The sequence below is a fragment of the Agromyces bauzanensis genome (assembly GCF_014645655.1).
In the GTDB taxonomy this organism is placed as follows: Bacteria; Actinomycetota; Actinomycetes; order Actinomycetales; family Microbacteriaceae; genus Agromyces; species Agromyces bauzanensis.
Window position 1 is genome coordinate 1 of record NZ_BMMD01000002.1, and the last position, 57,671, is coordinate 57,671.

At 71.1% G+C, this 57,671-nt stretch carries 49 protein-coding genes and 2 pseudogenes (1 of these 51 running past the window's edge); 15 read left to right on the forward strand and 36 right to left on the reverse strand.

All coding sequences use genetic code 11. The features are described 5' to 3' along the window. The first annotated feature begins 265 nt into the window (after positions 1–265). The 6 genes and pseudogenes from IEX31_RS02310 to IEX31_RS02335 all read left to right on the forward strand — a co-directional run. Positions 266–2,854, forward strand: a complete 2,589-nt coding sequence (locus tag IEX31_RS02310; protein ID WP_188741837.1) for a galactose oxidase early set domain-containing protein — start codon at positions 266–268, stop codon at positions 2,852–2,854. Continuing rightward, positions 2,851–3,447, forward strand: a complete 597-nt coding sequence (locus tag IEX31_RS02315; protein ID WP_188741838.1) for a hypothetical protein — start codon at positions 2,851–2,853, stop codon at positions 3,445–3,447. The genes IEX31_RS02310 and IEX31_RS02315 overlap by 4 nt, the downstream gene beginning before the upstream one ends. 22 nt (positions 3,448–3,469) lie before the next feature. Next, a complete protein-coding gene (locus IEX31_RS02320) occupies positions 3,470–4,738 on the forward strand; it encodes a glycosyltransferase family 2 protein (protein WP_229662056.1) in 1,269 nt (422 codons plus the stop codon). After that, the gene (locus tag IEX31_RS02325; protein WP_188741839.1) at positions 4,735–6,339 is read left to right on the forward strand and encodes a glycosyltransferase family 39 protein; all 1,605 of its coding nucleotides are present in this window, start codon (positions 4,735–4,737) and stop codon (positions 6,337–6,339) included. Before IEX31_RS02320 ends, IEX31_RS02325 begins: the two co-directional genes overlap by 4 nt. Positions 6,340–6,367: 28 nt before the next feature. Next, complete coding sequence (locus IEX31_RS02330; protein WP_188741840.1) at positions 6,368–7,543, forward strand: glycosyltransferase; 1,176 nt, start codon at positions 6,368–6,370, stop codon at positions 7,541–7,543. Positions 7,544–7,702: 159 nt separating this feature from the next. Further along, a pseudogene (locus IEX31_RS02335) lies at positions 7,703–8,476 on the forward strand (LysR substrate-binding domain-containing protein); the annotation flags it as partial. A gap of 75 nt (positions 8,477–8,551) precedes the next feature. Here the strand turns inward: IEX31_RS02335 and rbfA are convergent. From rbfA to nusA, 4 genes are all read right to left on the reverse strand, one after another. Continuing rightward, on the reverse strand, positions 8,552–9,031 hold the full coding sequence (gene rbfA / locus IEX31_RS02340) for a 30S ribosome-binding factor RbfA (protein WP_188741841.1): 480 nt from the start codon (positions 9,029–9,031) through the stop codon (positions 8,552–8,554). A 128-nt stretch (positions 9,032–9,159) separates the two neighbouring features. Beyond that, positions 9,160–11,919, reverse strand: a complete 2,760-nt coding sequence (gene infB, locus IEX31_RS02345; RefSeq protein ID WP_188741842.1) for a translation initiation factor IF-2 — start codon at positions 11,917–11,919, stop codon at positions 9,160–9,162. An 88-nt stretch (positions 11,920–12,007) separates the two neighbouring features. Beyond that, positions 12,008–12,253, reverse strand: coding sequence for a YlxR family protein (locus IEX31_RS02350; protein ID WP_188741843.1), 246 nt, complete (start codon positions 12,251–12,253; stop codon positions 12,008–12,010). Positions 12,254–12,297: 44 nt separating this feature from the next. Next, positions 12,298–13,296 carry a transcription termination factor NusA gene (gene nusA / locus IEX31_RS02355; protein WP_188741844.1) on the reverse strand — a complete coding sequence of 333 codons (999 nt, stop codon included), beginning with the start codon at positions 13,294–13,296 and terminating at the stop codon, positions 12,298–12,300. A 136-nt stretch (positions 13,297–13,432) separates the two neighbouring features. On the opposite strand from nusA, the pseudogene IEX31_RS19495 reads away from it, so the two are divergent. The 3 genes and pseudogenes from IEX31_RS19495 to IEX31_RS02365 form a co-directional block, all read left to right on the forward strand. After that, positions 13,433–13,555, forward strand: a pseudogene (locus IEX31_RS19495) (hypothetical protein); the annotation flags it as partial. Between the two features lie 37 nt (positions 13,556–13,592). Continuing rightward, a complete protein-coding gene (locus IEX31_RS18660) occupies positions 13,593–14,012 on the forward strand; it encodes a hypothetical protein (RefSeq protein WP_229662057.1) in 420 nt (139 codons plus the stop codon). 877 nt (positions 14,013–14,889) lie between these two features. Continuing rightward, positions 14,890–15,699, forward strand: coding sequence for a DUF1206 domain-containing protein (locus IEX31_RS02365; RefSeq protein ID WP_188741845.1), 810 nt, complete (start codon positions 14,890–14,892; stop codon positions 15,697–15,699). A gap of 9 nt (positions 15,700–15,708) precedes the next feature. On the opposite strand, the gene IEX31_RS02370 is transcribed toward IEX31_RS02365, so the two are convergent. The 16 genes from IEX31_RS02370 to IEX31_RS02445 all read right to left on the reverse strand — a co-directional run bounded on the left by IEX31_RS02370 (position 15,709) and on the right by IEX31_RS02445 (position 31,836). Continuing rightward, positions 15,709–17,511, reverse strand: coding sequence for a proline--tRNA ligase (locus IEX31_RS02370; protein WP_188741846.1), 1,803 nt, complete (start codon positions 17,509–17,511; stop codon positions 15,709–15,711). Positions 17,512–17,578: 67 nt separating this feature from the next. After that, a complete protein-coding gene (locus tag IEX31_RS02375) occupies positions 17,579–17,740 on the reverse strand; it encodes a hypothetical protein (RefSeq protein WP_188741847.1) in 162 nt (53 codons plus the stop codon). 399 nt (positions 17,741–18,139) lie between these two features. Continuing rightward, positions 18,140–19,270 carry a flavodoxin-dependent (E)-4-hydroxy-3-methylbut-2-enyl-diphosphate synthase gene (gene ispG, locus IEX31_RS02380; protein WP_188741848.1) on the reverse strand — a complete coding sequence of 377 codons (1,131 nt, stop codon included), beginning with the start codon at positions 19,268–19,270 and terminating at the stop codon, positions 18,140–18,142. A 250-nt stretch (positions 19,271–19,520) separates the two neighbouring features. Further along, positions 19,521–20,465, reverse strand: a complete 945-nt coding sequence (locus tag IEX31_RS02385; protein ID WP_188741849.1) for a hypothetical protein — start codon at positions 20,463–20,465, stop codon at positions 19,521–19,523. A gap of 199 nt (positions 20,466–20,664) precedes the next feature. Continuing rightward, positions 20,665–21,732 (reverse strand): alpha/beta hydrolase, encoded by a 1,068-nt coding sequence (locus IEX31_RS02390; RefSeq protein ID WP_188741850.1) that lies wholly within the window; start codon positions 21,730–21,732, stop codon positions 20,665–20,667. A 13-nt stretch (positions 21,733–21,745) separates the two neighbouring features. Beyond that, the gene (locus IEX31_RS02395) at positions 21,746–22,378 is read right to left on the reverse strand and encodes a CoA transferase subunit B (protein WP_188741851.1); all 633 of its coding nucleotides are present in this window, start codon (positions 22,376–22,378) and stop codon (positions 21,746–21,748) included. 5 nt (positions 22,379–22,383) lie between these two features. Then, on the reverse strand, positions 22,384–23,187 hold the full coding sequence (locus IEX31_RS02400) for a CoA transferase subunit A (protein ID WP_188741852.1): 804 nt from the start codon (positions 23,185–23,187) through the stop codon (positions 22,384–22,386). Beyond that, the gene (locus IEX31_RS02405; RefSeq protein WP_188741853.1) at positions 23,184–24,083 is read right to left on the reverse strand and encodes an alpha/beta hydrolase; all 900 of its coding nucleotides are present in this window, start codon (positions 24,081–24,083) and stop codon (positions 23,184–23,186) included. The genes IEX31_RS02400 and IEX31_RS02405 overlap by 4 nt, the downstream gene beginning before the upstream one ends. Further along, the gene (locus IEX31_RS02410) at positions 24,080–24,826 is read right to left on the reverse strand and encodes a 3-hydroxybutyrate dehydrogenase (protein ID WP_188741854.1); all 747 of its coding nucleotides are present in this window, start codon (positions 24,824–24,826) and stop codon (positions 24,080–24,082) included. The genes IEX31_RS02405 and IEX31_RS02410 overlap by 4 nt, the downstream gene beginning before the upstream one ends. Continuing rightward, positions 24,823–25,506: a TetR/AcrR family transcriptional regulator gene (locus tag IEX31_RS02415; protein ID WP_188741855.1), complete on the reverse strand. Its 684-nt coding sequence runs from the start codon at positions 25,504–25,506 to the stop codon at positions 24,823–24,825. The genes IEX31_RS02410 and IEX31_RS02415 overlap by 4 nt, the downstream gene beginning before the upstream one ends. Next, positions 25,503–27,053: a class I adenylate-forming enzyme family protein gene (locus IEX31_RS02420; RefSeq protein ID WP_188741856.1), complete on the reverse strand. Its 1,551-nt coding sequence runs from the start codon at positions 27,051–27,053 to the stop codon at positions 25,503–25,505. Before IEX31_RS02420 ends, IEX31_RS02415 begins: the two co-directional genes overlap by 4 nt. Further along, positions 27,046–28,197 carry a branched-chain amino acid ABC transporter permease gene (locus IEX31_RS02425; RefSeq protein WP_188741857.1) on the reverse strand — a complete coding sequence of 384 codons (1,152 nt, stop codon included), beginning with the start codon at positions 28,195–28,197 and terminating at the stop codon, positions 27,046–27,048. The genes IEX31_RS02420 and IEX31_RS02425 overlap by 8 nt, the downstream gene beginning before the upstream one ends. Then, a complete protein-coding gene (locus IEX31_RS02430; RefSeq protein ID WP_188741858.1) occupies positions 28,194–29,069 on the reverse strand; it encodes a branched-chain amino acid ABC transporter permease in 876 nt (291 codons plus the stop codon). The genes IEX31_RS02425 and IEX31_RS02430 overlap by 4 nt, the downstream gene beginning before the upstream one ends. Beyond that, a complete protein-coding gene (locus tag IEX31_RS02435) occupies positions 29,066–29,803 on the reverse strand; it encodes an ABC transporter ATP-binding protein (protein WP_188741859.1) in 738 nt (245 codons plus the stop codon). Before IEX31_RS02435 ends, IEX31_RS02430 begins: the two co-directional genes overlap by 4 nt. Continuing rightward, positions 29,800–30,555: an ABC transporter ATP-binding protein gene (locus IEX31_RS02440; RefSeq protein WP_188741860.1), complete on the reverse strand. Its 756-nt coding sequence runs from the start codon at positions 30,553–30,555 to the stop codon at positions 29,800–29,802. Before IEX31_RS02440 ends, IEX31_RS02435 begins: the two co-directional genes overlap by 4 nt. Before the next feature lie 81 nt (positions 30,556–30,636). Next, positions 30,637–31,836 carry a substrate-binding domain-containing protein gene (locus IEX31_RS02445; RefSeq protein WP_188741861.1) on the reverse strand — a complete coding sequence of 400 codons (1,200 nt, stop codon included), beginning with the start codon at positions 31,834–31,836 and terminating at the stop codon, positions 30,637–30,639. Positions 31,837–31,967: 131 nt separating this feature from the next. Between IEX31_RS02445 and IEX31_RS02450 the strand changes: the two genes are divergently transcribed. Continuing rightward, on the forward strand, positions 31,968–33,152 hold the full coding sequence (locus tag IEX31_RS02450; protein ID WP_188741862.1) for an acetyl-CoA C-acetyltransferase: 1,185 nt from the start codon (positions 31,968–31,970) through the stop codon (positions 33,150–33,152). 74 nt (positions 33,153–33,226) lie between these two features. Further along, positions 33,227–34,513 carry a low temperature requirement protein A gene (locus IEX31_RS02455; protein ID WP_229662058.1) on the forward strand — a complete coding sequence of 429 codons (1,287 nt, stop codon included), beginning with the start codon at positions 33,227–33,229 and terminating at the stop codon, positions 34,511–34,513. A gap of 285 nt (positions 34,514–34,798) precedes the next feature. On the opposite strand, the gene IEX31_RS02460 is transcribed toward IEX31_RS02455, so the two are convergent. From IEX31_RS02460 to IEX31_RS02485, 6 genes are all read right to left on the reverse strand, one after another. Continuing rightward, positions 34,799–35,104 (reverse strand): SHOCT domain-containing protein, encoded by a 306-nt coding sequence (locus IEX31_RS02460; RefSeq protein WP_188741863.1) that lies wholly within the window; start codon positions 35,102–35,104, stop codon positions 34,799–34,801. A gap of 128 nt (positions 35,105–35,232) precedes the next feature. After that, entirely contained in the window at positions 35,233–35,895 is a 663-nt protein-coding gene (locus tag IEX31_RS02465; protein WP_188741864.1) for a response regulator, read from the reverse strand. Then, positions 35,892–37,064: a sensor histidine kinase gene (locus IEX31_RS02470; protein WP_188741865.1), complete on the reverse strand. Its 1,173-nt coding sequence runs from the start codon at positions 37,062–37,064 to the stop codon at positions 35,892–35,894. The genes IEX31_RS02465 and IEX31_RS02470 overlap by 4 nt, the downstream gene beginning before the upstream one ends. An 82-nt stretch (positions 37,065–37,146) precedes the next feature. After that, positions 37,147–38,472, reverse strand: a complete 1,326-nt coding sequence (locus IEX31_RS02475) for a M50 family metallopeptidase (RefSeq protein WP_229662059.1) — start codon at positions 38,470–38,472, stop codon at positions 37,147–37,149. 146 nt (positions 38,473–38,618) lie between these two features. Further along, positions 38,619–39,716: a 1-deoxy-D-xylulose-5-phosphate reductoisomerase gene (gene dxr / locus IEX31_RS02480; RefSeq protein ID WP_188741866.1), complete on the reverse strand. Its 1,098-nt coding sequence runs from the start codon at positions 39,714–39,716 to the stop codon at positions 38,619–38,621. Between the two features lie 39 nt (positions 39,717–39,755). Further along, a complete protein-coding gene (locus IEX31_RS02485; protein ID WP_188741867.1) occupies positions 39,756–40,394 on the reverse strand; it encodes a hypothetical protein in 639 nt (212 codons plus the stop codon). A 96-nt stretch (positions 40,395–40,490) separates the two neighbouring features. Between IEX31_RS02485 and IEX31_RS02490 the strand changes: the two genes are divergently transcribed. Further along, the gene (locus IEX31_RS02490; protein ID WP_188741868.1) at positions 40,491–41,255 is read left to right on the forward strand and encodes a lysophospholipid acyltransferase family protein; all 765 of its coding nucleotides are present in this window, start codon (positions 40,491–40,493) and stop codon (positions 41,253–41,255) included. Between the two features lie 46 nt (positions 41,256–41,301). Further along, the gene (locus IEX31_RS02495; RefSeq protein ID WP_188741869.1) at positions 41,302–42,213 is read left to right on the forward strand and encodes a hypothetical protein; all 912 of its coding nucleotides are present in this window, start codon (positions 41,302–41,304) and stop codon (positions 42,211–42,213) included. An 80-nt stretch (positions 42,214–42,293) separates the two neighbouring features. On the opposite strand, the gene IEX31_RS02500 is transcribed toward IEX31_RS02495, so the two are convergent. Further along, positions 42,294–42,785: an OsmC family protein gene (locus IEX31_RS02500; RefSeq protein WP_188741870.1), complete on the reverse strand. Its 492-nt coding sequence runs from the start codon at positions 42,783–42,785 to the stop codon at positions 42,294–42,296. A 94-nt stretch (positions 42,786–42,879) separates the two neighbouring features. On the opposite strand from IEX31_RS02500, the gene gabT reads away from it, so the two are divergent. Further along, positions 42,880–44,256, forward strand: a complete 1,377-nt coding sequence (gene gabT, locus IEX31_RS02505; RefSeq protein WP_188741871.1) for a 4-aminobutyrate--2-oxoglutarate transaminase — start codon at positions 42,880–42,882, stop codon at positions 44,254–44,256. A gap of 4 nt (positions 44,257–44,260) precedes the next feature. Then, positions 44,261–45,250, forward strand: a complete 990-nt coding sequence (locus IEX31_RS02510; protein ID WP_188741872.1) for an asparaginase — start codon at positions 44,261–44,263, stop codon at positions 45,248–45,250. A 136-nt stretch (positions 45,251–45,386) separates the two neighbouring features. Here the strand turns inward: IEX31_RS02510 and IEX31_RS02515 are convergent, their stop codons facing one another. From IEX31_RS02515 to IEX31_RS02555, 9 genes are all read right to left on the reverse strand, one after another. Then, positions 45,387–46,187 carry an ABC transporter permease gene (locus IEX31_RS02515; protein WP_229662084.1) on the reverse strand — a complete coding sequence of 267 codons (801 nt, stop codon included), beginning with the start codon at positions 46,185–46,187 and terminating at the stop codon, positions 45,387–45,389. Positions 46,188–46,282: 95 nt separating this feature from the next. Beyond that, positions 46,283–47,194, reverse strand: a complete 912-nt coding sequence (locus tag IEX31_RS02520; RefSeq protein WP_188741873.1) for an ABC transporter permease — start codon at positions 47,192–47,194, stop codon at positions 46,283–46,285. A 2-nt stretch (positions 47,195–47,196) separates the two neighbouring features. Next, positions 47,197–48,396, reverse strand: coding sequence for an ABC transporter ATP-binding protein (locus IEX31_RS02525; protein ID WP_188742108.1), 1,200 nt, complete (start codon positions 48,394–48,396; stop codon positions 47,197–47,199). Between the two features lie 2 nt (positions 48,397–48,398). Continuing rightward, positions 48,399–49,613, reverse strand: coding sequence for an ABC transporter substrate-binding protein (locus IEX31_RS02530; protein ID WP_373285493.1), 1,215 nt, complete (start codon positions 49,611–49,613; stop codon positions 48,399–48,401). A gap of 146 nt (positions 49,614–49,759) precedes the next feature. Next, positions 49,760–52,675: an FtsK/SpoIIIE domain-containing protein gene (locus IEX31_RS02535; RefSeq protein WP_188741874.1), complete on the reverse strand. Its 2,916-nt coding sequence runs from the start codon at positions 52,673–52,675 to the stop codon at positions 49,760–49,762. 114 nt (positions 52,676–52,789) lie between these two features. Beyond that, positions 52,790–53,239, reverse strand: coding sequence for an FHA domain-containing protein (locus IEX31_RS02540; protein ID WP_188741875.1), 450 nt, complete (start codon positions 53,237–53,239; stop codon positions 52,790–52,792). A 155-nt stretch (positions 53,240–53,394) separates the two neighbouring features. After that, on the reverse strand, positions 53,395–55,665 hold the full coding sequence (locus tag IEX31_RS02545; RefSeq protein ID WP_188741876.1) for a transglutaminase TgpA family protein: 2,271 nt from the start codon (positions 55,663–55,665) through the stop codon (positions 53,395–53,397). Continuing rightward, entirely contained in the window at positions 55,662–56,984 is a 1,323-nt protein-coding gene (locus tag IEX31_RS02550; RefSeq protein WP_188741877.1) for a DUF58 domain-containing protein, read from the reverse strand. Before IEX31_RS02550 ends, IEX31_RS02545 begins: the two co-directional genes overlap by 4 nt. Further along, positions 56,981–57,671, reverse strand: partial view of an AAA family ATPase gene (locus IEX31_RS02555; protein WP_188741878.1) — the 3' portion only. Its footprint extends 281 nt past the window's final position; only the last 691 of its 972 coding nucleotides appear in the window; its start codon lies off the right edge, out of view — the gene reads right to left on this strand; the stop codon is at positions 56,981–56,983. Before IEX31_RS02555 ends, IEX31_RS02550 begins: the two co-directional genes overlap by 4 nt.

Genomic DNA, 57,671 nt, shown 5'->3' on the forward strand with positions numbered 1-57,671 from the left:
TCCGCCACCACAGAGTCAACCACCCCTGACCCGGCCGCGGGTCGCGCTCACCGCCCTGCCGCAGTGGGGGGCCAAAACGCGATCGAGAAGTGCGGAACGTCAGTTGTCGGCGCGCCCGAGCGTGGTTAAGCTCCGAGCACCCCGACACCCGCCGAGCGCCGCTGCTCCCCGACGATTCGCGTCCTGTACCCCGGCGCCATCGTCGTACGATCCGGCCGACCCGAAATCCGCCGGCACGAACTCCCGCCCGCCCCCAAGGAGATCCATGCTCACCCGCCCGCGCCGTCGGCGCGCGGGGCGCTTCGGCGTCCTCGCTGCCGTGACTGCCGCTGCCTGCCTCCTCGGCACCGGTGTCATCGGCCTGCCGCCTGCCCTCGCCGCTGCAGAGAACCTCGTGGCCAACCCGTCGCTCGAGGCGGGCGACACCTGGCCGGAGTGCTTCTCCCCCAGCGGCTGGGGGACGGAGGCGGCTTGGACGGCGAGCGCCGGGCGCACGGGCGAACGCTCGATCTCCTTGACCATCTCGGGCCACGCCGAGGGCGATCGCAAGCTCCTCCAGACCGAGACGCCCGCATGCGCGCCATCGGTCGATGCGAACCGAAGCTACTCGCTCAGCGTGTGGTACCTGGCCTCGGCGACCGTGCATCTCACCGTCTTCCGGCACAGCGATTCGGGCTGGAGCTACTGGGGCGACTTCGGCGCCTTCGCCCCGACGGGCGAGTGGGCGGACGCCACCGCCACGACGCCGCCCCTGCCCGACGGCACCGATCGACTCGTGTTCGGCCTCTCTCTCGCCACGGACGGCACGGTCACCACCGATGACTACCGCCTGGCCGACGCAGACCCGGGCGATCCTCCGGCGACGCCGGTGAACCTCGTCGCGAATCCGCACCTCGCCGAGGGCGACGGAGTGCCCAACTGCTTCATGGAGGCCGGGTGGGGAGAGCAGACTGGCGTCTCCGGCATATCGGACGACACTCCAGCCGGTGCTCCGGCCGGGTCACGTTCGTTCGCGATCGAGCTCGCCGACCGCCTGTCCGGGGATCGCAAGCTCCTTCAGTCGGAGGCCACCGGCTGCGCGCCGACCGTGGAGCCGGGCCGGAGCTACGACGTGGCCGTCGACTACCGGTCCAGCTCGGAGGCCAACGGACTGACGGTCTTCGCCCACACGCCCGGGGCCGGGTGGGCCTACTGGAACGAACTGGCTTCACTGCCCGAAACCGACGTGTGGACCACAGCCCATGCGGCGACGCAGCCCGTCCCGGCGGGCGTGGATCGCCTCTCGTTCGGCATCTCGATCTCCGCGCCCGGGACACTCGCCACCACCGGCTACTCGCTCGCAGCGTCGCCGGATCAGCCGGAGCCCACCCCGACGCCCACTGCCGATCCCACCCCCTCGGAGCCCCCCGGGCCCGGAGATCCGCAAGACCCTGCGATCGTCGGGGAATGGGAGGTGCTGGCGTCGGAGATGCCGCTCCGGACGATCCACACCACGCTCCTCCACGACGGGCGTCTGCTCCTCGTCGCCGGCTCCGGCAACGACGGCACCCAGTTCGCCGCGGGAACCTTCCGCGCCGTCGTCTGGGATCCGGTCGCGTCGACGTTCACTGAGATCCCGACGCCGTACGACATGTTCTGCGCCGGCCACGTCACCCTGCCCGACGGCAAGGTGCTGCTCGCCGGCGGCACCGGGGCCTTCCCCGAGGAGGATCAGGGACCCAACACGTTCAAGGGGTCGAGGAAGAGCTACTACTTCGACCCTGCCGATGACGCATTCCATGCCACCGGCGAGATGGCGGGGGCCCACTGGTACCCGAGTCTCACCAAGCTCGGCGACGGCGACATCTGGTCGGCCGGCGGGCTCGACGAGAAGGCCGAGGGCACCGTGCTCACCGAGATCTTCGACACCTCCGAGCTCAGGTGGCTCTCCCCCGGCGAGGTCCCCCAGACCTGGAGCTTCTGGGGCACCTACCCGCACATGTACCTCCTCGAAGACGGCATGCTCTTCTACGCCGGTGCGCACACCTTCGGCAACGGCCTTCCCGGCACGGGCGCCTCCCTCTACGACTGGCGCACCGCGCAGATCTGGGACGTGCCCGGCCTCCGGGAGAAGGATCTCCGCGATCAGGCCGGCTCCGTGCTCCTGCCTCCGGCGCAGGATCAACGGGTCATGATCGTGGGCGGTGGCAACACCGACGCGAATCTGCCGGCCACCTCCCTCGTCGACATCATCGACCTCTCCGTGCCGTCGCCCGGCTATGAACAGGGCCCGGACCTCCCGGGCCCCGGGAAGGGCTACGTGAACGTCCTCAACCTGCCCGATCGCACCGTGCTGGCGGCCAACGGGGCCCGGCTCAACCGTGCAGAGGATGTGCACACGGCCGCGATCTACGACCCGGTCGCGAATGCCTGGCGCAGCGTCGCTGCCGACCCGATAGGCCGCAACTACCATTCCACCGCCATCCTGCTGCCCGACGGGCGAGTGGCCGTGTTCGGGTCGAATCCGGCCGACAACTCATTCGAGTTGCGCATCTCGGTGTACTCGCCCCCATACCTGTTCGGCGGCGCCCGCCCGACGATCGAGCAGGCGCCTGGGTCGGCCGCGTACGGCGAGTCGCTGGAGCTCCAGGTCACCGGCGACGTCGCTTCCGCGGCGCTCATGTCGCCGATGTCGGCCACGCACCAGACCGACACGAACGCCCGGCTCGTCGACCTGCCGATCACGGGCACCGGCGACGTTCGCACGGCGGAGGTCCCCCAGAACGCGAATCTCCTGCCGCCCGGGCCGTACATGCTGACCGTGCTCGACACCGGCGGCGTTCCGAGCGTCGCGAAGTGGGTGTGGATCTCATGAACGGCATTCGCTCCCGGCGCGCACGCACGATCGTGGCGGCATCCGTGCTTCCCGTCCTCATCCTGATCGCGATCGTCGCCTTCTGGCCGCGCCCGGCCACAGGGGCCCCACCGGATGCCGCGACCCACGGGCACCCGGGAAACGCGGCCGCCGCGCAACCGACCGCCGGACCGACGCCGGGCCCGATCGCACTGGAAGCACCGCCGGACTCGCCCGTGGGCGGCGAACCCGGTGTTTCGCTGGCCGAGGCCGCTGCGTCGGCACCGCTCCGGCGCGATGGCGCCCAGGCGCTCGGCGACCCGCGTGAGGCCGTCGATCCCGCCGCCGTCGTCGCCGCACCGGGTGACCTCGGAGGATGCCGTGCCGAGTACGGCCTGGCCGGCCAGTGCCTCACGGTCGTCCCCCCCAGCCTCGCGGAGCACGCCGCCGACATGCGAACGGATGGACTCGACCCGGCCGCCATGGCGCACTCATGGAGCTGCACCGAAGTGCGAGACCTCTTCTCCGGCGGGATAGCGGTGCGCACTCCGGGTATCGACCCGCTCGGACTCGACGCAGACGGCGACGGACTCGCCTGCGATCCCGACGATTGACCCGACCGAATCGAGAACCCCCGTGCCCATCGCCTCACTCCTGCTCATCGCCTTCTCGATCGTCCTGCTCGCCCTGTCCGCCTCGACGCTGTACGTGGCGACCTACGCGTGGTGGGATCCCAAGCGGCGCGACCGGACCGGTTACCCCGCCGACCCCGGCAGCACCGGCCTGAGCTTCTCCCTGATCATGCCGTGCCGAAAGGAACCGGAGACGGTCATGCGCGCCACGCTCGACGGGCTCCGCGCGCAGACCCACCCCGACTTCGAGATCATCGTCTCGGTCGGCCACGACGACCCGGAGACCGTCGCAGTCGCGGAGCGGCTTGCCGCCGAGCATCCCGATCGCGTGCGGGTGAGCATCGACCGCAGCGAGGCGAAGAACAAGCCCCGCCAGCTGAACACCGCCCTCGCAGACTGCACGAAGGACGTGGTCGGCGTGTTCGACGCCGAGTCGATCGCCGCTCCCGCCCTGCTCGCCAACATCGATGCGAGTTTCAGGGCCACCGGGGCCGACGCGGTGCAGGGCGCGGTGCAGCTCGTGAACTACCGCGACAGTTGGTTCGCCCTCCGGAACTGCCTCGAGTACTTCGTCTGGTTCCGCTCGCGGCTGCACGCGCACGCCCAGCTCGGGTTCATCCCGCTCGGCGGGAACACGGTGTTCGTGCGCCGGCACCTGCTCGACGCGATCGGCGGGTGGGACGAAGGCTGCCTCGCCGAAGACTGCGAGCTCGGCGTCCGCCTGTCGACCGAAGGCCACAAGATCGTGGTCGCCTACTCGCCGGAGCTCGTGACCCGGGAGGAGGCGCCCGACTCGGTGGCGGCTCTCGTCAGGCAGCGGACCCGGTGGTCCCTCGGGTTCATGCAGGTCTATGCGAAGGGTGTGTGGCGCCGGCTTGCGACCGTTCGCGAGCGGCTCACCGCCCGATGGACGTTGACCCAACAGCATTTCATGGCGCTCACCGGAATCGCGATCCCGGTGTCGATCGGCCTGGCGATCTGGGGCGACTTCCCACTCCCCGTGACGCTCATCGCCTTCCTCCCACTGATCACGACACTCGGGACGGTCGCGATCGAAGCGTGCATGCTGCGCGAGTTCGGTCGAGACCACGGCTTCGCGATCAGCACGCGTGACTACGTGCGCCTCGTGCTCTCCACACCCGTCTACCAGGCACTGCTCGCCGTCGCCGCGGTTCGCGCATATGTGAAGTTCCGCCTCGGCGACTTCCGCTGGGAGAAGACCGATCACTCCGGCAGCCACCTCGGCTACCTCGGTGCGGAGGCGGCGCGATGACGGCTGCGACGCGAGCATTCGAGGTCGAGGCCCCTGTCGCCGAGGCATCGGGTCCGGGCGCCCGGGTCCGCCAGGCGATCGAGCGGCTGCTCGCCGCCCCCGACGTCATCACGGTGACCGCCATCGTGCTCGCGGCAACGGTCATCTGCCTCTGGAACCTCAACGGGGCGCCGGAGTTCCAAGACGACGAGGGCACCTACGCCGCGCAGGCCGTCTCCGTCCAGCGAGGTGACCTCGCGCCCTACACGTACTGGTACGACCACCCGCCGTTCGGTTGGGTGCAGCTCGCGGCGCTCGCCTGGTTGCCGCAGCTGCTCGAGGTGGGACGCGGCACCGACGTCGAGGCGATGCGGGTGGCCATGGCCGCCTTCTCCGTCGCGACATGCGTGCTCGTCTACCTCGTCTGCCGCCGAGTCGGGGCCCGGCTGCCATTCTCGGTCCTCGCCGCCGGGGTCTACCTGTTGTCGCCGCTGTCGCTCGAGCTCGGCCGGCAGGTCTACCTCGACGGCATCGCCACCACCTGGCTCCTCGTCGCCTTCTGGCTTGCACTCTCGCCGCAGCGTGCACTCTGGCACCACATCTCGGCAGGGGTCGCATTCGCGATCGCCGTGCTCTCCAAGATCACGGCGGCCGTACTGGGACCGGCCCTCCTCGTCGCCCTGCTCGACCGCACCACCTGGCGAGGCCGGGAGTTCTCGATCGTCGGGTTCCTGGCGCTGGGCGGCCTCACGATCGCCGTCTATCCGCTCATGGCGCTGCTGCGCGGCGAGCTCATCTCCGGGCCGGGGCACGTCTCCCTTCAGGATGCGATGGGCTACCAGTTCGTCTCGCGCTCGGGCTCGGGGTGGATCTGGGATGCCGGCTCCCACCGGTTCGACCTCGCCTCGAGCTGGATCGGGATCGACCCCTACCTCGCAGTCGGCGGTGTGTTCGCCGGGCTGGTCTGCCTCGTGGCACGGCGTACGAGGTGGATCCCGGTGGCGATCGCCTGCTGGGCGATGCCCGTCGTGGCGAGCCAGGGATACCTGCCCGCGATGTACGTGCAGGGAGTACTGCCCTTCATGGCGATAGCCATCGGGGCCACGGCGGATCTGACCTGGCACGGCCTCCACCGCGCGATCCGCATGGTCGCTCCGGGAGCACGGATCGCCGGGCCCGCGCTCGTCGCCGCCCTCATCACGACGGCCGTCGTGCTCATTCCCGTTTCCAACTGGGTGGAGCGCGACACGCGCCTGATGACGCGCGACCTCAACGCCGATTGGCACCGGACGCTCGAATGGGCCGCTGCGAACATCCCGCACGACGAGGTCACGCTCGTGCCGTATTCCATGTGGCACGACCTCAACGAACGCGGATGGAACGACCCGTGGACGCTCGTCGTGCTCGAGAAGGTCGATCTCGACTCCCGCTTCGAGCTCGAGCATCCCGACGGATGGGTCGCGATCGATTGGATCATCGAGGGCCCTACGGTCCGTCGCAACATCGAGAACCTCGACCTGGAGGAGGCAGGTCGGGCATACGCGGACTCGGAGGTGGTCCAGTCGTTCGGCGACTGGAACGTTCGCCGGGTCATCCACCCTGCTCCGATCGACATCGAGTGATCGCCGCAACATCCGACGGAGAGCGAAGATGAGCGTTACCGTGATCGTGCCCACGTTCAACGAGGCACCGAACGTCGAGGAGCTCGTACGGCGGATCGAATCCGTCGTCGACCTCGACGCCGAGATCCTGTTCGTGGACGACTCCACGGACGACACCCCCTCGGTGATCGAGGCCGTTGCCAACACGAGTCGCGTTCCCGTGCGGCTCCTGCACCGCTCTGAGCCGCACGGCGGCCTGAGCGGGGCAGTGGTCGAGGGCATCCGCGATTCGACGCGCGAGTGGTGCCTGGTCATGGACGGCGACCTCCAGCATCCGCCCGAGATGATCCCGGTGCTGCTGGAGACCGGCCGGCAGACCGACGCCGACGTGGTCGTGGCATCCCGCCACGTCGCCGGCGGCAGCGATGCCGGCCTCAATGGATGGCTGCGCCGCGTGGTATCCAACGGATCGATCGCACTCACCCGGGCGATGTTCCCGAACCGATTGCGCAACTGCACCGATCCGATGACCGGCTTCTTCGCATTTCGGCGCGGCTCCGTCGTCATCGACCGGCTCCGTCCGCAGGGCTTCAAGATCCTGTTGGAGATCCTCGCCCGCCACCGACTGCGCGTGGTCGAGGAGCCGTTCGTATTCGGCTCGCGGCACGCCGGCGAGTCGAAGGCCGACATCGGACAGGGCTTGCGATTCGCGCACCAGCTCGCATCGCTCAGATTCGGCCGTATGTCGCGGTTCGCCGTCATCGGGGCCCTCGGCGCGATCGGGAACGTGCTGCTGATGGCCGGCATGGTCGCCCTCGGCATCCCCTACCTGCTCGCTGCGGCAGTCGCCGCCATCGTGACGATCGTCGCGAACTTCGCGCTTCAGGAGCGATTCGTCTTCCACGACCTCCGGCACGAGGGCCGCGGTCTCTGGAGCCGGTTCGCGCACTCGTTCGCGTACAACGCGGCCGATGCCACCGCCAGGCTTCCACTGCTCTGGTGGCTGGTCGAGATCACGTCGATTCCGAGCGTCATCGCGCAAGCGGTGACGCTCGCGGTCGCCTTCGTGCTTCGATTCGTGTTCCACTCGCGAATCGTCTACCGTCCGCGGCGCACCACGCCGGTCAGCCCGTTGCTGGCCGAACCGAAGGCGCCGCTGCCGGGAACGATCCCATCGCCGACGGGCGCTGAGGTCGTCACCGGCACGGCCGGGCACGACCGGTAGTCGGGTCACCGGTCACGCCCGGCAGCGGATAGGTGGGGGGTCGTGCGTGCGCACGCACGACCCTCTACCGCTCATTCCCCGCGTCGGGATCCGGCGACGACGATGTCCGGGCTCAGCGAGGTGCTGGGACGGATGTCGTCGGGCGACGGCACCATCGATATGCGACGATGCAGTGAGGCCATCACCCACGCACCCGGTCGCATACCGAGCCCCGGCGATCTCCTCGTGCTGCTCCTCGCGCGCGCCGGGCGCTACACGGCCGCCGCGGCCGAGCTGGGCATCAACCACACCACGAACGCCAGGCGAATCGGCGCGGTCGAGGACGCGCTCGGCGCGCCTGGTGCCCCGAGTCTGTCGGGGGTCGTGCGCCTGTCGGCGACCGACGGGTTCAGCGGATTCATCGCCGCCCCCGCGATCGTCGCCATGCGGCGGGCGCATCCCGACGTCACGCTCGAGATCGTCGCCGCCACCAGGCGCTCGGCCCGGCACCGCGTCGGGGTCTACCTCGAGGTCGTCGTCGGACGCCCGCACGTGCAGCGGGCCGAGGAGATCCGGCTCGCGGAGTACGCGCTCGGGCTCCATGCGAGCCGTGAGTTCCTCGAACGGCACGGCGCCCCGTCGTCGCCTGCAGGACTCGACGGGGCGCCGCGCGTGTACTTCATCGAGTCGATGCTGCAGGTGGACGCGCTCGACGAGGCGCGCCGATCCACGCGCGGCATGGTCGACTCGGTCTCGAGCACGAACGTGTACGTGCACGTCGACGCGACACGCGCGGGAGCCGGCTTCGGCCTGCTGTCGGCATTCCTCGCGGATCCGCACGACGACCTGGTGCGCCCGTTCCCCGACGAGATCGACGAGCGCCAGCCGTACTGGCTCGTGTGCCGGCCCGAGGCACTGCGGCAGCCGATCGTGCTCGCCTTCATCGAGGCGCTCCAGGCGCGGGCCGCCGGCGTGGGGCACGAGCTGCTCGGCACCAGGCCGCCGGCCTGGGCCCGACCTGGCCGCCCGTCAGTGCATGCCGGGCTCCTCGTCGGCGAGGTCCGCGTCATCGAGGTCCGCCTCGTCGAGATCACGCGGCTTGACGTAGGGATCGGCCTCTCCGGCGTAGGCAGCGGTCGACGCGAGCACCGACGTCTCGGCGTCCCGCGTGCGCGCCTCGCGGAGGAGCGCCTCGATGTGCTCGGCGTTCTCGGGGATCGCGTCGGCGATGAACTCGAGCGACGGCGTGAGCCGCGCGGTGATATTGCGGCCGACCTCGGTGCGGAGCATCCCGGTGGCCGCCTTGAGGGCTAGTGCGGAGTCGCGGCGCTCCTCGTCGGAGCCGTACACCGTGTAGAAGATGCTCGCGTGCTGCAGGTCGCCCGTGACGCGCACGTCGGTGATGGTCACGAAGCCGATCCGCGGGTCGCGGAGCCCCTTGTCGAGCCGTCGCGCGACGATCTCCTTGATGCGATCGGCCATCTTCCTGGCCCGTGCCGGATCCGCCATGACTTCTCAGCCCTTCCTCACCCCGCGATGTGGCATCGCCCGGGGTTCCTGATTCTTCGCTCCGGTGAATCGGGGCAGGGGTCCCCGTTCTTCACCGGAGCGAAGAATCAGGGACCCCCGCCCACGAGCTACACGCGGGGCTTCTCCCGCATCTCGATGGTCTCGATCTCGTCGCCGACCTGGATGTCGTTGTACCTGCCGAGGCCGATGCCCGCCTCGAAGTCCGTGCGGACCTCGGTGACGTCGTCCTTGAACCGGCGAAGCGACTCGATGGCGAGGTTGTCGCCCACCACGACGCCGTCGCGGATGACGCGAGCCTTGGCGTTGCGCGTGATCGTTCCGGACCGCACGATGACACCGGCGATGTTGCCGAACTTCGAGGAGCGGAACACCTCGCGGATCTCGGCGACACCCGACTGGACCTCTTCGAACTCGGGCTTGAGCATGCCCTTGAGCGAGTTCTCGATGTCGTCGATCGCGTTGTAGATGACGTTGTAGAAGCGCACGTCCACACCCTCGCGGGCGGCGCGCTCGCGCGCCTTCACGTCGGGGCGGACGTTGAACCCGATGACGATCGCATTGTCGATCGTCGCCAGGTCGATGTCGCTCTCGGTGACCGCGCCCACACCGCGGTGGAGGATGCGCAGCTGCACCGAGTCGTCGACCTCGATCTTCATGAGCGACTCCTCGAGCGCCTCGACGGCGCCCGACACGTCGCCCTTGATGATGAGGTTGAGCGCCTCGACCTTGCCCTCCTCGAGCGCACGCGTGAAGTCCTCGAGCGAGATGCGCTTGCGGGCCTTGGCCAGCTGCGCGTTGCGCTCGGCGGCCTCGCGCTTCTCGGCGATCTGGCGGGCGGTGCGGTCCTCCTCGGTCACGAGGAAGGTGTCACCGGCCCGCGGAACGCTCGAGAGGCCCTGCACCTGCACGGGACGCGACGGGGTCGCGGCGAGCACGGGGTCGCCGTTCTCGTCGGCCATGGCACGCACTCGGCCGTACGCCGTGCCCGCGACGATCGCGTCGCCGACCCGCAGCGTGCCGGACTGGATGAGCACGGTCGCCACGGCACCGCGCCCCTTGTCGAGCTTCGCCTCGATGGCCACGCCGCGCGCGTCCTTGTCGGGGTTGGCGCGCAGGTCGAGCCCGGCGTCCGCGGTGAGGAGCACCGCATCGAGCAGTTCCTGGATGCCGATGTTCTCACGCGCGGACACGTCTACGAACATGACGTCGCCGCCGTACTCCTCGGCCACGAGGCCGAACTCGGTGAGCTGCTGGCGCACCTTGGCGGGATTCGCGTCGGGCTTGTCGATCTTGTTCACCGCGACCACGATCGGCACGTTGGCCGACTGCGCGTGGTTCAGCGCCTCGATCGTCTGCGGCATGATGCCGTCGTCGGCCGCGACCACGAGGATCGCGATATCGGTCACCTGCGCACCACGTGCACGCATGGCGGTGAACGCCTCGTGACCCGGGGTGTCGATGAAGGTGATCGCACGCTCGATGCCCTCGTGCTCGGTGCGCACCTGGTACGCACCGATGTGCTGCGTGATGCCGCCGGCCTCGCCCGCGACGACGTTCGCGTTGCGGATCGCGTCGAGGAGTCGGGTCTTACCGTGGTCGACGTGGCCCATGACGGTGACGACCGGCGGACGCTGCTCGAGGTCCTCGTCGCTCTCGCCCTCCAGCTCCGCGTCGAGGTCGATGTCGAAGCCCTCGAGGAGCTCGCGGTCCTCGTCCTCGGGCGAGACGACCTGGATCTTGTAGCCGAGCTCGACGCCGAGCACCTCGAAGGTGGCCTCGTCAAGCGATTCGGTCGCGGTCGCCATCTCACCGAGGTGGAAGAGCACCGTGACGAGCGAGCCGGGGTTGGCGTCGATCTTGTCGGCGAAGTCGGAGATGGAGGCGCCGCGGCGCAGCCGGACGACGGTGTTGCCGTCACCGCGGGGAACGCTCACGCCGCCGAGCGACGGAGCCTCCCGCATCTCGAACTCCTGCCGCTTCGTGCGCTTCGACTTGCGAGCCTTGCTCTTGCCGCCACCGCGGCCGAACGCACCCGCGGTGCCGCCGCCGGGGCCACGGCCACGGCCGCCGGCGCCCGCGGGACGCGGGCCGCCGAAGCCGCCACCGGGTGCACCGCCGGGACGCTGGAAGCCGCCGGCACCGCCGCCGGGACGCGCGCCTGCTCCGGCACCGGCGCCGCCGGGACGCTGGAAGCCGCCGCCCGGACGACCGCCGGCACCTGCCGGACGGGGTCCGCCGGGGCGCGGCGCGCCAGGGCGCGGGGCCTGCGGACGCGGGATGTTACCCGGCGTCGGTCGCTGGCCCATGCCCTGCGAGCTCGAGAACGGGTTGTTGCCCGGGCGCGGCTGCGCGGGACGCGAGCCCATGCCCTGCGAGCTCGAGAACGGGTTGTTGCCCGGGCGCGGGGCGCCGGGGCGCGGTGCGGGGCGCGGAATGGCAGCGCTCGGCTTCGGGGCCGCGGGCCTCACGGCATCGGACGACGCCGCAGGTGCGGCGGGTGCCTCGACGGGCTTGGCCGCAGCGGCCTGGGCCGCCTTCTCCTCGGCCTGCGCCTGGCGCTCGGCGACCGTCATCGGCGCCTCGGCCACGGGTGCAGGGGCGGCCTCGGGCTGGGAAGCCGGTCTCGGACCAGGCTTCATGCCGGGCTTCGCCGCGGGCGCCGCCTTCGCGGGCGCCGCCGCGGGCGCCGCCTTCGCGGCAGCGCCGGCCGCCTCGAGCGCGACCTTCAGCCGGCGCGCGACGGGGGGTTCGATGCTGGACGAGGGTCCCTTGACGTACTCGCCCATCTCCTTGAGCTTCTCAAGGGCGATCTTGCTGTCGACACCGAGTTCGGATGCGATCTCGTGTACGCGTGGTTTCGCAGCCACTTCTCTCCTGTTCCGGGCCCACCCCGAAACAGGGGATGGACCATCAATGACGGACGGGTCTCATTTCGAGCCGCTCATGAGTTGTCCATTAGCCGTTCAGCCTGTCCTCTACATTGCTGGTGTCCACCTCGCCGCGGATGCGGAGTGCGCGTCCGAAGGCGCGTCGCCGCACGGCGAGCCGGTAGCACTCGAGCGTCGGATGAAGCCACGCACCCCTGCCCGGAAGCACGGCCGAAGCATCGGCGACGACCTGGGAGTTCCGGAGGACGACCCTCAGAAGCGAGGATCGCGGGGCACGAGAACGGCATCCGATGCACGTTCTGACGGGTTCCATCCTACACCTCCGGGGCGGTGCGCCCGCCGACGCCTCCGATGGGCTCAGTTCGATTCGAGGACCGAGTCGGGCTGGATGTCGATCTTCGCCCCGGTCAGCTTCGCCGCGAGCCGGGCGTTCTGCCCCTCCTTGCCGATCGCCAGCGACAGTTGGTAGTCGGGCACGAGCGCGCGCACGGCGCGAGTCGACTCGTCGATGACGAACGCCTTGGTGACCTTCGCCGGCGAGAGCGCCGAGGCCACGAAGGTCGCGAGGTCGTCGTTCCAGTCGACGATGTCGATCTTCTCGTTGCCGAGTTCGGCGGTCACGGCGCGAACGCGCTGGCCGAGCTCGCCGATGCAGGCACCCTTGGCGTTGACGCCGGGCTGGTTCGCGCGCACGGCGATCTTCGTGCGGTGGCCCGCTTCGCGGGCGAGCGAGACGATCTCGACGACGCCCGATGCGATCTCGGGAACCTCGAGCGCGAACAGCTTGCGCACGAGCGCGGGGTGCGTGCGCGAGACCGTGATCGACGGCCCCTTCGCCCCCTTCGCGACGCTCGTGACGTAGACGCGGATGCGCTGGCCGTGGGGGTACTCCTCGCCGGGCGCCTGCTCCTCGGGCGGCAGGATCGCCTCGACGGTGCCGAGGTCGATGTGGACCATGCGGGGATTCGGTCCCTGCTGGATGATCCCGGCGACGATGTCGCCCTCGCGCCCGCGGAACTCGCCCAGCACCGCGTCGTCGGCCAGGTCGCGGAGGCGCTGGTTGATGACCTGCTTGGCCGCGAACGCAGCGATGCGCCCGAAGTCGCTCGGGCTGTCCTCGGCCTCGCCGATGACGTTGCCCTCCTCGTCGAGCTCGGGCACGAAGATCGAGACGTGACCCGTCCTGCGGTCGAGGTGAGCGCGGGCGCCGTTGGGGTTCGTGTGCCCGTGCTGGGCGGGGTTGGTGTGCTTCACGTAGGCCATCAGGATCGCCTGCTCGATGATCTGCACCAGTTCGTCGAACGGGATCTCCTTCTCGCGCTCCATCATGCGGAGTACGCTGAGGTCGATATCCATCTCCGGCCTCCCCTATTCAGCTCTCAGCCGCTTCCCCTCGGAGCGGACAATTCAGGTTAGCGGATGTCGCGGCCCGTCATCCCCGATTTCGGCGTCAATGGGGGGTGACATGAAAACCACGACGCGCACCTACACCATGCGAGCGCGGGCCGAGCAGGCCGAGCAGACGCGCTCCCGCATCCTCGACGCGACGATCGCCCTCGGCGGCCAACGGCCGCTCGTCGCATGCACCCTTCCCGCCGTCGCGGAGCGCGCCGGCGTCTCGGTGCAGACGGTCCTTCGCGCCTTCGGGTCGCGTGACGGGCTCCTCGAGGCCGCCCGCCTGCGCACCCTCCCCGCGGTGCTCACCGACCGGCCGGCCGACCCGGGCGATCGCCGCGGCACGATCACGGCCCTCGTCGATCAACTACGAGGACCGCGGCGACGCGGTGCTCCTCCTGCTCGGGCAGGAGGCCTGGGAGCCGTTCGCCGCCCGAGTCACCTCCACCGGCAAGCGCCTGCACCGCGAGTGGGTGCAGGCGGCCTTCGCCGACGTCGTCGGTTCGCTCTCCGACACATCGCACACCGAGACGATCGACCTGCTCGTCGCCGCCACCGACGTGTCGGTGTGGAAGATCTGGCGGCGCGATCAGGGCCGCAGCCGAGACGAGACCATCGAACGGATGCTGCGGCTTGCGGCATCCGTCGCCGACAAGACCGGAAGGGATGCATCATGACCGGATCCGCCATCGTCACCGTCGACGGCGGGGCAACATGGCCCCGCGATGATCATCGCACACCGGCTCGCCGAGCGCGGGCACGACGTGCACGTGCTCAGCCACGAACGCCAGCGCGAGGTCGTCGCGGCTGCCGGCCACGCGTCGGTGCGCGGCGCCGGGGCGGCCGGGGTCCCCGCCGCCCCGGCGCGGTGCTGTTCCCCACCTTCCTCGAATTCTGGAGCGCCCGTACCTTCGCGGTCCGGTCGGGGCGCTGGCCCGACTGCGCGGCGCCGAGCCGCTGCGACTGTGGGATGCCGCGTCCGCGCGCATCGTGGCGACCGCGTGTCGCTGGACCCCGCGGCAAGCCGTCCCGGCAAAGCTGCCTGCGAGACCTGGATCGGCTCCCTCGAGCACGGTCTGCGCGCCCGACCCGACCCGGCTCGCCCGCCGCTGGTGCTGCTCAGCCTGAGCACCACCTGGTTCCCCCCGATCAGGCGGACGCCCGCGCAAGGCGGGCAGCAGTCGCATCGCACAGGCCGCCACCTCCCTCCTCGCCGACGACGGCGTCAGCGAGTGCGCCGCCGGCTGGGCAGGCGCCTCCGGTCGACGGATGCCGCGGCAACGGCCGCCGACGTGCTCGAGCAGCTCGCCGCCCACCGCCGCACCGCCGCCTGACCCATCGACCGAACGGACTCCCGTGCCAGGGCGGATGACCGGACCGCAGGTCTCCGCGTCGCGCGGCACCGAGAGGAACCCCCGCACGCGACCGCGGTCGGCGCCCTCGAGCGGCACCGTGAAGAGCTCGTCGGCACGGGGGATCCGGCAACAGAGCACAGGCTCCGAAAGGTTCGCAAGGGGGCGCGGCGCGGATCGCGCCGTGGCTACGGTGGGCCTCATGAACCCGGATACCAGCAAAGCCGTCGCAAGCTCGGCCCAGAACACCCCCACCTTCCGCGTCATGGCCCGAGTGGGGTACCTGGTCCTCGGAATCGTGCACATCATCATCGGAGCCATCGCCGTCTCGGTCGCGGTGGGCGCCGGCGGCGGCGAGGCCGACCAGGGAGGTGCGATGGAGCAGGTGTCCCGCGTGCCCTTCGGCACCGTCGTGCTGTGGGTCATCGCGCTCGGGCTCTTCGCGCTCGGCGTGTGGCAGATCGGCGAAGCGGTCGTCGAGCGCGACCCCGACACGAAGAAGAAGTGGGGTCGGCGCGTCAAGTACCTGGGCGCCGCGATCGCCTACTTCGCGATCGGCGCCACCGCGCTCACCTACGCGCTGGGCGGGCAGTCCGACTCATCCCGGTCCACCGAGACCCTGACCGCGCAACTGCTCGCGGCACCCGGCGGCATCGCGCTGGTCGTGCTCATCGGGCTCGTGGTCCTCGGCGTCGGTGTCGCGTTCGTCGTGCGCGGCATCCGACGGTCCTTCGAGAAGCAGCTCTCGCTGCCGGCCGGCAAGGTCGGCGATGGCGTTCGCACCCTCGGCGTCGTCGGCTACGTCACGAAGGGCATCGCCATCGCGGTCGTCGGCGTGCTGTTCCTGGTGGCTGCGCTGACCCACGATCCCGAGAAGGCGGGTGGACTCGACGCGGCGTTGAAGAGCCTCGCCGATCTGCCGTTCGGGCAGGGCATCCTGTGGCTGGTGGGCGCCGGGCTCGTGATCTACGGGGTGTACTGCTTCGCCCGCGCCAAGTACGCCCGACTCTGACCGGCGGGGTCAGACCGCCGCTTCGACGGCGGACGCCGACGGTGCCTCGCGGCGCAGCGCACCCGGGACCTCGCCGATCGGCATCGTGACGCGATCGCCCGACGCGCGGTCCCACACCTCGACGACGCCGTCGGCGACGCCGCGGCCGGCGATCACGATCTTCGGCACGCCGATGAGCTCGGCGTCGCCGAACTTCACGCCGGGCGAGACCTTCGGACGGTCGTCGTAGAGCACCTCGTATCCCGCGCGCTCGAGGTCGGCGACGACCTCCTCGGCCGCCTCGAAGACCCGCTCGTCCTTGCCGGTGGCGAGCACGTGCACGTCGAACGGCGCGATCGCCGCGGGCCACACGAGGCCCTTGTCGTCGTGGTGGCCCTCGGCGATGATCGCCATGATGCGCGTGACGCCGATGCCGTACGAGCCCATCGTGACCGTGACGAGCTTGCCGTTCTCGTCGAGCACCTTGAGGCCCAGCGCGTCGGCGTACTTGCGACCGAGCTGGAACACGTGGCCGATCTCCACGCCCCGGGCCAGCTCGACCGGACCCGATCCGTCGGGCGCCGGGTCGCCCGCACGGACGTCGGCCGCCTCGACGACGCCGTCGGCCGTGAAGTCACGACCGGCGACGAGCCCGAACACGTGCTTCTCGTCGAGGTTGGCCCCGGTGATCCACTCGGTGCCGTCGACGACGCGAGGGTCGACGAAGAAGCGGATGCCGGTCGAGGACTCGGCACCGAGGACGGGACCATCGAGCGACCACGGGCCGATGTATCCCTTCACGAGTCCCGGATGCTTCGCGAAGTCGGCTTCCGTCGCAGCTTCGACCTCGGCCGGGGCGAAGGCCACCTCCGCGCGCTTCAGCTCGATGTCACGATCGCCGGGCAGGCCCACCACCACGACCTCGCGCGTGCCGTCGAGGTGGGTGAGCGCGAGCACGACGTTCTTCAGCGTGTCGGCCGCCGTCCAGGGTCGGCCGTCGGGACGCGGGTACTCCGCGTTCGCCAGGTCGACGAGCGTCGCGATCGTGGGCGTGTTCGGCGAGTCGAGCACGACCGGCGCGGGAAGCCCGTCGAACGGGATCGGCTCGGGCGCGATCGTGCGGAACGCCTCGACGTTCGCGGCGTACCCGCCCGCCGACCGGACGAAGGTGTCCTCACCGACGGGGCTCGGGTGCAGGAACTCCTCGCTCTTCGAGCCGCCCATCGCACCGGCATCCGCCTCCACGATGACGTAGTCGAGGCCGAGCCGGGCGAAGATTCGCTCATACGCATCGCGTTGCAGCTGGTAGCTCGCGTCGAGGCCCGTGTCGTCGACGTCGAACGAGTACGCGTCCTTCATCGTGAACTCGCGGCCGCGCAGGAGCCCCGCGCGCGGGCGGGCCTCGTCGCGGTACTTGTCCTGGATCTGGTAGATCGTGAGCGGCAGGTCCTTGTACGACGAGTACAGGTCCTTCACGAGCAGCGTGAAGACCTCCTCGTGCGTCGGTGCGAGCAGGTAGTCGGCGCCCTTGCGGTCCTGCAGGCGGAAGACGCCCTCGCCGTACTCGGTCCAACGGTTGGTGACCTCGTATGGATCTCGGGGCAGGAGCGCCGGGAAATGCACCTCGTGCGCGCCGGCGGCGGTCATCTCCTCGCGGATGATCTGCTCGATCTTCGCCTTGACCCGCAGCCCGATCGGCAACCACGCGAACACGCCCGGGGCCTGGCGGCGGATGTAGCCCGCGCGCACGAGCAGACGATGGCTCGCCACCTCGGCATCGGCGGGGTCTTCACGGAGCGTGCGGAGGAAGTAGTTGGAAAGGCGAGTGGGCACCCGACGATTCTAGTTGCGCGGCCCGCCCGAGTCCGTCGCGTTTCTCGGCCGCGGAGCCGGGGGCCGCTCAGACGCCCTCGTCGTCGTCTTCCTCGTCCTCGATGGCGAAGTGCTCGAGCTCGTCCTCGATCGCCGTGCCCTCGTCATCGGCACCCTCGTGCAGCGTTCCCGTGCCGTCGGGATACCCAGCCTCGTCGGGGTACTCGTACTCGGTGCCGTCTCCGCTCATCGCGGTCCCCTTTCGCGAATGGATGCCGCCGGCATCCGACGCGCCCCAGACTACTCGCGCAGGTCTGCGTCGACCGCCGTCCGGCGGGCGAGGCATCCTTGTCGACCTGCCCGCCGACGCCTGCCCGCTCGACCGCCGCGGCGACGAGACGATGGTCGGCGTGACGGGTCATGGGCACGACGAGCACCGGAACGCCCGCGGCCGGCGCGCGCATCGTCGTTCCGTGGCCGCCATGCACCAATGAGCAGGCGGGCCGACCGCAGCAGCTCGCCGTGGTCGCCGAAGACACGCACCTCGACACCCGGCGCGCTCGGGAGCGCTGCCGGATCGATGGCCGGCCCGGCCGTGACGACAGCACGCACGCCGAGGTCGGCGAGCGCCCGGTGTCGAGGTGCGTGCCTACGGCGTGAGCACCTGCGGCGAGCCGACCGGGGCGTCCGCCCCCATCTCGGCGGCGATGCGGTTCGCCTCGGCGATGAGCGTCTCGACGATCTCGGACTCGGGCACGGTCTTGATGACCTCGCCCTTCACGAAGATCTGGCCCTTGCCGTTGCCGGATGCCACGCCGAGGTCGGCCTCGCGTGCTTCCCCCGGCCCGTTGACGACGCAGCCCATGACCGCGACCCGTAGCGGCACCGTCATGCCCTCGAGCCCATCGGTGACGTCGTTCGCGAGCTTGTAGACATCGACCTGAGCGCGCCCGCAGGAGGGGCAGGAGACGATCTCGAGCCTGCGCTCGCGCAGGTTCAGCGACTGCAGGATCTGCAGGCCGACCTTGACCTCCTCGACCGGAGGCGCCGAAAGCGAGACGCGGATGGTGTCGCCGATACCTTCACTGAGCAGGATGCCGAACGCCGTGGCGCTCTTGATGGTGCCTTGGAAGCTCGGGCCCGCCTCGGTCACGCCGAGGTGCAGCGGCCAATCGCCGCGCTCGGCGAGCAGCCGGTAGGCCTTCACCATGACGATCGGGTCGTTGTGCTTCACCGAGATCTTGAAGTCGTGGAAGTCGTGCTCCTCGAAGAGGCTCGCCTCCCAGACGGCCGACTCCACGAGCGCCTCGGGCGTCGCCTTGCCGTACTTCCCGAGCAGCCGGGGGTCGAGCGAGCCCGCGTTCACGCCGATGCGGATCGAGACGCCCGCCTCCGCGGCGCGGCGTGCGATCTCGCCGACCTGGTCGTCGAACTTGCGGATGTTGCCCGGGTTCACGCGCACGGCGGCGCACCCGGCGTCGATCGCCGCGTACACGTAGTTGGGCTGGAAGTGGATGTCAGCGATGACCGGGATCTGGCTCTTCTTCGCGATGATCGGCAGCGCCTCGGCGTCGTCGCGGCTCGGCACAGCGACGCGCACGATGTCACAGCCCGACGCCGTGAGCTCGGCGATCTGCTGAAGGGTCGCGTTGATGTTCGGCGTGGGCGTGGTCGTCATCGACTGCACGCTGATCTGGGCGTCGCCGCCGACGAGCACCTTGCCCACCTTGATCTGGCGGGACTTGCGTCGCGGGGCCAGGACCTCAGGGACTTTTGGCATTCCGAGATTCACTGCAGGCACGTGACGAGTCTACTTCCGCCCGGCTGGGCGCTTCCTCATCGAACGGATGTCACCACGCCATGTTTCCGTTCCCGCGCCACGTGTCCCGCCCACCGGACACGTGGCGCGCGAACGGAAACACGAGACGATCGGATGCCCCGCTGGCTCGAGCCATTTCCCCTGTTGCCGTTCCTGCGCAATGTTGCCGACGCACCGGACACGCGGCGCGGGAACGGAAACATCGTGCGACTCAGCGCGTCGGGCGCAGCCCGGCTTGCATCAGCTCGGCCCGTAGCAAGTGCGGGTCCATCGCGATGCGCCAGTCCCAGCGGGCGCCGAACGGACGGTGCTTGCGAATGCGGTTCTCGCGCTCCTTTTCGGCCAGCACGACCTCTCGCTCCGTGCGCCCGTTCATGAACTCGGGCTTCAGGTACTTGCCGAGTCCGTCGAACTCGCCGAACGTCCGGTGCGCGGGCCAGTCGAAGTCTGCGATGTCCACTCCGCCGTCGGCGCGGGGGAACGGTATCTGGAGTTCGGGCGCCGGGAAGTGCAGCAGGTGCATGTTCGCGCGGCTGATCGACTCGCCTGGAGAGCCGGATCGCACGTCGACGAAGTCGAGGGACGCACGTGCCCGCCGTATTCCTGCGACGGTGCCGAGCCCTTCGAACACCTCGACGAGCCGCTCGGGAATGACGCCGGCGATCGGCTTTCCGGCGCGATCGGTCGTCTGCTCGCGGCATCCGTGATCGAGTGCGGCGACGGCGGATGCGAACGGCAGCATTCGCGCGACGTCGGTGAGCGTGCGTTCGTAGGATGTCACGAACCGGTCGTCGAGCTCGACGATCTCCTCGTCGGAGACGGCCTCGTGATGCCACACCACGCCGTTCTTGGAACGTACGCGCGAACGACCGCAGGCGGCAAGGTGCACGTGGTGCAGGTACGGACCCACGATCGGGATGCCCCAGAGGATCGCCGCGGACACGTGCGAAATGACCGGCTGGGCGCGCCTCGTGGCCACGACCGCATCGATCGCGAAGATGTGGCGCTGCTCGTATCCTGCGCTCTCCCACTCAGCCGAGTCGACGTAGACGCCGCGGCGGAGGCGGTCGAGCGGATCCGTGCTCCAGAATCGGATGTCCTCGCCCTGCAGCCGGAGGTCGCGGACGGTGATGAGGGATGTCGAAGCTCCGGGCATGTCGGAAGTGTCTGCTCCGGCATGGTGCAGCGGTGACCGCCGTGCTCTTCGCGTGCAACCGCCATTACTGCGCGAGCCTGTGGAGGAGGGGTCACCGAACCAGGGGGCGCTCCCGAGCGGTGCCCGCAATGTTTCCGTTCGCGCGCGCCGTTCCCCGCGCAGCGGGAACGCGACGCGCGAACGGGAACAAGGGGCGGGGTCAGGCCGCCGCGCGGTCGCCCGACTCGATGAGCGCGAGCAGCGCCGCACGGAACTCGTCGGGGCACTCGAGGTGCGGCGAGTGGCCGCAGTCACCGAGCTCGAGTTCGGTGAACGAGCCGCCGCGGTCGGCGTAGCGCTCCAGCACGGCCCGGGTCTGCGCGATCATGGGCTGCGGCGGTGCGACCTCGGCACCGGGCCATCCGGGGATGATCCCGAGGGCACCCAGCTGGTTCAGGTCGAAGAACGAGGCGTCGCCGACGATCGCGTCCTGCGCGCCGTGCACCCAGAGCACCGGCGGCTTCGGCTCGACGTCGACGATGCCCGTCGTGTCGAACACCGTCGGCGCCATGGTGTTCAGGATGCCGCGGCCACCCGGCGCGAACCCGGGCCAGTTCTCAGACGGCGCGGAGTCGCCCGGATAGTTGTCGACGCCGGTCTTCGTCGTCAGCATCGACTCGACCCAGATGTCCTCGTGCTCCGGCGTCTTGCCCGGGGCGACGTACGTCGCCCGGTACACCGCACGCGGCGAGTTCTCCTCGTCGCTGCGGTCGCCCGCGGCGAGCCGGGCCACGAAGTCGGGGTTCGCACCCCCACCGCCCGTGCCCGCTGCATCCGCGGTCAGCAGGCTCCCCTCGAGCGCGGTCCCGCCGAAGCCGTACGGCGAGACGGGCGCCTGCAACGTGAGCGTGGCCACCAGCTCGGGCCGGTCGATGAGCAGTTGCATCGCGACTCCCCCGCCCATGCTCCAGCCGACCAGGTGCACGGCGCCGAGGCCGAGGGTGTCGATGACGGATGCCACGTCGTCGGAGAAGTCCCGGACGCCGCGCGTGGCGTCGACCGGGAGGGTCTCGCTGTCGCCGAAGCCGCGGAGGTCGGCGGCGAGGGCTCGCACGTCGGCGGGCAGGGCGAGCATCACCGGCTGCCAGAACAGCGACGACGAGACGTTGCCGTGCACGAAGAGGACCGTCTTCGATGCGGCATCCGACGGACGCTCGAGGACGTTCGCGGCGAGGCGCGGGGTCTGCACCCGACGTGCGGTGATGCCGGGAAGGATGGTGTCGACCATGGTGTGGTTCCGTTCAGTCCGTGAGAAGCGGCGGTTCGGTGGCGGCGACGACCTCGTCGACCGTGACACCGGGGGCGAGCTCGACGAGCCGAAGGCCGTCGGGCGTGATGTCGATGACGGCGAGGTCGGTGATGATGCGGTCGACGACCCCCCTGCCGGTGAGCGGCAGGGAGCACTCGTTCACGATCTTGGGCGAGCCGTCCTTCGCGACGTGCTCCATGAGCACGATCCTGCGGCGGGCGCCGTGCACGAGGTCCATCGCGCCGCCGGGGCCCTTGACCATCTTGCCGGGGATCATCCAGTTCGCGAGGTCGCCCGTGGCCGACACCTGCATGGCGCCGAGGATGGCGGCGTCGATCTTGCCGCCGCGGATCATGCCGAAGCTGGTCGCGGAGTCGAAGTACGCGGCGCCGGGCAGCACGGTCACGGTCTCCTTGCCGGCGTTGATGAGGTCGGCGTCGACCTCGTCCTCGGTCGGGTACGGGCCGACGCCGAGGATCCCGTTCTCCGACTGCAGGAGGATCGTCGTGCCCGCTGGCACGTAGTTGGGCACCAGGGTGGGCAGCCCGATGCCGAGGTTCACATACGAACCGTCGGCGAGCTCCTGCGCGGCACGGGCGGCCATCTCGAGGCGGGTCAGTGCCATGGTGATCAGGCTCCTTCCGGCATCTCGCGGGATGCCGCTCGCTCGGGCGAGACGGTGCGCCGCTCGATCCGCTTCTCGATGTCGGGGCCGACCACGACGACCCGGTCGACGTAGATGCCGGGCAGGTGCACGGCATCGGGGTCGATCTCGCCCGGTTCGACGATCTCCTCGACCTGCGCGATGCACACCCGCCCCGCCATGGCCGCGAGCGGGGAGAAGTTGCGCGCCGACTTGTCGAACACGAGGTTGCCGTAGCGATCGCCGCGAAGCGCGTGCACGAGCGAGAAGTCGGTGCTGATCGCCTCCTCGAGCACGAACTCCCGCGACACCCCGCCGGCGTCGAACGTCTGCACTGGCTTGACCGGGCTCGCGACCGCGATCGACCCGTCCGGGTGATACCGGCGCGGCAGGCCGCCCTCGGCGACCTGGGTGCCGACGCCGGTCTGCGTGAAGAACGCCGCAATCCCGCTGCCGCCCGCGCGAAGCTTCTCGGCGAGCGTGCCCTGCGGGGTGAGCTCGAGCTCGAGCTCGCCCGAAAGGTACTGGCGCTCGAACTCCTTGTTCTCGCCCACGTACGACGAGGTCATCTTGGCGATGCGCTGCTGCGCGAGCAGCACGCCGAGGCCCCAGTCGTCGACGCCGCAGTTGTTCGAGACGACCGAGAGCCCGTCGACCCCGGCCTCGAGGAGCGCCTCGATCAGCACCATCGGGATGCCGCACAGGCCGAACCCGCCTACGGCGAGGCTCGCCCCCGATGGGATGTCGGCGACCGCCTCCTGGGCGGACCCGACGACTTTGTCGAGCGTCACGATGCACCTTCCTTCATCTCTGCGGCCTCGAGACGAGCACGGATCACCGGAACCACGCTCCCCGCTCCCTCGGCCGTCATCACGATCGTGTAGTGGTTGACGTCGGGCACCTCGTGCACGACCAGCTGCGGCATCCGCCCGGCCCACTCGGCGACCACCGCTTCAGGGTAGAGCGGCGCGGCATCGAGCAGTCCACGCGGCGCGCGGAAGAAGTCGACCGGGCCGGGCAGGGCGACGAGCGCCTCGACGTAGCCCGATGCCCCGTCGAGCTGCACGGCGTTCTCGGCCACGGCCTCGGCGCGTGCCGAGCTGCGCAGTGCCGGCTCCTCGCCGTCGACGTCGTACTGGACGTACGCCTCGATCGCGTCGTTCCAGTACGGTCCGAGCGCCGGATGTCGCCGCCAGAAGGCGAGGTAGGCGGCGCGATCGGGGAACGTCATCGAGAGCCGCTCCAGCGCCGGCCCGAGCAGCACCGCGGGCAGGTCCTCGGCCGGGACGCCCTCGGGGTTCGGCACCGGCAGGCCGCCGTCGATGAGCACGGTGCCCGCGACGCGGTCGGGGTGGCGCTCGGCGAGTCGCACCGACACGAACGCCCCCATCGAGTGGCCGACCACGAAGACGCGGTCGACCTCGAGGGCATCGAGCGCCGCGGCGAGGTCGTCGGCGTGGCGCTCGAGCCCGTATGGGCCGGGCAGCGTGTTGCTGCGTCCGCGGCCGCGGAGGTCGGCGGCGATCACGCGGCGATCGGCCAGCGCGTCGGCCAGCGCGTCCCACGATCGGTGGGTGGCGGAGATGCCGTGCACGGCCAGGATCGGCAGGCCGGAGGCATCCGCTCGCCACTGCCCGCCGGCGAGCGCGCCGTCGGCGAGCTGCGCCGAGAACGTCGAGTAGGTCATCGCGCGCTCCACCCGCCGTCCATGGTGTAGCTCGCGCCCGTCACCATGCCGGCGTCGGGGCCGGCGAGCCACAGGGCGAGGCTCGCGACCTCGGCCGGCTCGACCAGGCGCTTGATCGACGACTCGGTGAGCATGACCTTCGGCAGCACCTCCGACTCGGGGATGCCGTGCACGCGTGCCTGGTCGGCGACCTGCTTCTCGACGAGCGGCGTGCGCACGTAGCCGGGGTTGATGCAGTTCGAGGTGACGCCGTGCGGGCCGCCCTCGAGCGCCGTCACCTTCGAGAGCCCCTCGAGGCCGTGCTTGGCCGAGACATAGGCGGACTTGAACGGCGAGGCACGGATGCCGTGCACGCTCGAGATGTTGATGACCCGGCCGAAGCCGCGCGCGTACATGCCCGGCAGTGCGGCCCGGATCAGCAGGAACGGCGACTCGAGCATGAGCCGGAGGATGAGCGAGAACCGCTCGGGCTCGAACTCCTCGATGGGCCGCACGTGTTGGATCCCTGCGTTGTTCACGAGGATGTCGGCCTCGAGCTCGAGGTCGGCGAGCGCAGCGGTGTCGGCGAGGTCGACCTGCCAGGCCTCGCCGCCGAGCTCCGCCGCGACGCGCTCTGCCACCTCGCCGTTCAGGTCGGCGATGACCACGCGTGCGCCGGCCGCCGCGAAGGCCCGCGCGCATGCCTCGCCGATACCGCTGGCGCCGCCGGTGACGACGGCGCGTCGTCCACTCAGATCGGTCACGATTCCTCCTTCTCCTCCGCGGCGGGGCGCGGGCCCTGCGCCAGGTCGGGTCGCCCGAGGGCTCCTCCGATGAAGCGCATCATCTCGTCGAGCACGTGGTCGGGAACGCGGCCGGTGCCGCTGGCGGTCGGGTCGGCGTCGCCGCCGGGTGCGGCATCGGGGTCGCCCCACAGCACCCAGCGCATGCCGATCATCTCGCCGACGCCCATGAGCGCCCACGCGGCGACGGTCGGGTCGATGTCCCAGATCTCGCCGTCGGCGGCCGCCTCGCGGAGTCCATCGATGTACCCCTCGACGATGCGCGTGTAGTGCAGGCGCAGCGCCTCGGGCGAGACGCTCTCGGCCTCGCGCACCACGCGGTAGAGCGCCGGATGCTCGGCCGTGAACCGGAAGAACGCCGCGAAGCCGGCGCGCTCGGCCTCGAGCCGGCTGGTCGCGCCGCGGGCGCCCTCGCTCATGGCCTGCCGCACCCGGTGGTTCAGGTCCTCGACGAGTTCGTTGAAGATGCCGAACTTGGAGTCGAAGTAGAGGTAGAACGTGCCCTGGCCCACGCCGGCACGGTCGGTGATGCGGGAGACGGATGCCTCGTGGTAGCCGTGGTCGGCGAACACGCGCTCGGCGGCCGCGAGCAGGCGTGCCCGGGTCTCGACGCCGCGGGCCGTGCGGGGTGCCGCGCTCATCGTCGTTCCTCCACCCGCGTGGCCGACCGCTCCGCGAGCTCGCGCCGCAGCACCTTGCCCGCGGTCGAGCGGGGCAGCTCGTCGACGAAGTGCACCTCCCGGGGCACCTTGAAGCGGGCGAGCGAGGCGCGTGCGAAGTCCGTGAGCTCAGCGGAATCCGTGACCCGGCCGCGCCGCACGACGACCCAGGCGGCGCCCGCCTCGCCCCAGCGGTCGTCGGGGACTCCGACGACGGCGACGTCGGCGACGGCGGGGTGTCCCATCAGGACGGCCTCGACCTCGGCCGGGGCCACGCCCTCGCCGCCCGAGATGTAGATGTCCTTGATGCGGTCGACGATCGTGAAGTAGCCGTCGGCGTCGCGCCGCACGAGGTCGCCCGTGCGGAGCCAGCCACCCGCGAGGGTCGCGTCGGTGGCGGCCGGGTCGCGGAAGTAGCCAGGGAACACCGACGGGCCGTGCACGAGCAACTCGCCCTCGGCCTCGCCCGGAAGGTGCTCGCCCGTGACGGGGTCTGCGACCGCGACGTCGACGTGGGGGTAGGGCTTGCCGGCCGAGCCGGCGCGTGTGCGGGCATCCTCGTCGGGCAGGCACAGCACGTTGGGCGACGCCTCGGTGAGCCCGTACCCCTGGGTCAGGGCGACTCCCCGCGCATGCCAGGTCCGGAGCAGCGCCGGCGGCATCGGCGCGCCGCCGACGATCGCGTGCGCGAGGCTCGACAGGTCGGTCGCATCGAAGTCGGGATGCTGCGCGAGGAACAGGTAGTTGGCCGGCACGCCCATCATGGTCGTGATGCCCCGCTCCTGGATGAGGTGCAGCACGCGGCCGGGGTCGAACGTGCGCTCGAGCACGACCGTCGCGCCCGTCCACCAGGCGAGCAGCGGCGTGATGTTCCATCCGCCGACGTGGTACTGCGGCATGACGGCGAGCACGGTGTCGCCGGCGCCGACCCCGGCGATCCGGGAGAACGAGAGGTTCGTCCAGAAGCAGTTCGCGTGCGTGAGCACGGCGCCCTTCGGAACGGCCGTGGTTCCCGAGGTGAAGATGATGAGCAGCGCGTCGTCGTCGTGCACCTCGCGGCGCTCGGGCGGGACATCCGCGAGTCCGCGGACCGCTGGGGCCGGCACCTCTGCTTCGACGCCGTGCGTGCCGAGCGGGGCGTTCGGGATGCGTCGTGCGAGCCGAGCAAGCGTCGCCCTCGCGAGCGACTCGAACTCGTTCTCGACGAGGAGGAGGGCCGGCTCGGCGATCTCGAGCTGGGCCGCGAGTTCACGGGGCGCGAGCCGCCACGACAACGGCACGAGCACGAGCCCGGCCTTGGCGCACGCGAAGAACAGCACGACGTGGTCGGAGCTGTTGCCGGTGATCGTCGCGATGCGGTCGCCGACGGCGTAGCCGGCCGCCCGGAGGCTCGCGGCGAGCCGCTCGGCGCGCGCGTCGAGCTCGCGGTAGGTGACGACGACGCCGCGGTCGTCGATGGCGATGCGGTCGGGGGTCGCCCTGGCGCGATCCCGCGTCCAGCGGCCCAGCGTGTGCAGCCCGTCAGGCATCCGTCGCCTCCTCCGCCTCGACCGGGTGCTGCTTCCGGCCTGAGCGGATGCGCTGCGGGATCCCCGCGATCCCCCCGGGCAGGAACAGCACCACGAGGATGAACAGCGTTCCCAAGATGAACAGCGGCTCGCTCAACGGAACCCGGAGCACCGCGGGCAGCCCGGCGATGAAGTCCGAGCCCGCGAGCGCCGTGAGCCGCTGGTCGAGCAGTGTATAGACGATACCGCCCACGATCGCGCCCCAGCGATACCCCACTCCGCCGAGCACCACGATGACGAGCAGGGTGAGTGTGAAGTCCGCCGTCGCGATGCGCGGCGAGGCGCCCGACTGGAGCAGCAGGTAGCCCATGCCCGCGACCGCCGCGAGCACGGACGCGACGATGAAGATGAGCAGCTTCACGGAGTAGGGGCGGATGCCGATGACGCGCACCCGCAGCTCGTTCTCACGCGCGGCCTCGGCGACGTGACCGGCACGGCTGCGCTCGACCCACAGCACCACGAGGTAGACGAACACGAGTACGGCGAGGGCCATCCAGTAGAGGTTGCGTGTGTTCACGACCCCGACGAGTCCCTCGGGCACGTTGGTGATGTCGAGCGAGAGTCCCTCGTCGCCGCCCGTCGCGCTGCCCGGGTTCCGGCGGATGAGCACCGAGCCCGCCTGGGCGAACGCGAGCGTCACCATCGCGAACGAGATGCCCGTGACGCGCAGCGCGAGCGCACCCACGGTCGCCGCGAGCACGATGCCGAGCACGAGCGTCACGCCGATCGAGACGGCGAACACGAGCCCGCTCGACCACTCGGCCGGGGCGAAGACGTTGAGCGTCATGCCGAGCCCGTAGGCCCCCGCCGCGAAGAACAGCGCGTGGCCGAACGAGAGCAGCCCGGCGAGCCCGAACATCATGCGGTAGCTGAGCGCGAGGGCGGCGATGAGCATTGCGTACGCGAGCAGCTGCAGCGTGCCCGGCGTGTACGTGGGCCCGGGCAGCACGCCCGGGATCTCGATGGCGAGCAGGGGCAGGGTCGCGAGGGCGGCGACCAGCGCGACGCCGCCGATCGCGAGGACGAGGGGTCGCCGGCCGGACGCCTCGGGGGCCGGGGCCGACGGACGGGCGGGTGCCGGGGCATCCGTGAGCTGCTGGTTCATGCGACCTTCCCCATCAGTCCACGCGGGCGGACGAGCAGGACCGCGGCGAGCGCGACGACGACCACGAGGTCGCCGGTGCCGCCGAGGTAGAAGTTGGCGAACTGCTGCAGCACCGCGACGAGCACCGAGGCGATGGCCGCGCCCGTGAGCGAACCGAGTCCGCCGATGACGGTGACGATGAACGCGAAGATGAGCAGCACCGATCCGAGGTGGGCCGAGACGTAGCCGTAGTACACCGAGGCGAGCACGCCGCCGAGTCCGGCTGCCGCGCCGCCGATCGCGAACACGATCGTGAACGAGCGGCGAACGTCGATGCCGAGGGCCATGACCATCGAGCGGTTCTCGACGCCCGCGCGGATGATGAGGCCGTACCTGGTGCGCCGAAGGAACAGCACGATGCCGCCGAGCACCACGAGCGCGCACGCAATGAGCAGGAACCGGTCGTTGGGGATCTTCGCCCCGAGGATCTCGGTGGTCTGCGCCAGCCACTCGGGCTTCTGCGTGTAGATGGGGTCGGTGCCCCAGATTCCCTCGAACAGCGCGACGGTCGCCAGCGAGAGGCCCACGGTCACGAGCGCCTGCTCGATGTGCCGCTCGTAGAGTCGGCGGATGAGCAGGTATTCGGTTGCCGCCGCCACGATGGCGCCGACGGCGAGGCCGACCATGGCCGACAGGGCGAGGCCCCACCAGGTGCCGTCGGACACCCGCCGGCCGACCTCCCAGCCGAGGAATGCTGCGATGGTGAGGAACGAGCCGTGCGCGAAGTTCAGCACGCCCATGAGGCCGTAGATGAGCGAGAGTCCGCTCGCGACGAGGAAGTACAGGGCGCCGAGTCCGAGGCCCGTGACGAGGAGGAGGACGACGGTGCTCATCGCGTGCTCCCCGCTGCGGTGTCGTGGGGATCGGTCGCGTCGTGCACGCCGAGGAAGCGCTGGATGCGGTCCTCGTCGTCGAGGAGGTCGGATGCCTCGCCCGTGAACACGACTCGGCCGCCCGAGAGCACGACCACGCGCTCGGCGAGCCTGCGGATCACGTGCAGGTTCTGCTCGACGAGGAGGATCGGCACCGTGCGGGCCGCCTCGGCCAGCGCCTCGGCGACCTCGTCGACGATGCGCGGCGCGAGTCCCTTGGTGGGCTCGTCGACGAGCAGGAGCCGGTTCTCGTTGACGAGCGCCCGGGCGAGGGACACCATCTGCTGCTGCCCTCCGGAGAGCGTACCGGCGCGCTGCGCGCGGCGGTCGTGGATGTCGGGGAAGAGCCGCTGGATGAACTCGCGGCGGGGTGCGGCGTCGCGTTCGGCGAGCCGGAGGTTCTCGGCGACCGTGAGCGATCCGAAGACCTCGCGGTCCTCGGGGACGTAGCCGACGCCGAGCTGCACGATGCGGTGGGTGGGCATGCGGTCGATGCGCGTGCCGCCGAGGTGCATCCCGCCCGAACGGTCGATGAGGCCGAGGATCGACTTGATGGTCGAGGTCTTGCCGACGCCGTTGCGGCCGAGCAGGGCCGTGACACCAGTGGCGGGCACGTCGAACGAGACGTCCTCGACGACCTGCTGTCCGCCGATACGGCCGAACAGGCCCGCGACGCGGAGGATCGGCTCGCTCACACGGCCTCCCCGAGGTACGCGGATTGCACGGCGGGGTTCGCCATGACGGCCTCCGGGGTGTCGACGGCGAGCAGTTCGCCGTGGTGCATGACCGCGACGCGGTCGACGAGTCCGAGCACGACCTCCATGTGGTGCTCGACCATGAGCACGGTGCGGCCGCCGCGATGCAGGCCGCGGATGACCTCGGTGAGCGCGGGCACGTCGGCCGAGCCCACGCCGGCCATCGGCTCGTCGAGGAGGATCACCTTCGGCTCCATCGCGATGAGCATGGCGATCTCGAGCTTGCGCTTCTCACCGTGCGAGAGACCGGACGCCACGGCGTCGGCACGGTGCTCGAGGCCGACCTCGGCGAGCGTCTCGAGGGCGCGTGTGGTCGCCGCATCCGTGCGTCGTGGCGTTCGGAAGACGCTCGTCGCGCCGCCGGCGTGCGCCTGGGCGACCATCCGCACGTTCTCGACCACGCTGAGCGCCTGGAAGAGGCTCGAGGTCTGGAAGGTGCGGCCGAGACCGGCCGCCGCCCGGTGGTGGATGGCAACGTGGGAGACGTCCTGCCCGTCGAGCAGCACGCGTCCCTCGGTCGGGCGGATGATGCCGGAGACGACGTTGAAGAGCGTCGTCTTGCCGGCGCCGTTGGGGCCGATCACGCCGAGCATCTCGCCCGCCGGGACGTCGAGCGACACGTCGTTCAGGATGCGTGCGCCGCCGATGCGGAGGCCGACGTGCTCGAGGCTGAGCACCGGGTGGTCGGTCATGGCTGCCTTACTGCGTCGGAAGGTGTGCGGTGGTCGCTGGACGGGGCCGCCCGCGCCGTTCGCGGCGCGGGCGGCCTCGCGTCACTCGCCGGCGACCGGTGGTGCGACCGTCTCGGCGTCGATCGTCTCGACGAGCTCGGGCACCCAGTCGCCGCCATCCTGCACCAGCTTCGCCTGGTACATCGGCTGGATCATCGCGTGATCCTCGGCGCGAACCGTGATCTCGCCCTTGACCGAGTCGAACGTCCAGGCCTCGAGCGCCTCGATCATGCCGTCGACGGTGTCGCCGCCCTCGCGGATGGCCTGCACGATCATCTGCGCGGCCACGAAGCCGTCGGGCGAGAACAGGTCGGCCTCGGCGCCCGCGGCCTCGAGGTGCTCGATCATCGCGGCCTCGACGTCGGTGCCGGAGGCGCCGCCGAAGTAGTGGTTCAGGAAGGAGATCTTGTCGGATGCCTCGCCGTACGCGCCGTAGGTCGCGACGTCGCCGAGGCCCGTGACGACGGGCACGGCGTCGAACACGCCCTGCTGGGCGAGCGCGGTCCACATGGCGCCGGAGGAGGCGCCGGCCCACGCCACGAAGACGAGATCGGGCGAGGCGCCCAGCAGCTGCTGCGCGAACGGCGTGAACTCGGTCGCGTCCTCCGCCACCAGCACGCCCTCGACCGTGGCGCCCTGGCCGCCGAGCACGGCCTGCACGCCCGCGAGGTTGCCCTGGCCGAACGCGGTGTCCTGCGCGAATACGACGACCTTCTTGCCGGCGGGGTCGCCGATGAAGGTACCGGCGGTGGCCACGTCCTGGAAGGTCTGCCGGCCGGACCGGAACGTGTACTCGTTGGCGCCGGTGATCACGTCGGCGGCCGCGGGGCCGGAGATGTAGAGGATCTTGTTCTGCGCGGCCTGCTCGGCGAGCGCGGTGGCGATGCCGGATGCCGCGGTGCCGGCGAGGATCTCGTAGCCCTGGCCGATGAAGTCCTTGGCCTTCGAGACCGCGGTGTCGGGGTTGCCCTGGTCGTCGGCCCACTCGATCTCGAGCTCGCGGCCGTCGACGGTGCCGGTGCCGTCGGTCGCGTAGTCGAGGCCGGCCTCGAAGCCCGCGGTGTAGGCGGCGCCGTAGGCGGCGAGCGGTCCGGTCTGCGAGGTGAGCATCGCGACCTTCACCGGTGCACCGGCGTCCGTCGCGTCACCGCCACCGGTCGCCGTGGTCGGTGCGCACCCGACCAGAGTGATGGATGCGGCGGCGATGATCGCCGTCGCGAGGTACTTCTTCGTAGCCCGCATGTGAATGCCTCTCGACAGTGAAATGGCTGGACGTGTGTGGTGCGAACCTGACAGCTGGTTCAGGTCTCAGAAACGTACAATAGGCTGGAAGACGAAGCATACGCAACTCGAACGAAGGAGTTCACCGAACCATGACCGTCCCCGATGTCGTCATCATCGCCGGAGCACGCACTCCCTTCGCCCGCATCAGCGGCAACCTCGCCGGACGCACAGCCGTCGAACTCGGCACCGTCGCCATCCGGGGCGCCCTCGAGAAGGCCGGCGTCTCCCCCGACGACGTCGACGCCGTGATCATGGGCCAGGTGCTGCAGGCCGGCGCCGGCCAGAACCCCGCCAAGCAGTCCGCAGTCGCCGCGGGAATCCCGTGGCGGGTGCCCGCCACCACCGTCAACAAGGTCTGCCTTTCGGGCCTCGTCGCGATCACGGATGCCGCGCGCCTCATCCGCCTCGGCGAGGCCTCCGTCGTCGTGGCCGGCGGCCAGGAGTCGATGACGCGCGCCCCGCACCTCATGCCGGGCTCACGGGCCGGCTACGCGTACGGCAGCGTCGAGCTCATCGACCACGCGGCGCACGACGGCCTGATCGACGCGTTCGACCACGACTCCATGGGCGCGTCCACCGAGCGCTTCAACGCCCGCTACGACATGACCCGCGCCGAGCAGGACGAGATCGCGGCCGCCTCGCACGCGCGCGCCGGCCGGGCGCAGGCCTCCGGCGTGTTCGCCGACGAGATCGTGCCGGTCGAGGTTCCGCAACGCAAGGGCGACCCCATCGTCGTCGCCGAAGACCAGGGCGTGCGGCCCGACTCCACCGTCGAGGTGCTCGGAAAGCTGCGTCCGGCGTTCGCAGCCGACGGCTCCATCACGGCCGGAAATTCCTCGCCGCTCTCCGACGGCGCCGCCGCCGTGGTGGTCGCGAGCCGCGCATGGGCCGAGGAGCGCGGGCTGCCCTGGCTCGCGCTGGTCGGCGCGGCCGGTCAGGTCGCCGGCCCCGACAACTCGCTGCACTCGCAACCCGCCAACGCGATCGCGGCCGCGCTCGAGAAGGCGGGCCTCCAGGCCGGCGACCTCGACCTCGTCGAGATCAACGAGGCGTTCGCGGCGGTCTCGCTGCAGTCGGCCCGCGAGCTCGGCATCTCGAACGAGATCGTCAACGTGCACGGCGGCGCCATCGCGGTCGGCCACCCGATCGGCGCGTCCGGCGCCCGGCTCGCCCTGCACGCGGCGCTCGAGCTGTCGCGTCGGGGCAGCGGTCGCGCTGCGGTCGCGCTCTGCGGCGGCGGCGGCCAGGGCGAGGCGCTACTGCTCTCCCGTTAGTCGAGCGAGCGCGACGGCGCCTGTGGCAGCATGATGCGACGGGCGCCGCCGGGGCGCCCCGAGAGGGCCGCAGCATGAGCGAGCAGCACACGCAGGACGCGCACGGCGCGGCATCCGTTCGCCCACCGCTCGACCACCGCCTGCGGCGCATGACCGGACGCGACCCCGACGAGCCGCATCGCGCGGCCACCCCCCTCGAGCTGTTCTTCGACCTCACGTTCGTCGTCGCCTTCAGCCAGGCCGGCGCGCAGACCGCGCACCTGCTCGAGCTCGGGCACTGGGGCCCGGCGATCGGCGGGTTCGCCTTCGCCGTGTTCGCGATCTGGTGGGCGTGGATCAACTACTCGTGGCTCGCGTCGGCCTACGACAACGACGACATCTTCTTCCGCGTCGCCACGATGGTGGAGATGCTCGGCGTGCTGGTGCTCGCGCTCGGCCTGCCCGACCTGTTCCACTCGCTCGACGAAGGCCGTCACGTCGACAACGGCGTCGTCGTCGCCGGGTACGTCGTGATGCGCGTCGCGACGGTCACGGTGTGGCTGCGCGCCGCCAAGCACGACGCCTCGCACCGACGCACGGCCCTCACGTACGCGGTGTTCGTGTCGGCCGCGCAGGTCGGCTGGGTCGTGCTGATCTTCGTCGACCTGCCCCTCCAGACGACGCTGGCGTTCACCGCGGCGCTCATCATCCTCGAGCTCGTCGGACCCTACGTCGCCGAGCACGGCCGCGACGGCGGCACCCCGTGGCACGCCCACCACATCGCCGAGCGCTACGGGCTGCTCGTCATCATCACGCTCGGCGAGATCGTGCTCGGCACGATCCTCGCGCTCTCGGCCGTGATCGATGAGCAGGGCTGGTCGGCCGAGACCGTCTTCGTCGCCTTCGGCGGCACGGCGCTCGCCTTCGGGCTGTGGTGGACCTACTTCACGATGCCCTCGGGCAAGGTGCTCCAGCGCTTCCGCGAGCGCGGATTCGTGTGGGGCTACGGGCACTACCCGATCCTCGCCGCCCTCGCGGGCACGGGCGCCGGCCTGCACGTCGCAGCGAACGTGATCGAGGATGTCGCCCACATCGGCATCGTCCAGGCCCTGCTCACGGTCGCCGTGCCCGTCGGGATCTTCATGGTCGCGTTGTTCACGACCTACTCGCTGCTGCTTCGGCAGTTCGACCCGTTCCACTTCTGGCTGTTCGCGGGCAGTGTCGTGCTCCTCGCCCTCGCGGTGGTCGCCGTGGCGACCGGGGCGAGCTTCGGTACCGGCATCCTGATCATCGCCGCATCGCCGCTCGTCGTCGTCGTCGGCTACGAGACGGTCGGTCACCGCCACCAGGCGGCGGCCCTCGATCGCCTCTTCGCACGCTGAGCGTCCCGTATCGGGTGTCTCGCAACGCGTCCTGCCGCGGGGACCCGGTGCCGAAGTAGCGAAGTGCCGAAGTGCCGAAAGGACGGCGTGCCGAAGTACGGCAGTGCCGAAACACCGACGTGCCGGGCCACGGCGGAGGAGAGCATGCCATCGGCTCGGAGACGCGGCGACGCGAATCGCCGACGCGGGGCGCCGGGAAGGTGCGGACGCGGGAGGCATCCGCACCTTCCGTCGGCCGCCGCCGGCGGTCCCAGGCGACCGTCGCCGGCCGCTGAGCGTGAAGCGCTACGCGTTCGGCCGGTTCGCGCGCAGCACCTCGAGGCGTGCGCGGTACTCCGTCTCGTCGATGTCGCCCTTGGCGAACCGCTCGGAGAGGGTCGACTCGGCGGTCGCGCCGCGCGCCCACGGCGGGCCGTAGCCCTCCGGGCCGCCGTACGCCCACGCGTGCCGACGACGGCTCACGAGGAAGACCACGAGGCCGATCACGAGGATCCAGAAGATCGGGATGAGGAAGAAGACCCATCCGAACCCGGCCGCCCAGGGTCCGGCGTATTGGGTGGCCACGGCGGTGGTGGCGAGGGTGGCGAGCATGTCGTGTCCCTTGATCGTGCGGCCCCGGGATGGACCGTCGTGACCATGCTCGTGCGGCTGCGGCATCCGCGAATCCGCCCGGCGAAGGCACTTCGCCTGCTCCCCCGGGAGCAGCGCGGCGACGGATGCTACTGCCAGCCGGGAGCCACGAGACCCGACTCGTAGGCGACCACCACGAGGTGCACCCGGTCGCGCGCGTGCAGCTTCGACATGATGCGCGACACGTGCGTCTTCGCCGTGAGTGGGCTCAGCACGAGGCTCGCCGCGATCTCGTCGTTCGTGAGCCCCTGACCGACGAGGCGCAGCACCTCGCGCTCGCGCTCGGTGAGCGCCGCGAGCCGCTCCTCGTCGGGCGCGTCGCGGAGGCCGACGGCCATGCGCTCGAGCAGGCGCTTCGTCACGCCCGGCGAGAGCAGCGCCTCGCCGTCCGCCACCACCCGCACGGCGCGGATGAGGTCCTCGGGCTCCGTGTCCTTCACGAGGAACCCGCTCGCGCCGGCACGCACCGCCCGGGCGACGTACTCGTCGAGCTCGAAGGTGGTCACGATCACGACGCGGACGCCCGCGAGGGCCGGGTCGGCGGCGATCTGCTCGGTGGCCCACAGCCCGTCACCGCCCGGCATCCGGATGTCCATGAGCACCACGTCGACGGGCTGCGAGCGCACGATCGCAACAAGCTCCTCGCCCGTCGACGCCTCCCCGACGACCTCGACGTCGTCCTCGGCCTGCAGCAGCGCCCGGAATCCGGCGCGCACAAGGACCTGGTCGTCGGCCAGTGCGACCCTGATCATGCCGTTGCCCCCCATGGAAGGCGTGCGGTCACGCGCGTGCCGCCGCGGGGCGACGGCGAGATCTCGACGGAGCCGCCGAGGAGCGCCGCGCGTTCACGCATGCCGAGGATGCCGGTGCCCTCCTCGACACCCCGGGCGCCCCGGCCGTCGTCGTCGACGGTGACGAGCAGCTCGTCGTCGAGCCGCTCGAGGGCCACCACCGCGTGCGTGGCGTGCGCGTGCCGCACGACGTTCGTGAGCGCCTCCTGCACGATGCGGTACGCCGCGAACTGCACGGCGCGGCCGGGCGGCTCGGCGAGTCGGTCGACCAGCCCGGCCTCGAAGCCGGGCGAGCGCACCCCGTCGAGCAGGCGCGGCAGCTCGGCGAGCTCGGCCTGCGGTGCGAGCGGCGGGTCGCCCTCGCTCCGGATGACCCCGAGGACGCTCCGCACCTCCTCCAGGGCCGTTTTCGAGGTCTCCTTGATGCTGCCGAGCGCGGTGCGGGCCTGCTCGGGGTCCCGGTCCATGAGGTGCAGCCCGACGCTGGCCTGCACGTTGATCTGCGACAGCGCGTGACCGATGACGTCGTGCAGCTCGCGGGCGATGCGCACACGCTCGCGTTCCTCGGCGGAACGCCTGCGCCGGAGCACCTCGGCGCGCAGCGCGTCCGCCCGGTCGCGGCGCACGCGCACGAGCGCCCCGACGCCGAAGCACGCGGCAAGCCCCAGCGTCACCAGTGCGATGCGGAACGGATGCCACGCCAGCCCGATCATCGCACCGAGCACGACCGCGGCGACCCAGGCGACGACCACCGACACCACCGCCCAGACGAGCGCGCGGCGCGCGACCGCGAGCACGATCGCGAAGGCGAGGGCCAGGTACGGTGGCCCGTCGCCGGGGGCGAGCAGGAGGTCTGCGAGCGCCGCGGCGGCGATCACCGTGACGGTGGGTCCCGGATACCGGCGCGAGGCGAGCAGGGCGAGCGGGCCGAACGCGGCGAGCGCGATGTGGGCCAGCCCCTCCGCGACGCCGGGCCGCTGCCAGAACACGACGCCCACCGCGGCGGGCACCTGCACGAGGAAGCTGATCACGACCGGAATCCACAGCACGGCGCCGCGCGGCGGGCGGAAGTGGTCGGGTCGTCCGTCCCACGATGGATGCCAGGGCGGGCGACCGTCGGTGACGGGCATTCCCCGATCGTATCGCCGCGGCATCCGCGTGGAATCTGCCCGTCGGACACTCACGTTCTACTCCCGCGGGAGTACGAACGGGTCAGAACAGCTGCACCGGCTTCACGAGGTCGGCGTAGATGAGGAGCGCGCTCATGGCGCCGAGCACGACCACCACGGCGAGCGTCAGCGGCATGAGCCTCGCGAGGTCGACGGGGCCGGGGTCGGGGCGCCGGAACAGCTTCGCGAAGCCGCGTCGGATGGCCTCCCACAGGGCGCCGGCGATGTGGCCGCCGTCGAGCGGGAGCAGCGGGATGAGGTTGAAGACGAACAGGGCGATGTTCAGCGATGCGAGGATGCCGACGAGCCCGGCGGCCTTCGAGGCGAGCGGGATCTCCTCGAGGCTCGCGATCTCGCCCGCCACCCGGCCGACGCCGACCACCGAGATGGGGCCGTTGGGGTCGCGCTCCCCCGGCCCGAATGCCGCCTCGGCGACGTCGACCATGCGCTGCGGCAGGTTCAGGATGATCCCGGCGACCCCGGTGATGTTCTCGCCGACGGCCGGCAGCACGGCCGTGACCGGCTGGCGCACGGTCTCGGACGCGGGGCCGATGCCCACGAAGCCCGCCTGCTCGGTGACCGGCTCGCCCGCGGCATCCGTCACCAGCTGGCCCCGGTCGTCGGTGACGTAGCGCTCGCTCAGCATGGGCGTGACGGTGAGCGTGAGCTGATCGCCGTCGCGCTCCACGACGAAGTCGAGCGACTCGCCCGGGTGGTCGCGGATGAAGGCCGTGGACTGCTCCCACGACTCGATGGCGGTCCCGTCGATCGACACGATGCGGTCGCCGGGCAGGATGCCGGCTTCTGCGCCGGGCGCGGCCGGGTCGCCCGTCTCGCAGGTCTGGCGGTCGCTCGTGGCGGGCAGCACGCACTCGTTGACGGTGGCGACCGTGGTGGACAGCTGCGCCACGCCGAAGCCCATGAGCAGCACGGCGAAGAGCACCACAGCGAGCACGAGGTTCATGAACGGGCCGCCGAGCATGACGATGATGCGCTTCCACACCGGCAGGCGGTAGAACGCGCGATCCTCGTCTCCGGGGGTGATCGACTCGGCGCTCGAATCGCGGGCGTCCTGCACGAGTCCGCGGAAGAGGCTCGTGCTGCCGGCGCCGACCTGCTCGCCCTTCGCGGGCGGGAACATCCCGATCATCGAGATGTAGCCGCCGAGCGGGATCGCCTTGACGCCGTACTCGGTCTCCCCCTTGCGCCGCGACCACACCGTCGGGCCGAAGCCGATCATGTACTGCGTCACCTTGACGCGGAAGAGCTTTGCGGGCACCAGGTGCCCGATCTCGTGCAGGCCGATCGAGACGGCCAGGCCGGCCACGATGATGACGACGCCGACGATGAAGGCGAGCACGGAATCCACCCGACGAGCGTACTGCCGCGGGCTCTGCGGCGGCTGTCCTCCGGCTGTGAGTACGCTGCCGCGGGCCGGCGTATCCCGGTGGTCGAGTAGCCGCGAAGCGGCGTATCGAGATTCGGTGCCGTGGCCTCGGTACGGGCCTGGGGGCCCTACTCGACCACCGAACGGCGGGCGATGCGCGCCTCGGCGGCGCGGCGTGCGGTGCGCTCCGCCTCGGCGAGCGACGCGACCGAGACCTCGTCGCCGGATGCCTCGTGCGCCTCGACCACGGCGCGCACGGTGTCGACGATGTCGGTGAAACCGATGCGTCCGTTATGGAACGCCGTGACGGCCTTCTCGTTCGCCGCGTTGAACACTGCGGGGTACTCGCCGCCTGCGCGGCCGACCTGCTTGGCGAGCGCGACCGCGGGGAACGCCGCCGTGTCGAGCGGTTCGAAGGTCCAGCTGGTGGCGGTCGTCCAGTCGAGCGGCTTCCCGGCGGCGGCCACGCGGTGCGGCCAGTCCAGGCCGAGCGAGATCGGCAGGCGCATGTCGGGCGGCGACGCCTGCGCGATGGTCGAGCCGTCGACGAACTCGACCATCGAGTGCACGATCGACTGAGGGTGCACGACGACGTCGATTCGGTCGTAGTCGACGTCGAAGAGCAGGTGGGCCTCGATGACCTCGAGGCCCTTGTTGACGAGCGTGGCCGAGTTGGTGGTGACGACGAGGCCCATGTCCCACGTGGGATGCGCGAGCGCGTCGGCGGGCGTGACGTCGACGAGGTCCTCGCGCCGGCGGCCGCGGAACGGTCCGCCCGAGGCGGTGAGCACCAGGCGCCGCACCTCGGCGCGCGTGCCGGCGCGAAGGGCCTGCGCGATCGCCGAGTGCTCGGAGTCGACCGGCACGATCTGGCCGGGCTGCGCGAGCCCGGTCACGAGGTCGCCGCCGACGATGAGCGACTCCTTGTTGGCCAGGGCGAGCGTCATGCCGCGCTCGAGCGCGGCGAGCGTCGGCCCGAGCCCGACCGAGCCGGTGATGCCGTTGAGCACCACGTCGGCGTCGACGTCGCGCACGAGCTGCACGGCCTCGTCGATGCCGACGGCCGTGTGATCCACCCCGAAATCCGCCGCCTGCTGCTCGAGCAACGCCCGGCTCGACCCGACGGCCAGGCCGACGACCTCGAAGCGGCCCGGGTTGGCGCGGATGACGTCGAGCGCCTGCGTGCCGATCGAACCGGATGAGCCGAGGACGATGACGCTGCGCACCGTCCCACTGTACGGCCGCGGACCGACGCGGCGTTCGGGTCAGGCGATGACGGCGACGGATGCCGCGCGATTGCCCGGGACCGGGATGTCGTGGAACTCGACCCGGCTCCACACCGACCCGAACTCGGGAACGCTGCGCAGGATGCGGCCGACGCCGCCGTCCCGCCCCGGGATCGTGAGGGCGAGCCGCGACGGCTCGATGAAGTCCGTGTGGCCGATCGCGCGCAGGAACGCCGTCTTGCGGGCCCACAGCGTGGCGCGAACGAGCGGACGCCGAGCCGTATCGAGCTCGTCGAGCGCGAGCCGCTCCTCGGCGTGGAACGCCGCCTCGTCGATGGCCTCGCCCGCATCGAGCGTCGCGGACTCCATGCCGATGCCGAGCGGATGCCGCGTGGCCGCGGCCGCGACGACGGCGTCTCCGCACACCGCAACGTCGGCGTACCAGGGTGCGCCCGAGGGCGTGAGCGGATAGGCGACCGCGACGCGGCCGTGCCGGGCGCCGCACGTCGCGCAGGCATGCTCGAGCTCGACGTCCTCGGCGGGAACGCCGGACGAGTTCGCGATGAGCCCGCGAAGCGCCGAGTCCGCGGACGGCGGTCGGCGGGACCCGGCGAAGACGAGGACCCGCACGCCGGTCTCCTCGAGCTCGACCAGCTCGCCCTCCGTCGTGACGTCCATGTCACCCATTCTCGCGCATCCGGCCCGGCTGCGCCCGGCCCACGGTACCGGCGGCGCAATATTCCGATCTCGGCATACCACGCCGCTTATGGTCGGATGGTGAGCGAGATCGAAGCCGACGCCGTTCCGGCGCCCGTCGCGCGGCAGGGTCCGCTGTACCGCATCGTCCGCGGCATCCTGCGTCCACTCGTGCTGGTCCTGTACCGCCCGACGATCACCGGAGCCGAGCAGGTGCCGAAGCACGGTCCGGTCATCCTCGCGAGCAACCACCTGTCGTTCGTCGACAGCATCGTCATCCCGCTCGCGTCGCCGCGGCCCGTGCAGTTCCTCGCCAAGTCGCACTACTTCACGGGCACGGGCGTCACGGGATGGGTCTCCCGCACGTTCTTCACCGCCATCGGCGCCGTGAGCGTCGAGCGCGGGGCCGGCGCGCAGGCGCAGGAGGCGCTCGACCAGGGCCGGCGCATCCTCGAGGCGGGCGCCGCGTTCGCGCTCTATCCCGAGGGCACGCGCTCCGTCGACGGCCGGCTGTACCGCGGGCGCACGGGCGTCGCGTGGCTCGCGCTCGAGACGGGGGCGACGGTCGTGCCGGTGGGCCTCGTCGGCACGGAGGAGATCCAGCCCGTCGGCGCGAGATTCCCGCGCATCCGCCCCGTCACGGTGCGGTTCGGCGCGCCGCTCGACCTGAGCCGGCACGGCGCGCCCTCCTCGGGGCGGGCTCGTCGCGCCGCGACCGACGAGGTCATGGGCGCCATCCACGCGCTCACCGGCCAGGAACTCGCCGGTCGGTACAACGAGGCGCCGCCCACGGGGACGCTGGCGAAGATCGCCGACCGCGTCGTTCCCCGCGAGAGGGTCTGACCCGATTCCCAGCCTGCCCCCGCGTTCGCCCGGTATCGTCGGCTCGATGAGCATCGCCGATGTCGCCGCCCGCGGCATCGCGGTCGCGCTCGTGGCCGTCTCGCTCGCCTCGTGCGCCACACCAGGCGATGCCGCGCCCGCGCCGGCGCCGGAGGTCACCAGGTCGACGCTGCCCGAGCCGCCCGCATCGGCGTTCGACCCCGGCCACATCGTGAGCGACGACGCCTTCTACGACAGCGGCGCGATGACCGAGGAGGAGATCCAGGCCTTCTTCGAGTCCGTGCCCTGCCGCGCCGACGAAGGCGTGCGCTGCCTCGCCGACTTCACGCAGTCGACCACGACCCAGCCCGCCGTGGGGGGTACCCATTGCACCGAGTACCGCGGTGGCATCCGGGAGCGCGCGAGCCGCATCGTCGCCAAGGTCGCGGACACCTGCGGCGTGAGCCCGCGCACGCTGCTCGTGCTGCTGCAGAAGGAGCAGTCCCTGTTGACCCGCCCGACGCAGTACGGCTACGAACGCGCGACGGGCTACGGATGCCCCGACACCGCCGACTGCGACGCGAAGTACTTCGGCTTCTTCAACCAGATCTACAACGCCGCGTGGCAGTTCCGCCAGTACACCGAGGAGCCCGACCGTAGGTTCCGCGTCGGCACCGTCGAGGTCGGCTACCACCCCGACGCCGCGTGCGGGGCCTCGCCCGTCGAGATCCGCAACCAGGCCACCGCGAACCTCTACAACTACACGCCATACCAGCCGAGCGAGGCGACGCTCGCCGACCCCGATACGGGCGACGCGTGCTCGGCGTTCGGGAACCTGAACTTCTGGCGCATCTGGCACCGCTGGTTCGGCGACCCCCAGGCGGAGCGACTGCCGTCGTTCTTCCCGCCGTGCTCGCGACTCGTGGGCGGTCACACCTGTCCGGCACAGCCCACGCTCCCGGCCGCCGCCCTGCCCTGACATCGGCCCGCCCTGACATCGGCCCGCCCTGACGTCGGCCTGCCCTGACGTCGGCCCGGCCTCGATGCGCCGCTGCGCGGCTACTCGACCACCGGGGCGTCGGCGACGACGACGGTCGGCTCATGGTGCACCGGGAAGTCGACGGATGCCGCGATGAAGCACTTCTCGGACGCCTCGGCGTGGATCTCGCACGCGACGTCGAGCATCGAGGCATCCGCCACCTCGACACGCGGACGCAGCACGACCTCGGTGAAGGCTCCTCCGCCGCGGCCGTCCTCGACCATCGTGCCCGTCGGGGCATCCGTGTAGCCGCGCACGACGACCCCATGCCGGGTCGCGACGTGCAGGTACGAGAGCATGTGGCACTCGCTGAGGGCCGCGAGGAGCAGCTCCTCGGGGTTCCAGCGCTCGCGGTCGCCGTGGAACACCCGGTCGCTCGACCCGGCGATGTCGTGCAGCTTGCCGGCGGCACGCACGACGTGCGCCCGACTGTAGGCACGGTAGTTCGAGGTGCCCTCGCCGCGATCGCCCTGCCACTCGACCTCGAGCGTGTAGTGGTGCGTTCCGAGCATCCCTCATCCTTCCGACCGGGTACCGTCCCGTCCTCGATTGTGCACCCGCACGGCCACGGCGGCGTGCGCCGTCGGCGATAGGCTTGGGAGCATCATGACTGACACCCAGATTCCCGCAGAGACCGCGACCGCCCCGGTGTACTCCGTGCCGCAGGAGCGTCGCGTCGCGACCGCCATCCCCGGTCCGAAGTCAGAGGAACTGCACGCGCGGCGGTCGAAGGTCGTCTCCGCCGGCGTGTCCTCCGCGCTCCCCGTGTACATCGAGCGCGCGAACGGCGCGGTCCTCGTGGATGTCGACGGCAACCGGTTCATCGACTTCGGCGCGGGCATCGGCGTGACCACCGTCGGCCACACCGAGCAGCGGGTGGTGCAGGCGGCCGCGGACCAGCTGCAGGACGTCATCCACACGCTGTTCACCATCACTCCCTACGAGGAGTACGTGCGCGTCGCCGAGCTCCTCGCCGAGCACACCCCCGGCGACTGGGCCAAGAAGTCGGTCCTCGTCAACTCGGGTGCCGAGGCCGTCGAGAACGGCGTGAAGATCGCCCGCAAGCACACTGGCCGCCGCGCCGTCGCGGTGCTCGACCACGCCTACCACGGCCGCACCAACCTCACGATGGCGATGAACTACAAGGCGCACCCCTACGCCACCGGTTACGGGCCGTTCGCGGGCGACGTCTACCACGCGCCGAGCTCGTACCCGTACCGCGACGGCCTGTCGGGCGCCGACGCCGCGGCCCGCACGATCGCGTACCTCGAGAAGGTCGTCGGTGCGACCGACCTCGCGTGCCTGGTCGTCGAGCCCATCCAGGGCGAGGGCGGCTTCATGGTGCCCGCCGACGGCTACCTGCCGCGGCTCCAGGCCTGGTGCACCGAGCACGGCGTGGTCATGATCGCCGACGAGATCCAGAGCGGCATGGCGCGCACCGGCCGCTACTACGCGAGCGAGCACTTCGGCTGGGAGCCCGACCTCGTGCTCTCCGCGAAGGGGATCGCGGGCGGTCTCCCTCTCGCCGCGGTCACCGGACGTGCCGAGATCATGGATGCCTCCCAGCCCGGCGGCCTCGGCGGCACGTTCGGCGGCAACCCCGTCGCCTGCGCCGCGGCGATCGCGGTGTTCGAGTCGATCGAGCAGAACCACCTGCTCGGCAAGGCGGAGCGCATCGAGCGCGCCCTGAAGACCGGCCTCGCGCGCCTCAAGGAGCGGTACCACATCATCGGCGACATCCGCGGCAAGGGCGCGATGGTGGCCATCGAGCTCGTGCAGCCCGGTACCGCCGAGACCACGAGGCAGCCGAACCCCGAGGCCGTCTCGGCGCTCGTGGCGTACGCCGCCCAGCACGGCGTGCTGTTCCTCAACGCCGGCACCTGGGGCAACGTGCTCCGCTTCCTGCCGAGCCTCGCGGTCACCGATGACCTGATCGACGACGGACTCCGCGTGCTCGACGACGGCTTCGCGTCGCTCGGGTGACGTGGTGCCGGGCACATTCTCCGTCAGCGACGCCGTCGAACTCGCCGTGGTCGAGCGCGGTGGTTTCATCGAGTCCAGGCACGCCGGTTCCGCCGTCGTGCTCTCCCCCGAGGGCGAGGTCGTGCGCGCCCTCGGCGACATCCGCACGCCGGTCTTCCCGAGGTCCTGCCTGAAGCCGTTCCAGGCCGTCGCGGTCATGACCTCGGGCGTCACGCTGCGCGGCGAGGATGCCGCGATCGCGACGGCGAGCCATTCCGGCACCGCCGCGCACGTCGCCCTCGTGCGCGGGCTGCTCGATCGCGCGGCGCTCCCCGTCTCGGCACTCGGCTGCCCACCGGCCTCGCCGTCCGATCACGTCGCACGCGACGACCTGATCCGGAACGGCGGTGCACGGGAACGCATCTACATGAACTGCTCGGGCAAGCACGCCGCAATGCTCCTCTCGTGCGTCGCGAACGACTGGCCTCTCGACGGCTACCTCGATCCCGAGCATCCGCTGCAGAAGCGGGTGCTCGACGTCGTCGAGCGCCTCACCGGCGAGCGGCCGGCCGCGACCGCCGTCGACGGCTGCGGCGCCCCCGTGCACGCCATCAGCCTTGGCGCCCTCGCCCGCGGCATCCAGAAGATCACCACGGCCGCTTCGTCCTCCCCGTTCGCATTGTTCCGCGAGGCCGCGGCCCTCACCGAGGCGGTACGCGAGAACCCGTGGGCCGTCGGCGGACCCGGCCAGCCCGACACCATCGCGATCGAGCGCCTGGGCGTGTTCGCGAAGGTCGGCGCCGAGGGCGTCATGGTGATGACCGCCCCCGACGGCACCACGACGGCGCTCAAGGTGCTCGACGGCTCGTCGCGCGCCACCACCATCATCGCGCTGCGCCTGCTCGCCGATGCGGGCTCGATCGAGGACGCCGTCGTGGAAGCCGTTCAGACCGAGCTCGACCTGTGGGTCATGGGCGGCGAGCGCCGCGTCGGCACCGTGCGCGCCACGGTCTGAGCCGGCGCGGAGCCGCGGCGTGGCCGCGTGGCCGCGGTACCCTGTGGGAGCCGCGCGACGACCTCGGCACGGCCGCGTATGACGGATGCCGCGACGGGAACGATCCGGTCGCGGCATCCGCCTGCACGAAGCGCGCTCAGCCGAGCTTCGCGAGCCGCTTCGCGCGAGCCGCGCGCGAGACCTGCGCGCCGATCACGAGCACGAGCGCCAACAGGAACACCGCAGAGGCGATGACATTCGCCTCCGCCGGGATGCCGCGCGACGCCGAGATGTACACGTACTTCGGGAACGTTGATGTGGAGCCCGAGTTGAAGTTCATGATGATGAAGTCGTCGAAGCTCAGCGCGAACGACAGCAACGCGGCCGCGAGGATGCCCGGGGTGAGCAGCGGGAAGGTGATCCGCCGGAACACCTGGGCGGGGGACGCGTAGAGATCGCGTCCGGCCTCCTCGAGCGCCGGATCGAGGCTCGCGACGCGGGCCTTGACCGTGACCACCACGAAGCTGATGCAGAACATCGTGTGGGCCAGGATGATCGTCGTCATGTCCTTGGGAACGCCCACCGCGAGGAACTGGGCGGCGAGACCCGCTCCGAGAACGACCTCGGGCGTCGCCATCGGCAGGAACAACAGGAGGCTGATCGCCGAGCGCGCCCGGAACCGGTAGCGCACGAGGGCGATCGCGATCATGGTGCCGAGGGCGGTGGCGATCACCGTGGCCGTGACGCCGATGACCACGCTGTTGCCGAAAGCCTCGCACACCGCGCCGCCTTCGACCCTGCAGACGTTCAGCCACTTGTCGAGGGTGAATCCGCGCCAGGAGATGTTCGACTTGATGGAGTCGTTGAACGAGAACACGAACGTGTAGGCGATCGGGATCAGGAGGAACACGAACGCGATGATCGTGTAGGCCGGAAGCAGCCAGTCGCCGAGGCCGATCCGGCGACCTCGGGGCCGACGTACCGGACGACGTGCCTCCTGCTGCTCGCTCTCGGCGAGGCCGCTGAGCGCGGCCCCCGCCTGGACCTCGCCGCTCACAGCAGGTCCTCCGTTCCGGAACGCTTCACGTAGATGCCGACGAGCACGAGGATCGCCGCCATCAGGATGATCGAGAGCGCGGCGGCCACCGGGTAGTTCAGCAGCACCAGGAAGTTCGCCTCGATGACGTTGCCCATCATCTGGGTGTCGGGACCGCCGAGGAAGTCGCGACTGGCGTTCACGTAATCACCTGCCGCCGGGATGAACGTGAGGAGCGTGCCCGCCACGATGCCGGGCATCGAGAGCGGCACCGTGATCTTGCGGAACACCGTGAACGGGTTCGCGTACAGGTCGCTGCCGGCCTCGAGGTACCGGGTGTCGAGCCGCTCGAGCGTCGTGTACAGGGGCAGCGTCATGAACGGGATGAAGTTGTAGGTGAGACCGAAGATGACGGCGAACGGCGTGCCGGTGAAGTGCGCGTCGGGCGCCATGAGCGACAGCGCCTTCAGTGAGGTGATGATGAACGACTCGTCGGAGAGGATCTGCTTCCAGGCGAGCGTGCGCAGCAGGAAGCTGATGAAGAACGGGGCGATCACGAGCACGAGCATGAGGCTCTGCAGCAGCGGCCAGCGCCGCGCCTTCACGCCGATGAAGTAGGCGAGCGGATAGCTGAAGAGCAGTGCCAGCACGGTGGCGGCGAGCGCGTATCCGAACGACCGCGCGATGTGCGGGAGGTACTGCTGGACGACGGTCACGTAGTTCTGCCAGTTGAAGGCGTAGTCGAACTCGCCGATGTCGCCGAACTCGCGCGGCGCCTGCAGCGACGTGAGCACGAGCGAGATCAGCGGGGTGAGGAAGAACAGCACGAGGTATGCGATGCCCGGCAGGAGGAGGAAGAGCGCGATGCGGCTCCTCTTCTTCGGTGCCTGGGGCTGCGCCTCCGCCGTCGCGAACGCTGCGAAGGCCATCGTCAGTGCTCCTCGAGCTCCGAGACGAGCGCCTCGCGGCGCTGCACCGCGATCGATCGTGTGGAGTCGTCGGCGGGGAACCGGCCGCCCTCGCCCGGCTCGTCGTCGAGCCCGAACCCGTGGTCGATCGCCCAGCTGAGCCACACCTCGGTGCCGACCTCGGCCACGGGGCCGAATCCCATGTTCTGTGCGAAGACGACGACCGTGCCCGCGCCGGCGACGTCGACCAGGTACTGCGTACTGACGCCCGAGAACGAGACGTCGACGATCCGGCCGGGGCCGAGCACGCTGCGAGCGGATGACTCGCCCGGCTCCTCCACGTGGAGCGTGACCTTCTCGGGACGGACGCCGACCGTGACCTCGCCCTGGTGGCGCTGTGCGCGTGACGTGGGTACGACGATTCGTCCGCCCGCCGCAGCGACCGTGATCGCGGTGCCGGTCGTGCCGACCACCGCCCCGGTGAACAGGTTGGACTGCCCGAGGAAGTTCGCGACGAACGACGTGCGAGGGAGCTCGTAGAGCTCCTCGGGGGCGCCCATCTGCTCGATCACCCCGTTGTTCATGACCGCGACCGTGTCGGCCATGGTCATGGCCTCCTCCTGGTCGTGCGTGACGTGCAGGAAGGTGAGGCCCACCTCCTCCTGGATGGTCTTCAACTCGAGCTGCATCTGGCGTCTGAGCTTCAGGTCGAGCGCGCCGAGCGGCTCGTCGAGGAGCAGGAGTGCCGGGCGGTTCACGATCGCGCGGGCGAGCGCGACGCGCTGCTGCTGGCCACCTGAGAGCTGCTGCGGCTTGCGCTGCGCGATGTGGTCGAGCTCCACCAGCTTGAGCGCCTCATGCGCTTTGCCGAGCGGATCGCCGATGCGACGACGCTTCAGCCCGAACGCGACGTTCTCGATGATCGTCATGTGCGGGAACAGCGCGTAGCTCTGGAACACGGTGTTGACCGGTCGCTCGTGTGACTTGGTGTCGGTCACGTCCTTGCCGCCGATGAGGATGCGACCCTTCGTCGGCTCCTCCAGGCCGGCCACCAGCCGGAGCGTCGTCGTCTTGCCGCACCCCGACGGACCCAGCAGGGCGAAGAACGAGCCGGCCGGGATGACCAGGTCGAGCTCCTCGATCGCGGTGAACCCGGGGAACCGCTTCTGGATTCCGACGAGCTCCAGATCGGCGCCGCGTTCGGCGAACTCCCGTACCGCCATGCTCACGCGCCCAGCAGGATGCTCTGGAAGTCCGCCTGGTATTTCTGCTCCTCGGCGCCGGAAAGGGCGCGGAAGACGTAGGCGTTGGAGAGCGTCTCCTCGTTGGGGAAGATGAGCTGGTTCTCCGAGAGCTCGGGGTCGATCGCCATGGCGGCCTCCTGGGCGCCGACGACGGGCGTGATGAAGTTCACCCATGCCGCGACCTCGGCGGCCACCTCGGGCTCGTAGTAGTAGTTGATGAGCGTCTCGGCGTTGGTCTTGCGGGGCGAGCCGATCGGCACGAGGAAGTTGTCATTCCACAGGGTGCCGCCCGCGGAAGGGATCACGAACTCCCACTTGTCGCCGGCCTCGGCATTGATCACCGTGATGTCGCCCGACCAGCAGATGGCGGCGAGGGTGTCCTCGCTCTTCAGGTCCTCGAGGTAGGAGTTGCCCTTGATGTTGCGGATCTGGCCGTCCTCCACCTGCTTGCGGAGCAGTTCGAGCGACTCGTTGTACTCGTCGTCGCCCCACTCGCCCGAGATGTCCACGCCGTTCTCGAGCATGAGCAGTCCCATGGTGTCGCGCATCTCGGAGAGCACGCCGACGCGGCCCTTGAGCTCGGGGTTCCAGAGGTCGGAGACCGAGGTGAGCCCGCCGGGTACGGCCTCCTTGTTCCAGCAGATGCCGGCGAAGCCGCCCTGCCACGGGACCGACATCTCGCGACCCGGGTCGAAGTCGACGTCCTGGAGCGACGACGTGAGGTTCGCGAGGTTCGGGATGTTCCCGTGGTCGAGCGCCTGCGTGTACCCGAACCGGATCCAGCGCGCGACCATCCAGTCGGTGAGGCACACGGTGTCGGCGCCGATGTCCTGGCCGAGCGCCAGCTGGTCCTTGACCTTGCCGTAGTACGTGTTGTTGTCGTCGACGGCGACCTCGTAGTTGACCTTGATGCCCGTCTCCTCCTCGAAGGCGACCAGCGTGGGGTAGTTGCCGTCGTCATCCTCGTCGATGTATGCGGCCCAGTTGGCCCAGTTCAGGGTCTTGTCGTTCGCCGAGTTGTCGGCTGCGGGCGTCGGCCGGGACTGGCCGCCACCGGTCGAACACGCGGCGAGCGCGAGCGCAGAGGCGCCGGCACCGGCGCCGGCGAGGAGCGTGCGACGATTCAGTTGCGCCTGTCGCGCCTGTGCGATCAGGCGGCGGATCATCGGGTCCTGGGGGAATGGCCGAGCGGTCACGGGTACTCCATTCGGTGCTGCGCGTGCAAGGGGTGGGTTGATATTGCCACATTGGGGGCCGAGAATCACGCGATCATGTCCGAATCGTTAATTTCTGACGACATAGCGTTCGGATTCCGCGCCGGATCGGTACTCGGCCGACGGTTTCAGTTGCGTCTGGCTCGTGGCGGCCACCCGGCCCGCAGCGGGCCCGCAGCGGGGCCTGTCACGACGCACTGGGTCGCGCTGTCGTCGAGGAGCGGCGGCAGGCCCGGGCCCGCCTGGAACACCCGGTGCTCTCGCGGACCGCCGTGCACGACGACCGTGGCCTCCTCGCGCACCGCGGCGGCGAGCGACCAGTTCGCGGCCCATGCGTCGGCGTCGCCCACGACGACACGGGCGCCCGTCGGCCCGACCCCATCGCCGGCCGTGACGGCGCGCACGGCCGGGTGGCCGATGGGCTCGAGCAGCTGCGCATCGAGCCCGGCCTCCCGAAGCGTGGAGAGGTCGGCCCTCGGCGCAGCGGACACCACGGCGTACAGGCCCTCGTCGATGTCGAGAGGCTCCGGGTCGGGGAGGCGCTCGGCGGGCAGCGGCGGTGCGTGCACGACCTGTGCCCGGTGGGCGTCCCACTGGCCCGACCCTGGCGGCTCGTGGGCGCGCCAGAGCTCGCCCGTGCCACCGGCGTGCACGAGGTCGGCGCGGCTCGGATGGCGGAGGAACAGCTGACGGCCGAACGCCTCCCGGATCCCGGCACCGAGCCGGTGGGCGAGACTCGCTGCGGCGGCCACGTGCACCCCGGCCTGCCGCCCGTCGCGGAGGACGACCTCGAGCGCGGCGATGGCCGCGTGCCGGTGCTCGTCGGGCCACTCGCGGAAGCCGGTGTCGAGGTCGTCGACGATGAGCAGGAGCCGCGTGCCGGGCTCGGATCGCTCGACGCGCCCGAGCACCGCTTGCAGGGTGTCCCACCGTCGGCTCCTGGGGCCGTCCAGGCGCACGAGGCTCGCCGGGTCACGGCGCTCGGCGGCGCGAGCGACGGCCGCGAGTGCGGTGGTGCGCCCGCTGCCCGGGGCGCCGAGCACGAGCAGGTGCCCGTCGACGGCGGGCGTCCAGGCCAGCACGTCGTACCGCTGGCGGTCGGGGACGTCGACGAGCCCGATCGCGAGCGAACCGGGCTCGAGACGGGCGGATGCCGCCGCGAGGTCGAGCTCGCCGGGCTGGAGGTTCGCGGACAACGGGTCCAGCCACGGTCGCCGCGCCGGCGCGACGCCGGCGTAGCGCGCACGGAGCCGCGCGAGCGCGCCGGCGCCGACCCGCGCCGACTGGAAGGCGACGGGCACGCCGTCGCCCACGTCGACGATGCCGCGCCCGGGGGTGTCGGGCCGGATCGACGCCGCCGCCTCGGTGCCGACGACGGCGTGGCTGTCGCCGCGCTGCATGACCCTGAGCGATACCCGGATCGAGCAGTTCGAGGTGACCTGCTCGCGGACGACCCCGTTCGGGCGCTGCGAGGCGAGCACCAGGTGCACGCCGAGCGAGCGGCCGCGCGCCGCGATGTCCGCGATGACGGCGCCGAGATCGGGGAACCGCTCGACCATGGCCTGGAACTCGTCGATGACGATGACCAGACGCGCGAGGTCCGCGTCGGGCCCGAGCTCGACGACGTCGCGCGCCTGCTCGGCCCGCAGCACCGATTCCCGGCGGCGCAGCTCGGCGCGCAGGCTGAGCACCGCGCGCTCGGCCTCGAGTTCGTCGAGATCGGTCACGATTCCCGTCACGTGGGGCAGGCCGTGCAGTGGCTCGAACGCGGCGCCGCCCTTGAAGTCGACGAGGAGGAACGCGACCCGATCGGGCGGATGCGTGGCAGCCAGGGCGGCGAGCCAGGCGAGCAGGAATTCGCTCTTGCCGCTGCCGGTGGTGCCCGCGACGATGGCATGCGGACCACCGGCGACGAGGTCGAGTTCGAGCGGACCGCCGGCATGCACACCCACGTGCACGAGCAGGCCGGCGCGTGAGCCGAACACTCCCGCCGGCTGCACGAGGCCGTCGAAGTCGACCTCGGTCGGCAGGGCCGCGACGACGGCGTACCCCTCGCGGACCGCCGCCGCGCGCATGCGATCCGCCCACCCCGACGCCTCGACCATGCCCACCAGCTCGGGGACGACGGCGTTGCGCGCCCCTCCGAAGCCGCGACGGTCCACCGTCGCGGCGCCGGGTCCGGCGACGTGCACGACGGTGGCGAGCCCCGGCGGCAGCGAGGCGGCCTCCTCGGCGACGGCGACGGCCGCACCCGCTGCGCCGAGGGCGACCGCTCCGCCCGTGCGACGTGGGCTCGATCGATCCGCGACGGGAGAACCCGCGTTGTCCACCACCCGGATCACCCGGTCACCGCCGCTCCCGTGATGCGGCAACTGCCGCGCCCACGACCATTCCTCGCCCTCGGGGAGCTCCAGCCCGACGACGTCGGGGCGGCAGCGATGCGCCAACTGCAGGAGCATTCCGCGGGCCGCCGCCCGCGCGAGCGGCGGTGGGCCCACGATGCCGAGGCCGAGGCCGGCGGGCGCCTGCACGGGGGCGTCCTCGAGCCGCCCCGCGAAGGCGACCAGCTCGCGATCGGCGGCATCGATCGCCGTGCCGTCGACACGCAGCCCGCTCGCGACCCCGCCGCGCCCGACGACCACGGCGCCGGGCGTCGTCGCCCGCCAGTCGGGGGCAGATGCCTCCGCGAGCCGTCGCGCCGATGGCATGCGGCGCCACGCGGCGACCCGCTCCTCGGCGTGCCGCTCGGCGACCTCCGCACGCACCTCCTCGAGTCGCACGGCCCGCTCGGCGGCCGCCCGGCTGCGGGCGCGTCTCGCCTGTCGACGCCCATCGAGTACGGAGGCCACCGCCACGAGCGGTCCGAGCGCGGCGAAGGCGAGCGAGATCGCCGACCCCGTCACCACCCACAGCACGAGCGCGCCCGCGACCGGGGCCACCGTGGCGAGCAGTGGGAATCCCGCAGCCGCCGGCTCGGGCGGATGCGGCGGGAGGACGATCGGCGGGCCGGTTGGCTCGGCCGGATCGTGGTCGGGTCGGTCCATCGCCTCATTCGATCACCCGGCGACCGCTCCGACCGCCGGGGATCGCGTCGCCGAGGCCGCGCGCGACCTGCGCGCAGCTGTGGAGGACGAGAGCGGCGCATCGGCGCGGCGGGTTCACTCCACGGTGAAGGACTGCTCCGCGAGCTCGACGCGGCTTCCGCGCGGCACCAGGTACCGGCGGCCGGGCTCGCACCGGAGCGCACCGTCGTCGGGCCGGCGTACGATCGTCCCGTTGCCCGAGAAGCGGTCGACGATCCAGAGCATGCCCTCGTGCTCGCCGAACTCGAGATGCGTCTTCGACACCGATCGCGTGCGATCGGCGATCTGCACGAGCTGGTCGAACGACTCCCCGGGCTGCGGCAGCGGCTTGCGCCCGATGAGACCCGTGCCGAACACCGTGCGCGTCTCACCTGTGCTGAACGTGAGCACGAAGCGGGGCGACGCGTGGACGGATCGCCGTGCCTCGGCGACCGCGGCATCCACCGTCGTGATCGGGCTCGTGGGGCGGACGCCGTCGACGGGGATGCTGATGACGCCGCTGTTGCGATGCACCGGTTCATCCATGATCCTGGTGTCGCCGGGGCGCGGGTCGGGACGGCGGCGGGACTCGGGCGTTGCGGTCGTGGAACTGCCGCAGTCGCCACAGAACATCGCGCCCTCGGGCAGCACGGCCCCGCAGATCCGGCATGTCACGACCTGGCTCCCCTCCGCGTGACAGCCTACCCGCCGAGAGAGGCCAGGGAGATCGCGGCCCGGAGGCGCTCCCATCGCGTCCGCGGTGCGCCGAGACGCTGCTGCAGTTCGCCGACGGAGTCCCAGACGAGCCGGTCGGCGCCGTCCGACGGACCGTCGGGCGCGAACACCGCGCGATCGACGACGGCGGCCAGCACGAGCGGGCCGAGTCCGCCGACGGTCGCGGCCTGCTCGGCGCGTGTCGCGTTCGGCCGGATCGCGTACCCGTAGTCGGCGGCCGTATCGGCGAACTCCTGCCATCCGCCCTCGATGCGCTCGACCGGCGTCGGGGCGAGACGGCGGAGCCGGCGTCGCCGGAGCTTCGCCGCGATGATCGCGAGGAACGGGCTCACGAGGACGGCGAGGCCGAGGATGACGAACCCCGCCGTGGTGAGCACGCCCAGCAGCACGGCGAGCCAGGGCTCGGTGCCGCCGTCGCGATCGTCGAGCGCGAGCTCGGGATCGGCGTCGAGGTCGTCGACCGGCGTGCGCTCGGCCGGCGGCGGCAGGGCCGATTGCGGACGGGAGACGACGGTCGGCTCGTCGGGCTCCTGCTCGGGGATCTCGCGCGGCTCGGGGTTCGGGTCGATCGCGAGCCACCGGCCGTCGGCGGTCTGCACCTCGATCCACGCCTGCAGCTCGCCGCCGACGAGGACGGTCGCGCCGCCAGCCGTCTCGTCGTCGGGATCGGTCTGGTCGGGCAGATAGCCCACCACGACACGTGCCGGGAAGCCGATCCGGCGCGCCATGAGCGCCGCCGCGACCGCGTACTGCTCACCGTCGCCGATCATCGGTCGCTCGGTGACGAGCTCGACCAGCCGGTCGAGGGCGTGGCCCGACCGGCTCGGTCGCTCGTCCTCGAGGCCGTGGCTCACGTACCCCTCGCGCTTGAAGCCCGCGATCATCGCCGCCAGCCGCTCCCCCGGTTCGTCGGAGGCGGGGGCCCACTGCTCGAGCAGGCGCGCGAGCTTGTCGGGCAGCTCGGGCGCGGCGGGCAGCACGCTCGTTCCGGGCTTCAACGCGGAGAGGTCGTCGGCGCCGAGCGGCGCGACGGAGCTCGCGATGAAGTGGTCTCCGTTCTCGAGGCCCGGCTGCACCGCCCCCGTTCCCGTCACGTCGTTGTAGAAGAAGCCGTCGGCGAGGAGCTCGGCGCGCCCGCCCTCGAACGTGATGCGCTCGAGCCGGCCGATGCCCGGCACCCACACGTCGGAGTACCCGAGCACCGACACCTCGACCTCGACGCGCTCGCCGTAGGCGGCGGACTGGTCGAGTCGGTAGGGCACACGCGTGAATCGGCCCGACTCGGCCGTGCGGTCGGAGCCGCCGACGGAGTACACGATGCCGTCGTACGTGTCGAGCGTTGCGATCCGGATGCCCCACCCGGTTGGCAGCCCGTCGACGGCGAGCATGGGCCGGTCGGCGACCTCCGGATCGAAGGCCGACCGGAAACCGGCGAGCGGGCTCTCGTGGTCCTCGGGCTCGAACGGTGGCTGCAGCTCGGCGCGCACGACACTGCGGTGCGGCACGGGCAGCGCGAACGCCGCCGTCGTCGCGCCGACGAGTGCCACCGCGACGAGGACCGACGCGCCGAGGACACGTCGCGCATCGGCGAGGGCGGCCTCCACCGGTCGGGCGGTGGTGATGGCCCGTCGCCTGGCGATGCCCACCCGGACGAGCCAGGCGACGGCGGCGACGAGGAAGGCGAGTCCCGTCTCCACGCCGTACGCCGCGTGCACGACGCCGAGCGCGATGCCGGCCAGGAGCAGGAGCGCCGGCGGCACGACCGCGGCAGACGGGTGGCGGCTGCGCAGGGCGATGGTGATCGCGACCGTCGAGGCGACGAGCCCGAGGAGGAATGGCGGCACGAGGAGCGCCTGGTAGGAGCCGACCGGCACCGCGATGGTCACGAGCTGCTTCCACGACAGTGCCGCGCCGGCGAGGAGCTCGACGATGCCCTGCGGAGTGGGCAGCACGCCGCCGAGCGCACGCCCCGGAACGGCGGCTGGCACGCCGAGCACGAGGTAGGCGCCGAACATCGCGACCACCGTTCGCCACGCCGGCCACCGGAACCTCGCGCCGAGGACGCCGATGGCAGCGCCGGCGAGGATGGCGACCGACGCGGCGACGACGAACGCCTCGCTCTCGTAGACGGGCCACCACGGGATCATGGCGGCCGCCAGCATCGCGATGACGAGCACGGTGCTGATGGCCGTCGGCCACGGCCGCTCGGCTCCGAGTGGTCGCCGCGGGGGCCTCATGCGACCGACGCCGATCTGGCGAACAGTGCGCCCAGGTCCTCGAGGTACCCGATCCCGAACACCGTGAGCCCGGCGATGGTGCGCGTCGAAGCCTCGCCCTCGGGCGAGCATCGCACGGCGATCGCATCGATCCCCGCGGGGAACCGGGATGCCGCGGCACGCAGCGGGGCGATGCCGCGCGCCGTTCCGGTCACGAGGAAGGCGAGGGACACGCCGGGCAGCCCCTCGGCCGCGGAGCGGGCGACCTCCGGGAGCATCAGGGCCTCGTCCTCGCGCTCGACGATGCAGAGCGCGTCGAGCAGGCGATCGCGCGACACGGTCGGCAGCTCCCGCATGGCGCCGCCGCGCGACGCCCGCGCGGCGCTCGAGCCCGAGACCACGAACGACACCGTGCGCGCGTCGCGGATCGCACGTGCGCCGACGGATGCCGCGGTGCTCACCGCGAGCTCGAACTCGTCGTCGTCGGTGTACGCGCCCGGCTCGATGTCGAGCAGCACCATGAGCCGACTGCGTCTGGTCTCCTCGAACTGCCGGACCATGAAGGTGCCGGTCTTGGCGGAGCTCTTCCAGTGGATGAAACGGCGGTCGTCGCCCGGCACGTACTCGCGCAGCGCGTGGAACGCGATGTCGCTGGCCGTGAGATCCCGTGTGGGCGAGCCCTCGAGGTCGCGGATGAACCCCGTGCTCAGGGCCTCGATCGCCACCGTGCGCGGGTGCACGTGGAGTTCCACGACCTGCGACCAGACGATCTCGCGGCGCATGAGGCCGATGGGGTCGGCGCGCACGGTGCGCGCCGGTCCGACGCGCACGATGCCACGTCGCTCGGTCGGGATCCGGAACTGCTCGTCGACGGCGCCGCCGCGGGGCAGGCCGGGGAGCACCCGCTCGACGACCTGCTGGCCGACGGGCACCTCGAGCTGAACGCCGCCGAACCGCTGGCGCCCGGGATTCGCGGCGATGAGCCGCGCCTCCGCCTCCTCGCCGACGACGACGCGCGGCGTCGGCAGCACGAGCTCGATGGTCGACGCCCCCCTGCCCACGAGCCAGACGGATGCCGCGGCCACGAGCACCACGAGGCCCCAGCCGATCGCGATGAACTCGACCCAGCCCAGCGCGTAGCCGACCACGAGCGCCACGACGGCGCCCCCGACGACCGACCAGCCGAGCGGCGTCACGACGCCCTGCACGGCCCGCGACCATCGTACGACCACGCGGGCCGTCACCGCGGCCCACCTGACCGCACGCGCGATGATGACCGCGAGCAGGCCCTCTCTCTTCGCCTCCTCGGGGATCGTCGTGCGGGTCTGGGCGAGCGTCACACGGCCTGCCTGCTGGACGGTGGCGGTGTCTCGATGAGCACCTGGGCGATGAGGTTCGACGAGGTGACGCCGTCGAACTCGGCCTCGGGATCGAGGATCAGCCGGTGCGCGAGCACGGGCTCGGCGAGCGCCTTGACATCGTCGGGCACCACGTAGTGGCGTCCGCGACCGGCGGCGTGCGTCTTCGCCGCGCGGATCAGCGCCAGCGCGCCGCGCACGCTGACGCCGAGCCGAACCTCCCGCGCCGTGCGCGTCGCCTCGACGAGCCGCGAGACGTAGTCGTGGATGGTCGGGTCGACGTACACCGTGCGGGCGAGTCCGGCCATGTCGATGACCTCCTCGGCGTCAAGCTGGGCTTCGACGCGGTGCTCGTGCGCACGCTGGTCGGCCCCCTCGAGGATGCGGATCGTCGACGCATGGTCGGGGTAGCCGATCGACGTGCGCATCAGGAATCGGTCGAGCTGCGCCTCGGGGAGGCGGTAGGTGCCGGCCTGCTCGACCGGGTTCTGGGTGGCGATGACCATGAACGGGCGCCCGACGGAGTGGCTCTGGCCGTCGACCGTGACTTGGCCTTCCTCCATCACCTCGAGGAGCGCCGACTGGGTCTTGGGGCTCGCCCGGTTGATCTCGTCGGCGAGCACGATGCTGGCGAACACCGGCCCGGGATGGAACTCGAACGCACCGCTG

Bases quoted from the DNA above. Each gene is read 5' to 3' on its own strand.
- IEX31_RS02535 (WP_188741874.1), bottom strand. From the start codon at position 52,675: ATGGACCGACCCGACCACGATCCGGCCGAGCCAACCGGCCCGCCGATC.
- IEX31_RS02385 (WP_188741849.1), bottom strand. From the start codon at position 20,465: ATGCCCGGAGCTTCGACATCCCTCATCACCGTCCGCGACCTCCGGCTG.
- IEX31_RS02520 (WP_188741873.1), bottom strand. From the start codon at position 47,194: ATGGCCTTCGCAGCGTTCGCGACGGCGGAGGCGCAGCCCCAGGCACCG.
- IEX31_RS02545 (WP_188741876.1), bottom strand. From the start codon at position 55,665: ATGAGGCCCCCGCGGCGACCACTCGGAGCCGAGCGGCCGTGGCCGACG.
- IEX31_RS02455 (WP_229662058.1), top strand. From the start codon at position 33,227: ATGAGCGAGCAGCACACGCAGGACGCGCACGGCGCGGCATCCGTTCGC.
- IEX31_RS02540 (WP_188741875.1), bottom strand. From the start codon at position 53,239: ATGGATGAACCGGTGCATCGCAACAGCGGCGTCATCAGCATCCCCGTC.
- IEX31_RS02445 (WP_188741861.1), bottom strand. From the start codon at position 31,836: ATGCGGGCTACGAAGAAGTACCTCGCGACGGCGATCATCGCCGCCGCA.
- IEX31_RS02310 (WP_188741837.1), top strand. From the start codon at position 266: ATGCTCACCCGCCCGCGCCGTCGGCGCGCGGGGCGCTTCGGCGTCCTC.
- IEX31_RS02405 (WP_188741853.1), bottom strand. From the start codon at position 24,083: ATGACCTACTCGACGTTCTCGGCGCAGCTCGCCGACGGCGCGCTCGCC.
- IEX31_RS02395 (WP_188741851.1), bottom strand. From the start codon at position 22,378: ATGGCACTGACCCGCCTCGAGATGGCCGCCCGTGCCGCGCAGGAGCTC.
- IEX31_RS02495 (WP_188741869.1), top strand. From the start codon at position 41,302: ATGAGCATCGCCGATGTCGCCGCCCGCGGCATCGCGGTCGCGCTCGTG.
- IEX31_RS02460 (WP_188741863.1), bottom strand. From the start codon at position 35,104: ATGCTCGCCACCCTCGCCACCACCGCCGTGGCCACCCAATACGCCGGA.
- IEX31_RS02350 (WP_188741843.1), bottom strand. From the start codon at position 12,253: ATGGAACCCGTCAGAACGTGCATCGGATGCCGTTCTCGTGCCCCGCGA.
- IEX31_RS02525 (WP_188742108.1), bottom strand. From the start codon at position 48,396: ATGGCGGTACGGGAGTTCGCCGAACGCGGCGCCGATCTGGAGCTCGTC.
- IEX31_RS02315 (WP_188741838.1), top strand. From the start codon at position 2,851: ATGAACGGCATTCGCTCCCGGCGCGCACGCACGATCGTGGCGGCATCC.
- nusA (WP_188741844.1), bottom strand. From the start codon at position 13,296: ATGGATATCGACCTCAGCGTACTCCGCATGATGGAGCGCGAGAAGGAG.
- IEX31_RS02425 (WP_188741857.1), bottom strand. From the start codon at position 28,197: ATGAACCAGCAGCTCACGGATGCCCCGGCACCCGCCCGTCCGTCGGCC.
- rbfA (WP_188741841.1), bottom strand. From the start codon at position 9,031: ATGGCGGATCCGGCACGGGCCAGGAAGATGGCCGATCGCATCAAGGAG.
- IEX31_RS02325 (WP_188741839.1), top strand. From the start codon at position 4,735: ATGACGGCTGCGACGCGAGCATTCGAGGTCGAGGCCCCTGTCGCCGAG.
- IEX31_RS02465 (WP_188741864.1), bottom strand. From the start codon at position 35,895: ATGATCAGGGTCGCACTGGCCGACGACCAGGTCCTTGTGCGCGCCGGA.
- IEX31_RS02415 (WP_188741855.1), bottom strand. From the start codon at position 25,506: ATGAGCGCGGCACCCCGCACGGCCCGCGGCGTCGAGACCCGGGCACGC.
- IEX31_RS02430 (WP_188741858.1), bottom strand. From the start codon at position 29,069: ATGAGCACCGTCGTCCTCCTCCTCGTCACGGGCCTCGGACTCGGCGCC.
- IEX31_RS02365 (WP_188741845.1), top strand. From the start codon at position 14,890: ATGAACCCGGATACCAGCAAAGCCGTCGCAAGCTCGGCCCAGAACACC.
- IEX31_RS02440 (WP_188741860.1), bottom strand. From the start codon at position 30,555: ATGACCGACCACCCGGTGCTCAGCCTCGAGCACGTCGGCCTCCGCATC.
- IEX31_RS02330 (WP_188741840.1), top strand. From the start codon at position 6,368: ATGAGCGTTACCGTGATCGTGCCCACGTTCAACGAGGCACCGAACGTC.
- IEX31_RS02420 (WP_188741856.1), bottom strand. From the start codon at position 27,053: ATGCCTGACGGGCTGCACACGCTGGGCCGCTGGACGCGGGATCGCGCC.
- IEX31_RS02450 (WP_188741862.1), top strand. From the start codon at position 31,968: ATGACCGTCCCCGATGTCGTCATCATCGCCGGAGCACGCACTCCCTTC.
- IEX31_RS02490 (WP_188741868.1), top strand. From the start codon at position 40,491: ATGGTGAGCGAGATCGAAGCCGACGCCGTTCCGGCGCCCGTCGCGCGG.
- ispG (WP_188741848.1), bottom strand. From the start codon at position 19,270: ATGCCAAAAGTCCCTGAGGTCCTGGCCCCGCGACGCAAGTCCCGCCAG.
- IEX31_RS02375 (WP_188741847.1), bottom strand. From the start codon at position 17,740: ATGAGCGGAGACGGCACCGAGTACGAGTACCCCGACGAGGCTGGGTAT.
- gabT (WP_188741871.1), top strand. From the start codon at position 42,880: ATGACTGACACCCAGATTCCCGCAGAGACCGCGACCGCCCCGGTGTAC.
- IEX31_RS02470 (WP_188741865.1), bottom strand. From the start codon at position 37,064: ATGCCCGTCACCGACGGTCGCCCGCCCTGGCATCCATCGTGGGACGGA.
- IEX31_RS02390 (WP_188741850.1), bottom strand. From the start codon at position 21,732: ATGGTCGACACCATCCTTCCCGGCATCACCGCACGTCGGGTGCAGACC.
- IEX31_RS02500 (WP_188741870.1), bottom strand. From the start codon at position 42,785: ATGCTCGGAACGCACCACTACACGCTCGAGGTCGAGTGGCAGGGCGAT.
- IEX31_RS02485 (WP_188741867.1), bottom strand. From the start codon at position 40,394: ATGGACGTCACGACGGAGGGCGAGCTGGTCGAGCTCGAGGAGACCGGC.